Origin of the sequence: Desulfosporosinus hippei DSM 8344 (assembly GCF_900100785.1) — a bacterium.
In the GTDB taxonomy this organism is placed as follows: domain Bacteria; phylum Bacillota; class Desulfitobacteriia; order Desulfitobacteriales; family Desulfitobacteriaceae; genus Desulfosporosinus; species Desulfosporosinus hippei.
Genome location: NZ_FNCP01000015.1, coordinates 57,672 through 113,870, shown reverse-complemented (window position 1 = coordinate 113,870; position 56,199 = coordinate 57,672). Strand labels below are relative to the sequence as shown.

Annotated in this window: 68 protein-coding genes and 1 tRNA gene (1 of these 69 cut by a window edge); 8 read left to right on the top strand and 61 right to left on the bottom strand. The window is 42.6% G+C overall.

The annotated features are described in order from the left end of the window. Positions 1–227: 227 nt before the first annotated feature. Together BLS16_RS24310 and BLS16_RS24305 are read right to left on the bottom strand one after the other, a co-directional pair. Complete coding sequence (locus BLS16_RS24310) at positions 228–770, bottom strand: glucosaminidase domain-containing protein (protein ID WP_242876291.1); 543 nt, start codon at positions 768–770, stop codon at positions 228–230. After that, positions 752–1,477, bottom strand: coding sequence for an N-acetylmuramoyl-L-alanine amidase family protein (locus BLS16_RS24305; RefSeq protein ID WP_242876290.1), 726 nt, complete (start codon positions 1,475–1,477; stop codon positions 752–754). The genes BLS16_RS24310 and BLS16_RS24305 overlap by 19 nt, the downstream gene beginning before the upstream one ends. 306 nt (positions 1,478–1,783) lie before the next feature. On the opposite strand from BLS16_RS24305, the gene uvsE reads away from it, so the two are divergent. Then, positions 1,784–3,037: a UV DNA damage repair endonuclease UvsE gene (uvsE, locus tag BLS16_RS13890; protein WP_092334126.1), complete on the top strand. Its 1,254-nt coding sequence runs from the start codon at positions 1,784–1,786 to the stop codon at positions 3,035–3,037. A gap of 86 nt (positions 3,038–3,123) precedes the next feature. On the opposite strand, the gene BLS16_RS13885 is transcribed toward uvsE, so the two are convergent. The 4 genes from BLS16_RS13885 to BLS16_RS13870 form a co-directional block, all read right to left on the bottom strand. Beyond that, complete coding sequence (locus BLS16_RS13885) at positions 3,124–3,924, bottom strand: ATP-binding protein (protein WP_242876289.1); 801 nt, start codon at positions 3,922–3,924, stop codon at positions 3,124–3,126. Between the two features lie 596 nt (positions 3,925–4,520). Further along, positions 4,521–4,691, bottom strand: a complete 171-nt coding sequence (locus BLS16_RS13880; RefSeq protein ID WP_092334122.1) for an aspartyl-phosphate phosphatase Spo0E family protein — start codon at positions 4,689–4,691, stop codon at positions 4,521–4,523. Between the two features lie 76 nt (positions 4,692–4,767). Then, the gene (locus BLS16_RS13875; RefSeq protein WP_034598154.1) at positions 4,768–4,950 is read right to left on the bottom strand and encodes an aspartyl-phosphate phosphatase Spo0E family protein; all 183 of its coding nucleotides are present in this window, start codon (positions 4,948–4,950) and stop codon (positions 4,768–4,770) included. Between the two features lie 511 nt (positions 4,951–5,461). Beyond that, positions 5,462–5,536, bottom strand: a tRNA-Thr gene (locus BLS16_RS13870). A 128-nt stretch (positions 5,537–5,664) separates the two neighbouring features. Between BLS16_RS13870 and BLS16_RS13865 the strand changes: the two genes are divergently transcribed. The 4 genes from BLS16_RS13865 (at position 5,665) to murC (ending at position 10,425) form a co-directional block, all read left to right on the top strand. Further along, the gene (locus BLS16_RS13865) at positions 5,665–6,792 is read left to right on the top strand and encodes a hydrogenase small subunit (protein ID WP_092334120.1); all 1,128 of its coding nucleotides are present in this window, start codon (positions 5,665–5,667) and stop codon (positions 6,790–6,792) included. Between the two features lie 5 nt (positions 6,793–6,797). Further along, the gene (locus BLS16_RS13860; RefSeq protein WP_176786171.1) at positions 6,798–8,201 is read left to right on the top strand and encodes a nickel-dependent hydrogenase large subunit; all 1,404 of its coding nucleotides are present in this window, start codon (positions 6,798–6,800) and stop codon (positions 8,199–8,201) included. A 124-nt stretch (positions 8,202–8,325) separates the two neighbouring features. Continuing rightward, positions 8,326–9,006 (top strand): cytochrome b/b6 domain-containing protein, encoded by a 681-nt coding sequence (locus BLS16_RS13855; protein ID WP_092334136.1) that lies wholly within the window; start codon positions 8,326–8,328, stop codon positions 9,004–9,006. Between the two features lie 66 nt (positions 9,007–9,072). Next, positions 9,073–10,425, top strand: a complete 1,353-nt coding sequence (murC, locus tag BLS16_RS13850) for a UDP-N-acetylmuramate--L-alanine ligase (protein WP_092334116.1) — start codon at positions 9,073–9,075, stop codon at positions 10,423–10,425. 144 nt (positions 10,426–10,569) lie between these two features. Here the strand turns inward: murC and BLS16_RS13845 are convergent, their stop codons facing one another. The 6 genes from BLS16_RS13845 to argF form a co-directional block, all read right to left on the bottom strand. Further along, complete coding sequence (locus BLS16_RS13845; RefSeq protein ID WP_092334114.1) at positions 10,570–11,124, bottom strand: 5' nucleotidase, NT5C type; 555 nt, start codon at positions 11,122–11,124, stop codon at positions 10,570–10,572. Position 11,125: 1 nt separating this feature from the next. Then, the gene (nadE, locus tag BLS16_RS13840) at positions 11,126–11,899 is read right to left on the bottom strand and encodes an NAD(+) synthase (protein WP_092334112.1); all 774 of its coding nucleotides are present in this window, start codon (positions 11,897–11,899) and stop codon (positions 11,126–11,128) included. 3 nt (positions 11,900–11,902) lie between these two features. After that, positions 11,903–13,357, bottom strand: coding sequence for a nicotinate phosphoribosyltransferase (locus BLS16_RS13835; protein ID WP_092334110.1), 1,455 nt, complete (start codon positions 13,355–13,357; stop codon positions 11,903–11,905). A gap of 671 nt (positions 13,358–14,028) precedes the next feature. Continuing rightward, the gene (gene argH, locus BLS16_RS13830) at positions 14,029–15,411 is read right to left on the bottom strand and encodes an argininosuccinate lyase (RefSeq protein WP_092334108.1); all 1,383 of its coding nucleotides are present in this window, start codon (positions 15,409–15,411) and stop codon (positions 14,029–14,031) included. A gap of 84 nt (positions 15,412–15,495) precedes the next feature. Beyond that, positions 15,496–16,704 carry an argininosuccinate synthase gene (locus BLS16_RS13825; protein WP_014901280.1) on the bottom strand — a complete coding sequence of 403 codons (1,209 nt, stop codon included), beginning with the start codon at positions 16,702–16,704 and terminating at the stop codon, positions 15,496–15,498. Positions 16,705–16,917: 213 nt separating this feature from the next. Beyond that, positions 16,918–17,865, bottom strand: coding sequence for an ornithine carbamoyltransferase (gene argF / locus BLS16_RS13820; RefSeq protein ID WP_092334106.1), 948 nt, complete (start codon positions 17,863–17,865; stop codon positions 16,918–16,920). Positions 17,866–18,041: 176 nt separating this feature from the next. Between argF and BLS16_RS13815 the strand changes: the two genes are divergently transcribed. The 3 genes from BLS16_RS13815 to BLS16_RS13805 all read left to right on the top strand — a co-directional run bounded on the left by BLS16_RS13815 (position 18,042) and on the right by BLS16_RS13805 (position 21,314). Next, on the top strand, positions 18,042–19,223 hold the full coding sequence (locus BLS16_RS13815) for a zinc ribbon domain-containing protein (RefSeq protein ID WP_092334104.1): 1,182 nt from the start codon (positions 18,042–18,044) through the stop codon (positions 19,221–19,223). 361 nt (positions 19,224–19,584) lie between these two features. Then, positions 19,585–20,085, top strand: a complete 501-nt coding sequence (locus BLS16_RS13810; RefSeq protein ID WP_092334102.1) for a cation:proton antiporter regulatory subunit — start codon at positions 19,585–19,587, stop codon at positions 20,083–20,085. Next, positions 20,085–21,314: a cation:proton antiporter gene (locus BLS16_RS13805; RefSeq protein ID WP_092334100.1), complete on the top strand. Its 1,230-nt coding sequence runs from the start codon at positions 20,085–20,087 to the stop codon at positions 21,312–21,314. The genes BLS16_RS13810 and BLS16_RS13805 overlap by 1 nt, the downstream gene beginning before the upstream one ends. A 30-nt stretch (positions 21,315–21,344) precedes the next feature. On the opposite strand, the gene carB is transcribed toward BLS16_RS13805, so the two are convergent. From carB to fusA, 49 genes are all read right to left on the bottom strand, one after another. Continuing rightward, entirely contained in the window at positions 21,345–24,539 is a 3,195-nt protein-coding gene (gene carB / locus BLS16_RS13800; RefSeq protein ID WP_092334098.1) for a carbamoyl-phosphate synthase large subunit, read from the bottom strand. Next, on the bottom strand, positions 24,529–25,629 hold the full coding sequence (carA, locus tag BLS16_RS13795) for a glutamine-hydrolyzing carbamoyl-phosphate synthase small subunit (protein ID WP_092334096.1): 1,101 nt from the start codon (positions 25,627–25,629) through the stop codon (positions 24,529–24,531). Before carA ends, carB begins: the two co-directional genes overlap by 11 nt. 78 nt (positions 25,630–25,707) lie before the next feature. After that, positions 25,708–26,913 (bottom strand): acetylornithine transaminase, encoded by a 1,206-nt coding sequence (locus BLS16_RS13790; RefSeq protein ID WP_092334094.1) that lies wholly within the window; start codon positions 26,911–26,913, stop codon positions 25,708–25,710. A gap of 63 nt (positions 26,914–26,976) precedes the next feature. Continuing rightward, a complete protein-coding gene (gene argB / locus BLS16_RS13785) occupies positions 26,977–27,879 on the bottom strand; it encodes an acetylglutamate kinase (protein WP_052090424.1) in 903 nt (300 codons plus the stop codon). 116 nt (positions 27,880–27,995) lie between these two features. After that, entirely contained in the window at positions 27,996–29,255 is a 1,260-nt protein-coding gene (gene argJ / locus BLS16_RS13780) for a bifunctional glutamate N-acetyltransferase/amino-acid acetyltransferase ArgJ (protein WP_092334092.1), read from the bottom strand. Between the two features lie 44 nt (positions 29,256–29,299). After that, positions 29,300–30,325, bottom strand: a complete 1,026-nt coding sequence (gene argC / locus BLS16_RS13775; protein WP_092334090.1) for an N-acetyl-gamma-glutamyl-phosphate reductase — start codon at positions 30,323–30,325, stop codon at positions 29,300–29,302. 176 nt (positions 30,326–30,501) lie between these two features. Further along, a complete protein-coding gene (locus BLS16_RS13770) occupies positions 30,502–31,674 on the bottom strand; it encodes a M20 family metallopeptidase (protein ID WP_092334088.1) in 1,173 nt (390 codons plus the stop codon). A gap of 133 nt (positions 31,675–31,807) precedes the next feature. Then, entirely contained in the window at positions 31,808–32,272 is a 465-nt protein-coding gene (locus BLS16_RS13765) for a hypothetical protein (protein ID WP_092334086.1), read from the bottom strand. Continuing rightward, a complete protein-coding gene (locus BLS16_RS13760) occupies positions 32,244–32,807 on the bottom strand; it encodes an RNA polymerase sigma factor (RefSeq protein ID WP_092334084.1) in 564 nt (187 codons plus the stop codon). The genes BLS16_RS13765 and BLS16_RS13760 overlap by 29 nt, the downstream gene beginning before the upstream one ends. A gap of 159 nt (positions 32,808–32,966) precedes the next feature. Further along, entirely contained in the window at positions 32,967–33,869 is a 903-nt protein-coding gene (gene rocF / locus BLS16_RS13755; protein WP_092334082.1) for an arginase, read from the bottom strand. A gap of 181 nt (positions 33,870–34,050) precedes the next feature. Next, complete coding sequence (locus BLS16_RS13750; RefSeq protein ID WP_092334080.1) at positions 34,051–34,545, bottom strand: MltG/YceG/YrrL family protein; 495 nt, start codon at positions 34,543–34,545, stop codon at positions 34,051–34,053. After that, positions 34,542–35,054, bottom strand: coding sequence for a helix-turn-helix domain-containing protein (locus BLS16_RS13745; RefSeq protein WP_092334078.1), 513 nt, complete (start codon positions 35,052–35,054; stop codon positions 34,542–34,544). Before BLS16_RS13745 ends, BLS16_RS13750 begins: the two co-directional genes overlap by 4 nt. Positions 35,055–35,170: 116 nt before the next feature. Next, on the bottom strand, positions 35,171–35,902 hold the full coding sequence (locus tag BLS16_RS13740; RefSeq protein WP_092334076.1) for an N-acetylmuramoyl-L-alanine amidase: 732 nt from the start codon (positions 35,900–35,902) through the stop codon (positions 35,171–35,173). A 217-nt stretch (positions 35,903–36,119) separates the two neighbouring features. Next, the gene (rpsI, locus tag BLS16_RS13735; RefSeq protein WP_014901262.1) at positions 36,120–36,515 is read right to left on the bottom strand and encodes a 30S ribosomal protein S9; all 396 of its coding nucleotides are present in this window, start codon (positions 36,513–36,515) and stop codon (positions 36,120–36,122) included. A gap of 17 nt (positions 36,516–36,532) precedes the next feature. Beyond that, positions 36,533–36,964 carry a 50S ribosomal protein L13 gene (gene rplM, locus BLS16_RS13730; RefSeq protein ID WP_014901261.1) on the bottom strand — a complete coding sequence of 144 codons (432 nt, stop codon included), beginning with the start codon at positions 36,962–36,964 and terminating at the stop codon, positions 36,533–36,535. A 167-nt stretch (positions 36,965–37,131) separates the two neighbouring features. Beyond that, on the bottom strand, positions 37,132–37,914 hold the full coding sequence (truA, locus tag BLS16_RS13725) for a tRNA pseudouridine(38-40) synthase TruA (RefSeq protein WP_176786170.1): 783 nt from the start codon (positions 37,912–37,914) through the stop codon (positions 37,132–37,134). Positions 37,915–38,084: 170 nt separating this feature from the next. Then, positions 38,085–38,423 carry a 50S ribosomal protein L17 gene (rplQ, locus tag BLS16_RS13720; protein ID WP_034598204.1) on the bottom strand — a complete coding sequence of 113 codons (339 nt, stop codon included), beginning with the start codon at positions 38,421–38,423 and terminating at the stop codon, positions 38,085–38,087. A 26-nt stretch (positions 38,424–38,449) separates the two neighbouring features. Then, entirely contained in the window at positions 38,450–39,397 is a 948-nt protein-coding gene (locus BLS16_RS13715) for a DNA-directed RNA polymerase subunit alpha (protein ID WP_014901258.1), read from the bottom strand. Between the two features lie 71 nt (positions 39,398–39,468). Next, positions 39,469–40,098, bottom strand: coding sequence for a 30S ribosomal protein S4 (rpsD, locus tag BLS16_RS13710; RefSeq protein ID WP_034598206.1), 630 nt, complete (start codon positions 40,096–40,098; stop codon positions 39,469–39,471). Between the two features lie 11 nt (positions 40,099–40,109). After that, positions 40,110–40,499, bottom strand: coding sequence for a 30S ribosomal protein S11 (gene rpsK / locus BLS16_RS13705; RefSeq protein WP_007778485.1), 390 nt, complete (start codon positions 40,497–40,499; stop codon positions 40,110–40,112). A gap of 18 nt (positions 40,500–40,517) precedes the next feature. Further along, complete coding sequence (rpsM, locus tag BLS16_RS13700; protein WP_034598209.1) at positions 40,518–40,889, bottom strand: 30S ribosomal protein S13; 372 nt, start codon at positions 40,887–40,889, stop codon at positions 40,518–40,520. A gap of 92 nt (positions 40,890–40,981) precedes the next feature. Continuing rightward, a complete protein-coding gene (rpmJ, locus tag BLS16_RS13695) occupies positions 40,982–41,095 on the bottom strand; it encodes a 50S ribosomal protein L36 (RefSeq protein WP_007778480.1) in 114 nt (37 codons plus the stop codon). Between the two features lie 21 nt (positions 41,096–41,116). Beyond that, on the bottom strand, positions 41,117–41,335 hold the full coding sequence (infA, locus tag BLS16_RS13690) for a translation initiation factor IF-1 (protein WP_007778476.1): 219 nt from the start codon (positions 41,333–41,335) through the stop codon (positions 41,117–41,119). A gap of 38 nt (positions 41,336–41,373) precedes the next feature. Continuing rightward, a complete protein-coding gene (gene map / locus BLS16_RS13685; protein ID WP_034598211.1) occupies positions 41,374–42,120 on the bottom strand; it encodes a type I methionyl aminopeptidase in 747 nt (248 codons plus the stop codon). 5 nt (positions 42,121–42,125) lie between these two features. Then, the gene (locus BLS16_RS13680) at positions 42,126–42,767 is read right to left on the bottom strand and encodes an adenylate kinase (RefSeq protein ID WP_092334072.1); all 642 of its coding nucleotides are present in this window, start codon (positions 42,765–42,767) and stop codon (positions 42,126–42,128) included. Positions 42,768–42,782: 15 nt separating this feature from the next. Beyond that, positions 42,783–44,069, bottom strand: a complete 1,287-nt coding sequence (secY, locus tag BLS16_RS13675; protein ID WP_034598215.1) for a preprotein translocase subunit SecY — start codon at positions 44,067–44,069, stop codon at positions 42,783–42,785. 1 nt (position 44,070) lies between these two features. Next, the gene (rplO, locus tag BLS16_RS13670; protein WP_034598217.1) at positions 44,071–44,511 is read right to left on the bottom strand and encodes a 50S ribosomal protein L15; all 441 of its coding nucleotides are present in this window, start codon (positions 44,509–44,511) and stop codon (positions 44,071–44,073) included. 18 nt (positions 44,512–44,529) lie between these two features. Next, complete coding sequence (gene rpmD / locus BLS16_RS13665; RefSeq protein ID WP_014901251.1) at positions 44,530–44,712, bottom strand: 50S ribosomal protein L30; 183 nt, start codon at positions 44,710–44,712, stop codon at positions 44,530–44,532. Between the two features lie 12 nt (positions 44,713–44,724). Further along, entirely contained in the window at positions 44,725–45,195 is a 471-nt protein-coding gene (rpsE, locus tag BLS16_RS13660; protein WP_427846376.1) for a 30S ribosomal protein S5, read from the bottom strand. Positions 45,196–45,251: 56 nt separating this feature from the next. After that, entirely contained in the window at positions 45,252–45,620 is a 369-nt protein-coding gene (gene rplR, locus BLS16_RS13655) for a 50S ribosomal protein L18 (protein ID WP_092334070.1), read from the bottom strand. A 54-nt stretch (positions 45,621–45,674) separates the two neighbouring features. Continuing rightward, positions 45,675–46,229 (bottom strand): 50S ribosomal protein L6, encoded by a 555-nt coding sequence (gene rplF / locus BLS16_RS13650; protein ID WP_034598219.1) that lies wholly within the window; start codon positions 46,227–46,229, stop codon positions 45,675–45,677. A 21-nt stretch (positions 46,230–46,250) separates the two neighbouring features. Next, positions 46,251–46,649 (bottom strand): 30S ribosomal protein S8, encoded by a 399-nt coding sequence (gene rpsH, locus BLS16_RS13645; RefSeq protein ID WP_014901247.1) that lies wholly within the window; start codon positions 46,647–46,649, stop codon positions 46,251–46,253. Between the two features lie 28 nt (positions 46,650–46,677). Beyond that, positions 46,678–46,863, bottom strand: coding sequence for a type Z 30S ribosomal protein S14 (locus BLS16_RS13640; protein WP_014182804.1), 186 nt, complete (start codon positions 46,861–46,863; stop codon positions 46,678–46,680). A gap of 20 nt (positions 46,864–46,883) precedes the next feature. Continuing rightward, positions 46,884–47,423 carry a 50S ribosomal protein L5 gene (rplE, locus tag BLS16_RS13635; RefSeq protein WP_034598221.1) on the bottom strand — a complete coding sequence of 180 codons (540 nt, stop codon included), beginning with the start codon at positions 47,421–47,423 and terminating at the stop codon, positions 46,884–46,886. A 20-nt stretch (positions 47,424–47,443) separates the two neighbouring features. Continuing rightward, positions 47,444–47,797: a 50S ribosomal protein L24 gene (gene rplX, locus BLS16_RS13630; RefSeq protein WP_092334068.1), complete on the bottom strand. Its 354-nt coding sequence runs from the start codon at positions 47,795–47,797 to the stop codon at positions 47,444–47,446. Between the two features lie 27 nt (positions 47,798–47,824). Then, positions 47,825–48,190, bottom strand: coding sequence for a 50S ribosomal protein L14 (gene rplN / locus BLS16_RS13625; protein WP_014901244.1), 366 nt, complete (start codon positions 48,188–48,190; stop codon positions 47,825–47,827). A gap of 32 nt (positions 48,191–48,222) precedes the next feature. Beyond that, the gene (gene rpsQ, locus BLS16_RS13620; protein ID WP_014901243.1) at positions 48,223–48,483 is read right to left on the bottom strand and encodes a 30S ribosomal protein S17; all 261 of its coding nucleotides are present in this window, start codon (positions 48,481–48,483) and stop codon (positions 48,223–48,225) included. Positions 48,484–48,506: 23 nt separating this feature from the next. Then, complete coding sequence (rpmC, locus tag BLS16_RS13615; RefSeq protein WP_014901242.1) at positions 48,507–48,710, bottom strand: 50S ribosomal protein L29; 204 nt, start codon at positions 48,708–48,710, stop codon at positions 48,507–48,509. Further along, positions 48,700–49,137 carry a 50S ribosomal protein L16 gene (gene rplP / locus BLS16_RS13610; protein ID WP_014901241.1) on the bottom strand — a complete coding sequence of 146 codons (438 nt, stop codon included), beginning with the start codon at positions 49,135–49,137 and terminating at the stop codon, positions 48,700–48,702. The genes rpmC and rplP overlap by 11 nt, the downstream gene beginning before the upstream one ends. Then, a complete protein-coding gene (gene rpsC / locus BLS16_RS13605; RefSeq protein ID WP_014901240.1) occupies positions 49,138–49,800 on the bottom strand; it encodes a 30S ribosomal protein S3 in 663 nt (220 codons plus the stop codon). A gap of 3 nt (positions 49,801–49,803) precedes the next feature. Next, complete coding sequence (gene rplV, locus BLS16_RS13600) at positions 49,804–50,145, bottom strand: 50S ribosomal protein L22 (protein ID WP_014901239.1); 342 nt, start codon at positions 50,143–50,145, stop codon at positions 49,804–49,806. Positions 50,146–50,166: 21 nt separating this feature from the next. Continuing rightward, positions 50,167–50,448 carry a 30S ribosomal protein S19 gene (gene rpsS, locus BLS16_RS13595; protein WP_034598224.1) on the bottom strand — a complete coding sequence of 94 codons (282 nt, stop codon included), beginning with the start codon at positions 50,446–50,448 and terminating at the stop codon, positions 50,167–50,169. 18 nt (positions 50,449–50,466) lie between these two features. Further along, entirely contained in the window at positions 50,467–51,294 is an 828-nt protein-coding gene (gene rplB / locus BLS16_RS13590) for a 50S ribosomal protein L2 (RefSeq protein WP_014901237.1), read from the bottom strand. 33 nt (positions 51,295–51,327) lie between these two features. Then, entirely contained in the window at positions 51,328–51,615 is a 288-nt protein-coding gene (gene rplW / locus BLS16_RS13585; RefSeq protein ID WP_014901236.1) for a 50S ribosomal protein L23, read from the bottom strand. Next, positions 51,615–52,238 (bottom strand): 50S ribosomal protein L4, encoded by a 624-nt coding sequence (rplD, locus tag BLS16_RS13580; protein ID WP_034598228.1) that lies wholly within the window; start codon positions 52,236–52,238, stop codon positions 51,615–51,617. Before rplD ends, rplW begins: the two co-directional genes overlap by 1 nt. A gap of 23 nt (positions 52,239–52,261) precedes the next feature. After that, on the bottom strand, positions 52,262–52,891 hold the full coding sequence (rplC, locus tag BLS16_RS13575; protein WP_092334066.1) for a 50S ribosomal protein L3: 630 nt from the start codon (positions 52,889–52,891) through the stop codon (positions 52,262–52,264). Between the two features lie 178 nt (positions 52,892–53,069). Next, on the bottom strand, positions 53,070–53,375 hold the full coding sequence (gene rpsJ / locus BLS16_RS13570) for a 30S ribosomal protein S10 (protein WP_007778414.1): 306 nt from the start codon (positions 53,373–53,375) through the stop codon (positions 53,070–53,072). A 235-nt stretch (positions 53,376–53,610) separates the two neighbouring features. Beyond that, positions 53,611–54,816, bottom strand: coding sequence for an elongation factor Tu (gene tuf / locus BLS16_RS13565; protein WP_092334064.1), 1,206 nt, complete (start codon positions 54,814–54,816; stop codon positions 53,611–53,613). 95 nt (positions 54,817–54,911) lie between these two features. Continuing rightward, positions 54,912–56,199 carry the 3' portion of an elongation factor G gene (gene fusA, locus BLS16_RS13560; RefSeq protein ID WP_092334062.1) on the bottom strand. 791 nt of this gene lie beyond the right edge of the window, so 1,288 of the gene's 2,079 nt are visible here — the last part of the coding sequence; its start codon lies beyond the right edge, outside the window; it ends in the stop codon at positions 54,912–54,914.

The following is a 56,199-nucleotide window of genomic DNA, read 5'->3' as shown; positions in this document are numbered from 1 at the left end:
CATGTATGGAAGGGCGAGTTTGAATCTGCTTAGGGCTAAAATAATTTACTAGCTTTTTATTTCACCCCTTCATACTCAAATATGCGGAAGAACCTCAATTTAGTCCGGATTATTCAAAATTCTGTAGTGTCGCCTCTCAGCCTGGATTAGTAAAAAGGCCTCGGCAGTATACTACCTGGCCTTTTCGTGCACTGTATTAAACAAAAACTTTTTGCTTATCTAGCTATCTATTTGTCTTTAAAATAATTAGATATAATCTGGGATACCTTCTTTAATGTTGAAACTTCCTTACTATCTGAGACAATCTTTTCTTTCATTTGTTGGTATAACCTTACAATACTCTCACCGTACCCATCCCCGGGTACGGCCCAGCGACCATTGAGATCCTCCCAGTTTTGACAACTTCCTCTCGTTACTAAGCCAAAGCGAGGATCTACTATTTGAACATCACTCGGTAAGTGCCCTGTTGAAGCATATGCATAAAGATGCTCTAAGTGGGCCAACACCCCTTCTTCTTGTGAAGAAAATATTGCGCCTGAAACTCCATTTCCAACTGCTCCAATACCACCAAAGTTATTTTGCTCAGGCTTTACAATCCCACCGAATTTAAGGTAACCGGTTTCTTTTATCATTTGGGCTACTGCATAACCCCATCTTATACCGAGTATCTCACCATTCTTCTTGTAGAAGGGAATTATATCAGGGGCTTCTGTATTATATACTAACAAAAATTGTTTACACTGCTCAACAGTTATGGATTCTTCACCCATAATTGGACAATTCCCTCAATAGTCTGACCACTATCTACAGCTCTTTTTACTTCACTGATAGCACGGTCTTGAGTACTTAACGCCATTGTCTGCTTACCATCTAAAATTACACGGTACAAAAGATCAGGCATTGGTTGTGAGGTAATTCGGTCTTTATAGATAATACCAAAATAATCACAAATTCCTTTGGCATGAGCTACAGCCAGTGCCTGACGAAAACTGGTTTCTTTCAACTTCTCTACATCGTCAACCTTATCAATAAACCCATTTTCCGTCAAAATAGCCGGCATACTCGTTTCTCTAAGCACCATTACATTTTGCGTTTTAACCCCGCGATTTCTCCATTCTCCTACCTGGACAAGATACGGCAACACCTTATAGGCTGCAATTTCAGCTCTTCCGCCAGTGCCAATAACGAGAACCTCTACACCTGTACCCCCGCCAGCATTTATATGGATCGAAATAAATAAATCTACTTTCTCTGATTCTGCACTCGCAACTCTAGCAGCCAAATCCCGTCTTTGATCATTTTCGTAATATCCGGCAGCATAATCTCCGTCACGTGTTAGTATGACACTTATACCATTGTACTCGAGTAAAGGCTTTAGTTTAAGACAAATGTCCAACGTTAAATCTTTTTCCTTTATCCCATTTCCTACAGCACCTGGATCGTATCCGCCATGCCCTGGATCGATACATACTTTCACTTCAAAACCCTCCCTTTTTAGTCTATTTAGGAGCGGTGTATGAAGTTACTCTTTGGTTAACCCTGTATACATTTGTAAACTTATTTGATTTAAACATGCTATCTGTCTGTAAAAAGAGAGATCTCACTGGCTTTGAGACTTTACTAATGGTTTATATTTGTATTGTAAACTTAAAAATGGATATGATAATGATTCAATTTCTCTTCTGTAACTCAAACATTCATTCAAAGACAATCGTCATTTTTACTTTTAGCAGTAAAAAAGAAGACTAGCTATTTATTCTAACGAAAGGAAGTTGTAAATACCATGAGCATTGGATATGCCTCTTTAACAACCGGAGTACCCGATACCAAAATCAAAAGTTGTATACTTAAAAATGCAAGTTACAATAAATTATTAGGGTTAATTGACCACAATTTAAAGTCTCTAGAAACAATGATTGATTATAATATTGAAAATAGTATTGCATTATTTAGAATTAGTTCAGATCTAATACCCTTTGGTTCTAGTCCTGTAAATAATTTACTTTGGTGGGAGATTTTCTGCGATCGAATTCACCAAATTGGAGAGAAAATAAAAAATAGCGGAATGAGAGTTTCTATGCATCCAGGCTATACTATTTTGAACTCGCCTAATGAGGTAGTTGTAACCAGAACCATCGAAGATTTAAATTATCACAACAGAGTACTAGATAGCTTAGGTGTAAATTCAATGCATAAAATCGTCTTGCATATCGGAGGTGTTTATAACGATAAAAAACTGGCCACAAAAAGGTTCATTGATAATTATTGGCGATTGAGTGATTCAGTCAGACAACGTATCGTATTGGAGAATGACGATAAGTCTTATAATATCCATGATGTATTGGAAATAGGAGCTAGACTTAATACCCCAGTGATTTTCGATAATCTCCATCATCAGATTAATTGTTTCAACGATCAATTTGATGATTACTATTGGATTAACACTTGTCGAAAAACATGGCAGGAAAAAGATGGATATCAAAAAATCCATTATTCCCAGCAGCACCCGCTTAAGAAGCCCGGATCCCATTCTATCACCATCGGCATCGGAGAATTTATGCGTTTTTATCAAAATTTAGAAAGAAAAGATCTTGATATAATGCTCGAAGTCAAAGATAAAAATCTTTCTGCTCTAAAATGCATCCATTGTTTGTTTCCTACAAATAAAGCCTCTATCTTAGAACGCGAATGGATAAAATACAAGTATATGGTACTGGAAAAATCGCCCGACATTTTTGATAAAATCCAACACTCATTGAGGAGCCCCAGGGAATATCCAATTATTTCTTTTTATACAGATATTGAAGCTGCCTTGCAAAACGAGTACGTAATTGAAAACTCCTTAAATGCAGCAACTCATATTTGGGAGTTCTTAAACTCTATTTCAACTGAAAAAGATAATAGTTCTTTTTCTAAAGTCCTTAAGTCTTTCAAACTAGGTAAAACCTCATTAACAACAATCAAAAATTTTTTATGGAGATTTGCTGTTAAATACGAAGACGAGTCGATATTAGGCTCATATTACTTTATCCAATAACCTAAACAATTAGCTCTAAAAGAAAAATCCCGCACTATTTGCGAGATTGTTTTTTCTACAAGATTATTGGCGAATCTCCATTACCATCAATCCGGATGTGGAAATCGAACTGAAAAGGTAGTCCCATCAGGGCCAGTCTTTACATCTATAAGCGCATTATGTTTATCTGCAATGCTATAACACATTGGTACACCTAAGCCTGTTCCGTTTTCCTTTGTCGTGAAAAACGGGGTGCCTAGTTTAAGTAAATTCTCAGTATCAATGCCTTTTCCTTCATCCCTAACACTAAGAACTATATATCGCCCATCTATAAATGTATTAATTGTTAGACATCCATCTTCACGCATCGCATCAAGACCGTTACGGGCTAAGTTTAAAACAAGCTGAGTGATTTCATTGGGATCAATATCAAGTTCAGCAATATCTCCGGGTTCAAAAACACACTTCTTTCCTTGGCTGTAAGCGTCCGCTTGCAACAATGGATAGAGATTTTCTAAAAGTTTATTTAAACATTGTCGTGTAAATTCTGATGGCTTATTCTTGGCAAGAGACAAAAAATCGCTGATTATTAAGTTAGCCCTATCAAGCTCTTCTATCATTAGGTCAAAATAGCTCTTATATGTATGCAAATCCTCTTTATTCTGAAGCATTTGAAGGAAACCCCTTATTGTCGTCAATGGGTTACGTACCTCGTGTCCAAGTCCTGCAGCTAGTTGTCCAATTACGTTAAACCTTTCCAGCTTAGCAGCTTCCTGTTCAAGTACTACTAATTTCTGCTCGATTTCTGCACGTTTTTTAAACTCTATTTTTAGTTCTTCAGTTCTCCTCTCTAATACCTCTTTTAAGTTAATACGATCTTCCTTTAACTTAATTAACTCTCTCCTCATATTGACAAAGTATTCCCAATCTTCCACACTATAAAATTTGGCTGATATCAATCGTAAAACCCCATTCTTTTTCAGTCCAACCTTAAACAATTGTCTTTGCCAACAACCAAGAGATTCTTAGTTCGCTCTATTATTAGCTCCTGTCCTTCTCTCAATCTTTTTCTACCATATTTTTATTTCCATAACCGAATATTTATGTATAACTACTTCTACAAAAATAAGGTAAATCCTTCAATTCACATCTCTATTGCATCTTCTGGGCACATACCTTTTGTCAAGTAAAAAAGGTCTGTGTTTTAATCAAAATATTTTTTGCCCTTCCTCAATCTCTAAAAAACTTAAATTTAAAAGATGCTCAGTAAAGAACATACTCGTACATGCTGAATAAACTAAATCAAGAACTTTAGTAATCTTTAATTGGTGGTGAAGTTAATGATTATTGTTATTATAATTTTACTGTTATTAGGTTATTTGTTCTTTAATAAATCTCCAGAAGCCACTTAAATTTTTTGCCTAGGTGATTTACCTAGGCTTTTTATTACAATATATTGAGAGTCTCCTGCCAATGTTTGCTTATCCATCCATTAACTCATTAATTACTTATCTTCTATTCTCATGATTATTCCTTGGTACCTATCTAAGATAGAATGCAACTCATGGCACGCAGCAACGACTTCTGGATCCGTATAGGACTTATCCTCTTGAATCCTGATCGTTCTTGAACGCAGTTCTTCGATTCGGTTTACTATTTCATCCAAATTAGACACAAGCATCCCTCCAATCGTCTTGGTTATTTAGTATGCCCATGTATAAGTATAAATGGCGAAACCAAAAAGGAGAGCCTTACGCTCTCCTTTTGTAACATCTTTGCCATTTCTTTCTTTGGAATAAGTAAAACTTGTTAATCAATAGGTCAAGCCTTTGACTTACCATTACCACACGGGGATCTGTGAGGTCTTTATCTAAAGCAATCTGTTGCATTTCTAATCTCAATGCTTCTATTTGTTCTAAGACTTTAAGTTTCATCCTAGGCACCTCCTTAGCAATTGCGCACTTGGAATATTTTAGTACGTTGTATCAGTAAAATCAATAGGCCTAAAGGGCAAGGTTGTGTCGAAAAAGAGGTTATAATACTCATCTCCCCAAGAACATCCAATAGACATGCTACATAGTATAAACTAGGAACCTTCTCAATCTTTCTTCTTATGCGATTCTAAATGAGGAGGTGAAGTATATGATTTTTATTGCACTGATAATAATTATTATTTTACTGCTATTAATTATTGGTCAATTACAGAGGCTTCGGAGACCGATTTTCCACCCGCAACCACCGGCTTGTCGCAGATTACTTTTTTAACAGTTTAGCCTAGGTGTTTCACCTAGGCTTTCTATTTATCCATACGTTGCATAAGTTCCCACAGAAATGCCTCTAGGAAATAATTTACATCAAACTGACATACAGCCAATTAAAATCTATACTAAGAAATCCCTCACAACACAAAAACACCGCAATCACTTGCGGTGTCTAAGTTTCCTATGGAGCCAATGGTCGGAATCGAACCGACGACCTGCTCATTACGAGTGAGCTGCTCTACCCCTGAGCCACATTGGCATTTTACGGACGATAGTAATCTTACTTTATTTTAATCGTTTCGTCAATATTATTTTAACTAATATTCAGCGAAATTTGAGTTTATTTCTCACTTTTTGGAAATAATACCCTTCCAAGGAGGATACACCATGTTAAGTCGCCGCGACTTTTTAAAACTAGTTGTTAAAGGAGCTGTACTGGGCAACTTTTCCCAACTCATTACCCCTCCTCTTGCCAAAGCAGTAGCAGCAGGTGAGGTACATAAGCTTCCCGTAGTCATGATTGAGACCGGCACCTGTACAGGAGACAGTATTTCCCTAGATAATATTTGGACACCAACCTTTTCAGATATTCTCACAAACATACTTGATTGGCGTTATGATTGGATTATGAACCAAGTACAAGGTCAGGAGGCCTACGGCATTCTTCAAGAAACCTATGAAAAAATGCCGCATGAATATATTCTTATCGTTCAAGGATCAATGATTCAACGTGATAACGGGCATTATAATCATGTTGGTTATGAAAACGGAAAGTTAATTACTGGTATTGAGCTTGTTCGCAGGATTGGGCTTAAAGCAAAATACGTTGTGGCCATCGGTAGCTGCGCTACCTATGGAGGCCCAGTTTCCGGTTATCCCAATCCTACCCAGTCAACTGGAGTTCAGAACATCCTACCCGAACGAAGGGTTATTAATGTTTCCGGGTGTCCGGCACATCCAGACTGGATCGTGGGAACCTTACTCCATTTGGCCTTATACGGTGAACCAGAACTTGAAAAGTTCGGCCGTCCGAAGCTGTTTTACGGTGAAACCGTCCATAACCGCTGCCCTCGCAGGCGTTTTTATGACCAGGGCATTTTTGCGACGGCTATTGGACAAAAGGAATGTCTCTTTCGTATTGGCTGTAAGGGACCGGTTACCTATTCTGATTGTCCAATTCGACGTTGGAACGACCGCTACAATTGGCCAATTGGATGTAATACACCATGTATTGGCTGTACCGAACCCGGTTATCCTGATCTAATGTCCCCATTTACATCTCATTTTCCTGACATTCCTTTTCCTGGAGGAACAAAGGTTAATACAGACTCTTTCGGGCTTGGGGTTCTAGGATTAACTTCCGTGGCTATTACAGGGCATGTCGTAACCTCTCTTTACAAAGGGCGCATTCAGAAGAATTTACTTAAAACCTCTGCCAAAACTAATCATCGCCCCGCTCTGAAAAAGGCCCAAGCCTTTCACAAGTATTGGCTTAAAAAAACTAACAAAATATAATAGGAGTGACTACTCTGGAGAAAAGAGTTATTTTTCCGATGAGCCGCATTCACAATCCAATGCTCGTTGAAGCTTGGCTCGAAGGCGACGAAATCAAAGATGCCTACATTTCCGATACCCTATATCGAGGATTTGAACAAATCCTTGTTGGTCGTTCGGCTTTTGACATGCCCTATTATACCCAACGCATCTGTGGAATTTGCTCTTCGGCTCATGCTCTGACAGCGGCACTAGCTGTTGAACAAGCCTTAGGAATGCACATTCCACCTAATGGACTCTTACTTCGAAATCTCATACTGGCTAGTGATTTTATCCAGAACCATCTCCGTCACATCTATCTATACTCATTTCCGGATTATTTCCGGGGACCCGATATTGCTCCATTTATTCCCCATTCAGAGTTTGACCTGCGACTATCCGCTAAGGAAGAAAGTACTATGATAGAGCACTATTTTAAATGCTTTGAAATATCTCGAATTGCTCATTCGGCGTTTGCAGTTTTCGGAGGAAAGGCCCCCCACGGTCATGGTATTGTTCTAGGTGGAGTTAGTATGGAAGTTGATGCTGATAAAGTAAACCGCTATAGAGGGTACATGATGGAAATCCTCGGCTTTATTGACGACTTTCTATTGCCCGATATTAATCTCATCAAAGAGCGTTATCCCGACTATATTCAACTCGGCAACGGTATAGGAAACTATATGTCCGTCGGTGGTTTCTCAAATCCTGAAGGAAGCACCCTTTTTTCGCAAGGAGTCCTTCTCCAAGGTAAACGTGAGAGTTATGATGAACGTCATGTTACTGAAGATGTGACAAACGCTTGGTACAAACCCCATGGCCCCCTGCATCCAATGGAAGAGGATACAATACCGGATCGAAGTCAGGCAAAAGGATATACCTGGGTCAAATCCCCTCGTTACCGTGGCAAACCCGTAGAAGTCGGCCCCTTAGCTCGGGCTATCATCAATAAGGAAGAAACCCTAGGCACCGGAACAATAGGGCGGATATGGGCAAGGGCACTTGAATTAAAAAAATTAGCCAAATCTACGTTGGACTGGCTTAATCGCCTTGAACCCGGAGCAGATACTCTTGACCTAAAAATGGAGCAAGACTCCGGGGTAGGGATCGGGCTGCATGAAGCAATGAGGGGTTCGTTAGGACATTGGGTTTCTATTGAAAACTCTCGAGTTAAACATTATCAAATTGTTACACCTTCTGCCTTTAACTTTGGAGCACGTGATAACACAGGGACCCGTAGTGTAGGAGAGTCCTCAATCCTGGGTTTAAAAATCAAATCCAAGGATCTAAAAGAAGTCGGCCGAGTAATTCGTTCCTTTGACCCCTGCTTTTCCTGTAGTGTCCACATAATCGACGGTGACAAAATTCGGGCCCTAAAAATCGAAGTTTAAACTTGGTTCCGAGTCTTAGTACTAAAGTATTGTGCAAAATATCCCGCTAAGATTTTCGTGTTTGATTATCTCACGCGAATATACACAAAGAAAGAGATGTATGTATAAGGGTAAAGGTAATAACATGAAGCACTCTGTCAAATTAAGAAAGCCCCTCCTAAAACAGCTCAAAGCTGATAATCTGAAGGGAAGGATTATCCAGTCGCAGCCAATTTGGGTAAGAATTTTTCATTGGGGATTTGCAATCAGTCTAGTTGTGATAATTTCAACTGGCCTGCAGCTCCACAAACCTGCTCACTTTTTAGCCTTAAACTTCAGTAAAGTCTTAGTAGCACATATAGTCTTTAGCTGGTTTGCTTTAGGTTTTTTAGTCCTTCGTTTTACAGACGCCCTGATACGTAAAGATGATTCTCTAATTCCCAAAATTCGAGACCTAAAACATTTCCCCAAACTTATGGCCTATTACTTCTTCCTTCGTTCTTCTCCTCCACCTGCTAGAAAATATAATAGCGGGCAATTATTAATCTACTTCAGCTGGTTTCTTGTTTTCTTATTAGCAAGTTTTCTCGGTTTAGCTTCCTATTGGCAAGGAGAACATCTTATCTGGGTTTGGCATTTAGTTGGTGGTTTTCAGATGATCCGCTGGATTAAGTTTATAATAAGTATCTACTTCTTAGCGACAATTCCTGTTCACATATACCTAAGTCTTACTGAAGATATCAGTCGTCTTCAGGCTATGGTCACCGGTTATGAAAGAAAGCCTCCTATGAAAAACGAAAGTAAAAATTTTCCTCGAATAAAATGATACTTTTTGCTTTAACTTTGGGTATAATGGGGGGTAGAGTTTTATACATGAAAGGGACGATTCGCTTTGGCATTACATATTCATTTTGTCGGAATTAAAGGAACGGGAATGAGCGCTTTAGCTCAAATCAGCAATCAAATTGAAGGTGCAACTATAACAGGATCAGACGTTGAGGAAAGCTTTTATACAGATAGTGTCCTTAAACGTGCCAATATTCCGGTTTTAGGATTTTCTTCCGCCAATGTTGAGAACGTAGATTTAGTTGTCGCTTCCGCAGCTTATACTAATCAGCATCCGGAGATTGCTCGAGCCCTTGATCTGAATATCCCAGTCTTAAGTTATCCCCAATATCTTGGGCGTTTACTCGCCCAAAAAAGAAGTATTTGCGTAACTGGTACCCACGGCAAAACCACGACAACGGCTATGATGGGACTTGTTTTACTCCAAGCCGGATTAGACCCCACGATTGTTGTCGGTAGTGATGTCCCCAGTATCGGTGGAAATGCCCATAGCGGAAAAGGAGAATTCTTCTTAGCGGAATCTTGTGAATATCGACGTCATTTCCTCAATTATTCCCCGGAACATTTAATCATTACTAACATAGAATTTGATCACCCTGACTATTTCAAAGATCTTGACGATGTTATCTCCGCCTTTAGTGAATTAGCTCTAAAAGTACCCGCCCACGGACGCATTTACGTTTGGGATGAGGATCCAAACCGAAAGTCTATCCAGTCCGACGCACCAATAACAACCTTTGGGCTTTCAGAATCTGCCGATATTAGGGCCACAGAGATTATCTTTAAAGATGAGAAGAGCTCAATGAAAATCTTGTTTAAAGGACAATATGTTGGGGATCTTGATCTTCACGTCGCAGGAAAGCACAATATTGTTAATGCTTTAGCTACAATTGCCTTATGTCACCAGCTTGGCATTCCTATGAATGACATCCTATCAAGCCTGGGCCAATTCAATGGAACCAAACGTCGCTTTGAACACATTGGCTGCAACACAAATGGAGCATTAATTGTTGATGACTACGCTCATCATCCAACTGAAATCCGTACCACCCTAGAAGGCGCTCGACTTTCATTCCCTGATCGCCGTATTCGTGCTATTTTTCAGCCCCATACTTTTAGCCGAACAGAAAAACTCTTACTTGAATTCTCACAAGCTTTTCAGAGTGCAGACGAAGTTGTGATTGCAGACATTTTCGCATCCGCTCGAGAACTTGAACATCACACTGTATCTGCTCCAAATCTTGCCGAGATGATTTTGCAGCAAGGTATTCAAGCACGTTACATAGGAACTCTTGATGATATTAAACTCTATCTCAATCAGACTCTTGCACCCGAGGATCTTGTCCTCACTTTAGGAGCGGGAGATATTTACAAAGTGGGGTTGGAAATAGTTAGTTAAGTATCTTAACTCGAAATAAGATTAAAGCCTTTCACAACACTAGTTTCGATATGCTCTCTATAGGCAGCAGGTTTTCTAATACCTGGTTACCTTAAGAAGCATATTAAATAAGGTTGTGAAAGGCCTTTATTTTTGTTTTAATGACTAACGATTTAAATTATGTATTCCTTTAACTATCTCTTCCCAGCTATGGCAACGGATAATCCCACGAGGAGTATCCTCTTGATTATAGCTGGCATCTAAAAGGAATACTGGCACTCCGCATTCTGCGATTAGTTTAGCATTTACCTGATAATCCTCGATGAAAGCCTCAATTCCCCATTCCTTAACAAAACCCACTTTGCTGCCAAACCCCGAAAATAGCATTTTTTTGTAGTAGATTTTATTATGAGCAAACCAACGTTCTGTTAGCCCCTGTTGTTCCTGTGTACGAGCAGTGACATAAATAATCTCATGTCCTTCTTGCAACAGAGTTTCTATCCCCTCTTTTGCACCGGGTATGGGCTTAGGCATCATGAGCAAGCGTTCGATGTTGGTCTCAAAAAAATTGTTCATATCCTCGGTAGTTACTTCAAAAGAAATATGCATATTATAGTCGTCAAGGCACGCTATATTTTTGCCATAGTGACAGTTCAGTTCCTGTAACCAGAAAGGGTAACTGTCGGATACTACCCCATCAATATCTATTCCAATTCTCACCTTAATCTAACCTCTCAAGTTTAGGGAGTTCGAAGCTTGGTGGCATTTGACGTTTGTGTTCGCTCTGACGATGGAGTGACTCTACACGCTCTCGTACTTCAGGGGGAACCTCTTCCCCTAGCAGGTACCGGTCTATCTGATCATAGGTAATTCCTAGTTCAGATTCATCTGTCTGACCCGGCCAAAGCCCTGCAGTTGGTACACGGGAAGCGATTCTCATGGGCAGTCCTAGCATCCTCGCCCATGCTCGAACTTCTGTTTTGGTAAGAGAACTAATCGGTAAAAGATCTACACCACCGTCACCGTATTTGGTAAAATACCCGGTATAGCTCTCAGGGGCATTATCTGTTCCTACAACTAAATAATTCATGGCGTTGGCCACGGCATACAAGGTGGACATACGCAACCGAGCCTTTAGATTTCCTTGGCTCATTTTTTCTGCGACTAAACTGCACCCTATACTTTCCAGGCCCTTCTTTACTTGTCCCATAACCTGTGTGTGGGCACCACTTAGATTCACTTCTAAGGTTCTTATTTCAAAACCCTCGGCAATCCATAAAGCATCCTCAACATCTTCGGGATCTGAATGGCTAGGCATAATGACTCCGATGCATTTTCCGGGAAAAGCCTGACTACATAGCCCAGTGACTACTGCTGAATCGACTCCTCCTGAGATGCCCACCACTACTCCCTCTGCCTTTGCTTCGGCAACTTTTTTGCGCAGCCATTCCACCGTTTGATCAATTCGTTGTGATAATTCTTCATCTGTCCACATTTTTTACTCCACTCCTTGCTTGCTTTTGATATCATTGTTAATCGTTAAGAGTAACTGTTGTTTTAATTCAAAGAGATTCGCTGATAAATCCACGATATAATTGTGTGGGTTCGTCAATCTCTTGACCTCATCCCAGAAGGTTTCTAATTCTTTATGGGCATAAAGTTGGATGTCCTTAAGCTTAGGTAAATCATAGACTCGTTTTCCATCTCTGAATATAGGAACTAATAGTTCCCTAGTTCTGAAATTCGTTAAAGTTTTTCTCTTCCACGTCTGTATTGGATCAAATATCGTCAGCGCTTTTCCTTCTTCGAAAACTTCGTCTTCGAGGGCAATAAGATCAGCCATAGTTTTTCCAGCCCTATCGTAGAAACGCACCACTTTTTTAATTCCAGGGTTTGTTATCTTGGCGATATTTTCCGAGACCTTTAAACGAGGATGAAAGACACCCTGTTCCCCCTCCGCAGCTAACTTGTAAACCCCACCTAATGAAGGATTATTCTTAGATGTAATAAGATTTGTTCCGACACCCCAAGAATTAATTGCAGCCCCCTGTGCCCTTATTGCAAAGATAGTTTCTTCGTCTAAATCATTTGAAGCAACAATAATAGCCTTCTTCAGCCCGGCTTCATCAAGCATGCGCCGGGCTTCTTTGGACAAATAGGTTAAATCTCCACTGTCAAGACGAATGCCAAGAAACTGATGTCCCTCGGCTTCTAGTTCAAGCCCTACTTTGATAGCATTAGGGACACCTGATTTAAGAACATTATATGTATCCACAAGCAATAAACACATGTCAGGAAAACTATGCGCATATGCTCGGAAGGCATCCAACTCTGACGGAAAGCATTGAATCCAACTATGGGCTTGTGTCCCTGCAACAGGGATACCATAACGCTTGCCGGCTAAGACATTAGACGTGGACTGACATCCACCAATATAAGCTGCCCTGGCTCCTAGGATACCTGCATCTGGTCCCTGAGCTCTGCGCAAGCCAAATTCCATGACAGAGCCCCCACCGGCTGCGCTAACTACACGAGATGCTTTGGTAGCAATAAGTGTCTCAAAGTTAACAAGATTAAGTATGGTTGTCTCTAGAAGCTGAGTCTCAAAAATCCGTCCTTTAACACGTATTAGCGGTTCATAAGGAAAAACTGCAGTTCCCTCCGGAATGGCATCAATATCTCCCGTAAAACGGAAATTTCTCAGTTCCTTAATGAACTCTTCACTAAATATGTTCAGACTCCTCAAATATTCTAAATCATCCTCCTCAAAGCCTAGGTTTTCAATATAATCAACTACTTGTTCAAGCCCTGCCGCCAGAGCATACCCTCCCTTAAAAGGCAGGGAACGAAAGTAGACATCAAATACTGCCTCCTTATTCTGATAACCATTTACTAAATAACCCTGCATCATTGTAAGTTGATAAAGATCTGTTAGCATTGTTCGATTTTCCATTAATTATGCCTCGCTTTGTACTCTCACATAGTTCGATTATTTAAGCAATATATTTATTAGGATGCAATAGTCTTAATAAAATCATGCGTGAGAATTTCGACCTCTATGCAAGATTTTCCTGCTTTAGACTAAAAATTAAGAAAACATGGTGAAAATCTTATATGTTGTGCCTATTTAAAGTTAGCACTGAGCTCTCTATATTAGACCTAATGTCGGATTTTATCGAAACTCAAAAAAGTTATCCACAGACTAAGTTGATTTGTCCACCGGATATCCCTAACTTATCCACCTATAATTACGGCGTATTTAGACTTTATCCACAGCTTTATCCACACTATACACAGTTATTTCTCTCATCCTGTTGAAAACCCGAGGTTTTTATCCTTGGATAATGCTTAGTACAAACTTCTCTAAAACCCTATACCCGTATCTTTATTCCAGATAAGGACAGAATTCCAAATTTAACCTGATTATCACCGAACAGGTTCAACTAAATCATATTGCTCTTTTATTTTCGACATAATCTCTGATGTCCATGCAAAGTAACATAGGTTTAGTCATCTTATAGACTAAACCTATCCGAAATGTTTTCTTAAATTCTGTTTTAGACAATTCAGCTTTGATCATTCCATTGGCCTTCAGTGCTCGTAAGTGAACCCTTGGAAACTACTCTACCAAAGCAACTCATCTAAAGCTTGTCTACTAAGCCTAATTCCCTCAAAAACCGTTTCTGGTGAGGGTCCTCCCGTAATTTTTCGTGCTCTGACACAATGCTCGATTCCAATCGAGCTAAATAAATCCTCTTCAAAGATTGGCGAGATTGCCTGATAATCGCTTAAACTCAAGTCTTCAAGCCCAAGGCCTTCTTTGCTACAATGCAAAACTATTCGTCCAACAAATTCATGGGCTTCTCGGAAGGGCACTCCCTTTTTAGCCATATAATCCGCGAGATCGGTAGCATTTGTAAAGCCGCCTTTAGCCCCAAAAGCCATAATATCTCTATGTACTTGCATAGTTCTAAGCATAGGTTCTACTACCAATAAGCACTTTTGAATTGTATCCACAGCATCGAAGACAGCTTCCTTATCCTCTTGCATATCTTTGTTATAGGCGAGGGGAAGCCCTTTCATAACTGTCAAAAGTGCCATCAAATCACCATACACACGCCCGGTTTTTCCCCGCACTAATTCAGCAACATCTGGGTTTTTCTTTTGGGGCATAATGCTGGACCCTGTTGAGTATCCATCATCCATCGAGATAAACTGGAATTCTCCGCTGGACCAAATGACAAGCTCCTCACACAATCTGCTCAAATGCATCATAAGAATGGACGCATTAGCCAGAAATTCTAAAGCAAAATCTCGGTCGCTAACTCCATCAAGACTGTTTAATGTAACTCCATCCAATCCAAGTTCTACAGCTACTTGCTCTCGATCAAGAGGAAAGGTCGTTCCTGCCATCGCTCCCGAACCAAGTGGCGATATGTTTAGCCTCTTTCGAGTATCTTTAAGTCGTCCAAGATCTCGCAAAAACATTTGAACATACGCCATTAAATGGTGGGCCAGAGTAATTGGCTGTGCCTTTTGTAAATGAGTATATCCCGGCATCCATGTTTCCAGATGCTCCTCGGATAGCTTGAGCAGAGTTTGAGTTAACTGAGCTAGTAAAGACTTTGTTTGGTCAATCTCACTTTTCAAAAAAAGTCTTAAATCCAAAGCAACCTGATCATTCCGACTCCGTCCCGTGTGCAGCTTTTTTCCTACAGGTCCGATTCGCTCGGTTAATAGCTTTTCCACATTCATATGTATATCTTCTGCGCCAATTTCGAATTCCACTGTTCCGGCTTGAACATCTTTTAGAATCCCGTTTAATCCCTCGATTAATTGTGTTGCTTCCGCCTCAGAAATGACTGCTACTTTTCCAAGCATCCGAGCATGAGCTATGCTCCCTTGAATATCTTGTTTGTACAGTCGTTGATCGAAACGAATGGACGAGTGGAAATCCTCCACTAATCCCTCAGTGCCTTTTTCAAAACGTCCGCCCCAAAGCTTCACGTTACATCTCCCCTTCATCATCGATAGTCTATGGTTAATCTAACTACGAAAAGAAAGCGCCGGGTGCCGGCGCTTTTCTTCTCCTTATTTACGCAACCCTGATTCTTTTTCCATCAAAGCTCTTACCTTGAGAGGCAGTCCGAAGAGATTAATGAAGCCTCCGGCATCTTTTTGATCATAGACGCCGTCTTCTCCAAAGGTAGCAAAAGCTTCATTATAGAGGGAATAAGGTGACTTTACGCCTGCTAAGCTGCAATTTCCTTTGTATAATTTGACTCGCACAGTACCTGTCGCATTCTTCTGGGTTACATTAACGAATGCATCTAGGGCTTCTCGTAAGGGAGAATACCATACTCCATCATAAACAATTTCCGCATATTTTAAGGCAATTTGTTCTTTATAGTGAAGGGTTAAACGATCAAGGGTAAGCCGTTCTAAGGCCTGGTGAGCCATGTAGAGAATGGTTCCGCCGGGTGTTTCGTAAACACCACGGGATTTCATGCCTACGAGTCGGTTTTCAACCATATCTACAATTCCGACTCCGTTTTTCCCGCCTAGTTCATTCAACGTTTCCAATAAAGCAACCGGAGCAATTTTTTCACCATTCAAGGATGTCGGTACTCCTTGCTCAAACCCTAATTCTAAGTAGGTTGGCTCATCTGGGGCATCTTCTGGAGATACTCCTAGTAGATATAAGTCACGTTGGGGTTCATTCCAGGGATTTTCCAAATCCCCTCCCTCATGACTTAAATGCCAAATATTTCGATCCATGCTATAAGGACGATCTTTAGTGACTGGAACAGGGATTCCACGTGCTTGAGCATAGTCAATGCAATCTTCACGGGACTTTAGATTCCATAACCGCCAAGGCGCAATAATCTCTAAGTCCGGATTAAGTGCTTTGACACTCAGTTCAAATCGAACCTGATCATTGCCTTTTCCCGTTGCACCATGAGCAATTGCTACCGCACCTTCCTTTTCCGCAATTTCCACTAACCGACGAGCAATTAACGGACGCGCAAAGGATGTTCCTAAGAGATAACTTCCTTCATAGACGGCTCCAGCCTTAAGTGTCGGGAAAACAAACTCTGTAAGAAATTCCTGTCTCAGATCTTCTATATATAGTTTGCTCGCACCACTTTTTATCGCCTTTTCCTGTAAGGGTGCCAGCTCTTCCCCTTGTCCAAGGTCTGCAACCATAGCGATTACTTCATAACCATAGGTCTCCTTAAGCCAAGGAATAATAATGGAGGTGTCTAACCCACCAGAATACGCTAATACAACTTTTTTCATTTCCAATCTCCCTCTTTATCCAGTTTTCCAGACTTGACCAACCTCGGCGCCTGGTATCAGACGGCAGAACTTTCAAAAACAATATTGTACTAAGACAACATCGCCAATGGAGGCCTTTAGGACAACAGGACTGCGTATTTATTGTGTATAGTATACTACTATACTTTTAAGATTACACGCAAGTCCAAAAAATACTCTACCTAAGATAATTCATCAAGCCATAACTAATGCCATAACGGCTTTCTGAGCGTGAAGACGATTTTCGGCTTCATCAAACACAACCGACTGCGGTCCTTCAATGACATCCTCTGTAATCTCTTCTCCACGATGAGCAGGAAGACAATGTAAAACAATGGCTGATTGGTTAGCCAATTTCAGGGAGTCAGAATTGATCTGATAACCTTGGAAAGCTGCCATACGCACCTTGGACTCAGCCTCTTGACCCATACTTGCCCAAACGTCTGTGTATAGAACATCAGCACCTTTTACTGCCTCTGCTGGATCATCTACCACTTCTACTAAACCACCGTTGGCTTTGGCATCAGCCTGGGCCAGGGCAATAATCCCGGAATCCGGCTTGTAACCCTGAGGAGCAGCAATAACAACATGTAAACCCATTTTTGCGCCGCCAAACATCAGGGAATGAGCCATATTGTTTCCATCGCCTACATAAGCAAGTTTTAATCCGGCTAAGCGACCTTTATGCTCCTGTATCGTCATGAGATCCGCTAAGACCTGGCAAGGGTGAAGCAAATCTGTGAGTCCATTAATAATTGGAATCGAAGAGAATTCAGCCAATTCCAAGACCTCTTGGTGACTAAAGGTTCGAATCATAATACCATCAACCATCCGGGAAAGTACACGAGCTGTATCTGAGATAGGCTCCCCTCTGCCCAGTTGGATATCTCGTCCACTTAGAAAGAGGGCATGCCCTCCAAGCTGATACATACCGACCTCAAAAGAAACGCGAGTACGCGTAGATGACTTTGTAAAAACCATGCCCAGGGTCTTGCCCTGAAGAATCGGATGAGGACGTCCGGCTTTTTGATCCGCTTTAATGTCTTTAGCTACGTCTAAGATAAAACTTAATTCATCTTGACTAAAATCATGTAGGGAAATAAAGTCTCGTCCTTTAAACATTGATTTATCAATTGTATTCATTATACCCACTCCTTTGATGTGAATTATTATACACTTTAATGCATAATAATTCAATAGCCAAAATTAGATTTTCGTTCTTTCATAGATACCGTATAGTTTTAGGCAGGATATACAAGCTATTAGCGCGAAGATATTAAATCTTACGCATTGATTTGCTTATTTTGGAGGAATGATATATGACTTGGCCAGACCGCATGAAATCAGCATGGGTAACGTTTAAGCGAGAAGCACTTCCCTTGTATGGCTGGACACTCATTTTCGTGGGAGCCTTCCTAGTCCTTATGATTGCAGTATCCTTTGGGATACTAAACCATTTGAACTGGGTTTTTCCTAACATTAACAATTTTCAAGGAGCGTATTCCTATTCTGCAGGAATGCCTGTTCCCGGGATGCCCCCTGTTGCAGACCCTTTTACTGAATCTTTTATCGATCCTTTCACAAATCCTTTTACTGATCCTTTTAGCCCACCATTCGAACTGCCCTTTTCCTACTTTGGAGGCATTGAAAATTTCTCTCGTTTTATTCCTTTTATTGAGAGTATTGTGGGCTCCCTTTTATTAATCTTGATTGTTATTTGGTTGGTTGGTGCAGCTTTTTATACTGGGATATCTAACTTAACTATGAAAGCTTATCGTGAGAAAGTAAGCTTTAAAGATTTCCGTTTTAGAGGTTTCTTCCGTATCCTCGGTTGGCAAGCTTTTGTCTTTTTGATCCAGTTGCTAATTGTAGTCTCTGGGTTGGTCGCCGTCTTTGTCTTAAGGCAGTCGGAATGGGCCCTCGTGAGTTTCCTTATTGCTTATGCTCTATTCCTACTAGTTATAGGTCTTTTTACATTGCCTTGGATTATTTCCTCAGGTATTTACCTTCTGGCACACCCAGAGTTAAGTTTTCCAAAAGCACTTTCCCGAAGTTGGAGATTCTTTCGCAGACACATGGGTACTCTCTGGGGATATTTAGGGACAGTTTTTTTAATTGAAATCGCCATTGAAATCCTTAATAGAATTTCCCATGAAACCGCTGGATTAGTCTACTTTGTGATTAGTCCATTCACAGTAGTATTAGCAATTGTTTGGGTTCTTTCAATCGAAGACGATGAGCGGGAAAGAGCTTGGCAAGTAAATCAACCTTATAACTCGGTGAGCGATCCCCTATCTCAGACTCTTAATGTTAATCCATCGATCACTGATGCTAAGGAGATGGATGCTTCTAGGCCAAATCCCCCCAAATCTAAGCTCAACTTGCAAAAGTCAGAGCACTTACCCTCTCTTACAGAGGATAATTCTCCGTACTGTCCTTCCTGTGGAAAGCCTGATACTGGTACAGCATATTGCCCACAGTGCGGGACAAAGCTCCATTAAACTTCCTTAATTTAACTAACCTTATTTTGTTTTATACAAGTAAAAAGCTCCTACTGAGATGAACTCCAGCAGGAGCTTTTAATATACTTTTAGTATACTATAATATTTCTGGATTTTGAACTCTTATTAATACCCTTCCTAAAAATAATGGATAGACTTCTTTATAAATCACTTTTAAAGTTAACTCCTGATACTCGCTGATTCTCCGATTTCAAAGTTGACATGTAAACCAGATTTGTATAGGCTAATAATAGCAGAAATGAATGTGATCATAATCAATACAAAATCACAGATCTTGAAACTACTACATTTATAAATTAGGTGCTTCGCCATTTTTAAGTAACCATATGGAGGTATATTTATGAAACAAATTAAAGAAACAGATCTACCCGGTATTGGTAAGAAATTTCAACTTATTGCACGCAGCGGAGAGAAAATCGTCATAGTCGTACATGATGACGGGCGAAGAGAGATTTATCACTTTTACCGCGAAGATCCTGATGATTCTATCTCCATGGTAACACTTGATGACGAAGAATCACGGTGCATAGCGGCTATACTCGGGGGGATGACATATCGCCCCAAAGCATTAGAGACTGTGGATATTGCCTTAGGGGATATGGTTATAGAGTGGCACAAAATTGAACCGGATGCCTATGCAATTGGCAAAACCATTAAAGATTTGTGTGTTCGGCAAGTTACGGGAGGAACGATTATTGCAATAGTTGACCATGATCAGAACAAAACCGTCAATCCTGGTCCCGAGGCCTCATTCCGAGATGGCTCTACAGTAGTGATTATTGGTGATAAAAACCAAGTTAAAGCCTGTAAACATCTATTATTACATGGGAGTATAAAATAATGGAGCACCTAATACTGGAGATTGGCCTAGCTCTTGCTTTAATTGCAGGCGCAGGACTTCTTGCCGGTAAACTCCGGATTTCTATCGTACCAATTCTAATTCTGACAGGCATGATCGTTGGCCCACAGGCGCCTCACATCGGCCCTTTAGACTTTAGATTTATCCATAGTGCTTCATTAATTGAGTTTATGGGACGTTTAGGGGTTCTGTTCCTTCTGTTTTCCCTTGGGTTGGAGTTTTCCATAAAACGTCTTTTAACAGCTGGGCCTTCTATCATTAGAAGCGGAACAATTTATATGGTTATAAATTTGTCCATAGCTATAATATTTCCTTTACTCCTGGGTTGGCCACTTAAGGAAATACTTGTTGTAGCAGGTATTATGACTATTTCCTCCAGTGCAATTGTGGCAAAAGTCATTGTTGATTTAAAGAGAGCAGCCAATGATGAAACCGAGATAATTTTAGGGTTGATGATGTTTCAAGATGTCTTTGTGGCTATTTATTTCTCGGTTGTTTCCGGACTAGTTCTTGCTGGTTCCACTTCCATTTCGGATATAATACTTAGTGCATTGATGGCTCTTTTATTTATAGGTGGTTTTTTGTTTTTGGGGCACAAGTTAGTTCCCAAGCTAGACCGTTGGTTGGACATTCCTTCAGATGAAACCTTTATGCTTGTAGTTTTCGCTATCTTAGTTTTGGTAGCTGGTTTTTCTGAAACTTTGCACATTGCTGAGGCCATAGGAGCCTTGCTCATAGGTCTTGTGCTGGCAGAAACGGAACACTCCGAACGCATAGAGCATTTAATTGTTTCATTCAGAGATTTCTTTGGGGCCCTTTTCTTCTTTAGTTTTGGCCTAAGCATTGACCCCTTTGCTTTGGGCGGGGCCGTTTGGCCGGCGGTCATTGCTGTTATTTTAACCCTCTTAGGAAATGTTGTCTCTGGTGTTTGGGCAGGAAGAAAAGCTCGTCTATCACACAAAGCCTCACTAAACATTGGTTTATCAATTATTTCGAGAGGTGAATTCTCTATCATTTTAGCTACCCTTGCGAAATCTGGCGGATTATTAGCTGCCTTGCAACCATTCGCTGCCTTGTATGTTCTCATCCTTGCCATTCTGGGACCTCTGTTAACGAAGGAATCACGCTGGGTCTATAACAGGTTAAGGCCATTACTGAAATGGCCCCAAATTCCAGAAAGAAGAAAATCAAGAAAAAGTACAGGTCAATGAGCTAACGCTCATTGACCTGTACTTTTCATTTTATATCTCCAAATACTCCTGTAACGAAAGTACTTGAGGCACCGTATTACTGCGAATCTCTTGGAGTGCACGAACCACTGCTTTGGCTGTGTCCATTGATGAGAAACAGGGTACTCCGTGTTCAGCCGCTAATCTCCTTAAGAGATAACCGGTTCTTTCCGGTGCTCCTTGGGTAGAAGTGCTTAAGATGAAGGAGAATTCTCTCTGGCGGACTGCTTCTTGAAGAGCCTCGCTGGATTCATTCACAACTTCCACTTCTACTCCACACAGGGCTAAAGCTTTAGCAGTATCCCCAGTCCCTTTAACTCCAAACCCTAGCTGAGCCAATTGGCGAGCGAGAGTAATCGCTTCAGGGCGATCCTTTTCTGCTACAGAGACTAAAATATTTCCGTCCTCGGGCAGAGGAATCCGAGAGGCAGCAAAAGCCTTCGCCAGGGCATGACCAAATTGTGTATCCATTCCCATAACCTCTCCGGTAGATTTCATTTCGGGGCCCAGCGATGTTTCGACTTTCGTCAACTTTTCAAAAGAAAAGACTGGGGCTTTAACGACTACAAAGGGCACTTCTGGAGCAAGACCATGGGTATAGCCCATTTCCTTTAAGGTCTTGCCGAGAGAAACTTGAACCGCTAAATTGACTAAAGGAATTCCGGTTACTTTAGAAAGAATCGGCACTGTCCGGCTTGCTCTAGGGTTTACTTCTAAGACATATACTTTACCGCGCACAACCACAAATTGAATATTAATTAGTCCTTTGATCCCGACTCCCTCCGCCAAACGACAGGTGAAATCCTGAATTTGATCTATTTCAGAAGGCGTCAAGCTCTGGGGTGGATAAACAGCTAAACTATCCCCTGAATGGACACCAGCCCGTTCGATATGCTCCATAATGCCCGCTATCACAGTCGTCTCACCGTCTGACACTGCATCGACTTCTACTTCTTTGCCATCTAAATACCGATCCACGAGGATTGGATGTTCCGGAGAGAGGTGAATTGCTCGTCTTAAGTAATCTTCTAATTGATCCAGATTTTCGACTACTTGCATAGCCCGTCCTCCGATAACATAGGACGGCCTGACGATCATCGGAAATTCCAGTTCCTCAGCAACTTTTTTGGCCTGACTAACCGAAGTAACACTTCGTCCTTCAGATTGTGGAATATCTAAACGACACAAAAGCTCGGCAAAACGTTCTCGATCCTCGGCCATATCAATGGCATCGACAGGGGTTCCTAGCACTTGAACTCCGGCAAGCTTTAATCGTCCAGCCAAATTGATGGCCGTCTGTCCACCAAATTGAACTAAAACTCCATCCGCTTTTTCTTTATTTAGGACATGCAGTACATCCTCTATGGTCAACGGCTCAAAGTAAAGCTTATCGGCAATGTCAAAATCAGTAGACACTGTTTCCGGATTATTATTGATCATAATAGCTTCTACACCCGCTTCTTGCAAAGCAGACAGTGCATGAACAGAGCAATAGTCAAACTCAATCCCTTGCCCAATTCGGATCGGTCCTGAACCTAAGACGACAACTTTAGAACCATTACTTATCTTGCCCTCATCTTCTTCCTCATAGCTTGAATAGTAATAAGGGGTTGAGGAGGCAAATTCTGCTGCACAGGTATCAACGGTCTTATAGACAGGAATAATCCCTGAGTCCATACGCATAGCTCGTACCGTTTCCTCTGAACGCCCAGTAAGCTTGGCAATTGCTAAATCGGAGAACCCTAGGACTTTTGCTAAGCTCAGCAGTTCGGTGGTCAAAGGTTCATTTTGCAGTCGCTGTTCAAGTAAGACAAGCTCTTTAATTTTATACAAGTAGAAAGGATCAATCTGCGTAAGCATTTGAACCTCTAATATGGTCCAATCTCTGCGAAAGGCTTCAGGAATTGCAAAAAACCGCTCATGGTCAGCCGAAGTCAACTTGTCTTCAATCTCCATTTCTGTCCAGCCCCCGGAAGCCTTAATCCTAAGACCAACAGTGCCAACTTCCAAAGAGCGGGTAGCCTTTAGGAGAGCCGCTTCCAAGGTTCTTTCCATGGCCATGACTTCTCCGGTGGCTTTCATTTGTGTCCCTAGACGATGATCTGCTGCCGGAAATTTATCAAAAGGCCACCGCGGAAACTTAACCACGACATAATCTAGGGCAGGTTCAAAGCAGGCACTCGTATGCCCGGTCACCGGATTCGTCAATTCGGGAAGGGTATAGCCCACGGACAAAAGAGCTGCCATTTTGGCAATAGGATAGCCCGTGGCTTTAGAAGCAAGGGCACTCGATCGACTAACCCTAGGATTAACTTCAATGACTACGTATTCCCGACTAACCGGATTTAAGGCAAATTGAACGTTACATCCACCGTTCACTCCTAAGGCTCGAATAATCTTTAAGGATGAAGCCCGCAGCATCTGGTACTCAACATCTGTCAAGGTCTGTGATGGAGCAACTACGATACTGTCCCCAGTATGTATTCCTACCGGATCGATATTCTCCATGTTGCAGATTGTAATGCAATTATCAGCAGCATCTCGCATGACTTCATATTCAATTTCCTTCCAACCGGCAACACTTCTCTCCAAGAGGCACTGGCCGATGGGGCTGGCCTGCAGTCCTTTTTGCAAAATTTCCTCTAATTGTTTGGAGGTTTTAACAATCCCCCCGCCTGTCCCACCCAGGGTATAAGCCGGCCTAACAATCAGCGGAAAACCTTGCTTACGAGCAAAGGCCTCCCCTTCTTCTAAACTATTTACGATGACACTTTCGGCTACGGGCTCCCTAAGAGAAACCATGGTTTCCTTAAAGGCATCACGATCTTCTGCTTTGTAAATCGTCTCAGAGTTACAACCAATAAGATCTACTCCGTAACGTTCTAAAATCCCCTTACGCTCCAGTTCCATGGCCAGGTTTAGACCTGTTTGCCCTCCCAGGGTCGGCAACAAAGCATCCGGATGCTCTTTGCTGATGATCCTTTCCAATACTTCGGGCAGCAATGGTTCAATATAGGTAATATCAGCAGTTTGAACATCCGTCATGATGGTTGCAGGATTACTATTAACCAGCACCACCTCTAGACCTACTTCACGCAGGGCTCTGCAGGCTTGAGTCCCGGCATAATCAAATTCAGCTGCTTGCCCAATAACTATTGGACCGGATCCAATGACAAGAACCTTCTTCCACGCCGGATTAAGAGGCATAACCAGCCCTCCATTCCTGCATCAATTGTGCGAATTCATCAAAAAGATAGAGGGATTCACTGGGTCCGGGCCCGGCTTCCGGATGGTATTGAACTGAAAAGACAGGTAAATCACGGTGTTTTACCCCTTCAATACTTTGATCATTAAGGTTGCGATGGGTTACATAGAGTGGAGTTTGCTCCAAACTTTTTTCTGAAATAGCATAACCATGATTCTGCGAAGTAATAGTCACTCGCTTAGTCGTTAAGTCTTGTACCGGTTGATTACCGCCCCGATGTCCAAACTTCATCTTATATGTATCTCCCCCTAAGGCCAGGGATAAGAGCTGATGCCCTAAACAAATGCCAAAGATAGGACGTTCACCCACTAATCCTTGAATTGTTTTTATCCCTGTTGCAACCTCCTTTGGATCCCCTGGCCCATTGGAGAGAAAGACACCATCTGGTTGCAGATTTAGGATTTTCTCGGTGGGGGTATTATGGGGAACAACCGTCAGACGAAAGCCACTTTCTTGCATTGCCTGCAAAATGTTTCTCTTAATTCCAAAATCCATAACCACGACATGCAATATCTCTTTCTCCATTGACATAGGAGGGAGTGTATAGGTCTTTGAGGTACTGACTCTCGCTACAACATCCGTCGGAACAGACAAGTTGTTTAAGCGCGAGACGATTTCCTGCAAACCTTCTAATTCCGTAGTAATTATCCCGCGTAATACTCCGTGTTCTCGTATAATGCGAGTTAACGCACGAGTATCAATTCCCTTAATCCCCACAACTCCAGATTGTGCCAATGTCCTGGAAAGATTTTTTTCCATTTGCCAATGACTTGGATTACGAGCAGCTTCTTTTACTATAAAGCCTTGCACCTGGGGTTTTTCCGATTGATCATCAACTCTGTTGATACCATAGTTGCCAATCAGTGGATAGGTCATACACACTATTTGCCCCGCATATGACGGATCGGTTAACACTTCTTGATAACCAGTCATTCCCGTGTTAAAGACAACTTCTCCAAAAGACTCTCCTGTTGCTCCAAAAGACTCTCCCAATAAAATTTTCCCGGTCTCAAGTACCAATGCTGCTTTCATTCCCATCCCTCCTCTGACCCTCTATCTAAAAGATTCTTAACTTTTCAGCCCTTGCTCAGATCCCTGATAGTCGATTTTCTACCAGATTTTAGCTAGGACATCATCTAAAATTCCTAAGGCTTTATCAATGACTGGTTTTTCTACAATAAGAGGGGGCAGGAAACGTAAGATCTTTCCTCCAACACAATTGATTAGCAGTCCGTTTTGCAAACAAGTCTCCACAATTTCCGGGCCCAGCTTAGAAACCGGCCATCCTAAGATAAATCCCTGGCCTCGAACCGATCCACCTGTTTGATATTTTTGGGCTAAGTCCTCGAGTCCTTGACGAAAATACTCGGAACGTTCTTTAACTCCTTCAAAGAAACCCTCTTCGAGCATTATATCTAAGACAGCACAACCTACTGCCGTGGCTAGCGGATTTCCTCCGAAGGTTGAAGCATGGTCTCCGGGCTGAAAAGCTTGAGCTACTTTATCGGTAGCTAACATTGCTCCTATCGGCACTCCGCCCCCTAAAGCTTTAGCTAAAGTCATAATATCCGGAACCACTCCGCTCCACTCATAGGCAAAGAGCTTTCCGGTTCGTCCGACACCACACTGAACCTCATCAAATATCAGCAACGCTCCAAACTGATCACATAAAGTCCGTGCCTCTTGAAGGAACTCAACCGAAGCGGGGATCACTCCTCCTTCGCCTTGAATAGGCTCAATAAAAACTGCTGCGGTATTATTATTAATCTTTGACCGTAAATCTTCAATATCGTTTAAGGCTGCATAGCTGAAGCCATTAGGGAGGGGATTAAATCCTTGCTGGTATTTTGTTTGACCAGTAAGGGTAAGGGTAGCTAATGTTCGCCCGTGAAAGGAGTTTTCCAGTGAAACTACCTCATATTTGTGCTCCCCAAAATTCTTCTTAGCATATTTGCGAGCAAGTTTAAAAGCTGCTTCATTAGCCTCAGCACCGCTATTGCAAAAGAATACCTTATCGGCAAAGGAATGCTTCACCAACCGTTCTGCCAAAGCAACTTGATTTGGAATCCAGTAAATATTTGAAGTGTGCAATATTTCTTTAGCCTGCTCTTCAATAGCGCGGACTATCGCAGGGTGGCTATGCCCCAGGGAATTAACGGCCAAACCCGTCACAAAGTCTAAATATTGCTTGCCATCCGAATCCCAAACCCAAGCCCCTTCCCCTTTGACCATGGTCATGGGTAAACGGCCATAGGTATTCATTACGACATTTTTTCCTCGCTCTACAATCGCTTCAGTTGTAATACCCTCTAACATATCATAACCCCCAATCGCGAAATTCCTATCCTTTAAATCCATCTCGAAATTGACATAAGTCTCTCAAGCATCCCCTTTGAACATCGTGCCAATTCCACCGTCTGTAAACAATTCCAGTAAAATTGCATGACTTAGCCGCCCATCCAGTATATGTACACTGCCAACTCCGCCGTCTAAGGCCGAGATTGCACATTCAACCTTAGGCAACATTCCTCCGCTCAGGATCCCTTGAGCTTTCAGGGTTTCTACTTCCCCCCTGGAAATCGTTGAAATTAGAGAATCTGTATTAGAAACCTCTCTTAGGATTCCACGCACATCCGTTAAGAGCAGCAGTTTATCAGCTTTAAGGGCTTCAGCAATTTTCCCCGCTGCAGTATCGGCATTAACATTGAAGGTTTCCCCTGCTTCCCCACTGGCAACCGGAGAGATGACTGGAATGTAACCCTGTCCCAGCAAAGTATTTAAAATATCCGGGGTAACACTTTGAATTTGGCCCACAAGTCCTAAATCAATATCTTCCATTTTCCCTGAACTGTTAGGCATCTGCATCGGTTTCTTAACAGCCATAAGCAGATTGGCATCCTTCCCGGACAACCCCACACTCTTCCCTCCAAAACGATTGAGAAGAGAGACCATCTCTGTATTTAGTTTGCCGAGTAAGACCATTTGGGCAATCTCCATAGTCTGCGCATCTGTTACTCTTAATCCTTGGACAAATTGGCTTTCAATTCCGACCTTCTTCAACATAGAATTTATCTCCGGTCCTCCACCATGTACAAGAACCGGGCGAATTCCTACAGAATGTAAAAGAAGAATATCTAACATTACCGACTCTTTCAAAACAGGATCAACCATAGCATGGCCCCCATACTTAATCACCACGGTCTTTCCCGCAAATTTCTGGATATAGGGAAGGGCTTCTACTAAAACACGGGCTTTTCCTAATCCTTGTTCCATCGGGGTCATTTCTTCCACCTCCAACTTCGAATCATGACTTTTTAACTTCTTTTTTCTAGTGATAATTCTTATCTCCACAAGGTCAGTTTTAAAATTAGCATTAGCCTTGTTTCAATATCTCTGAATTAAGTTCTATAACTCCCATTTATAGTCACATACTCGTGGGTAAGATCACAACCCCATGCTGTTGCCTCTTCTCTCCCATCGTGAAGATTTATACTTATTTTGACCTCTTTTAATTCTAAAATTGTTTTAGCCTTGTCTTCAGAAAAGTCAATTCCTTTTCCACCCTGAGCAACCATAAGATCTCCTAAATAGACATCAACCTTATTGGGATCAAATTCTGCTCCCGAATATCCGGCAGCTGTCAAGATTCGACCCCAGTTCGCATCTTCTCCAAAAAGCGCTGCCTTAACTAAACTAGAGCCACAAATACTCCGAGCAATTTTACGCGCATCCTCTTTCGTTTTAGCTTCCGAAACTGATACTTCCATTAACTTGCTGGCCCCTTCTCCGTCTCGGGCTATATCTTTGGCAAGCTCAATGCACATTGCATTAACCATTTGCACAAAATTGGCTCTATCTTCCCCGTTCAGAGTGATCCCTGAGGCTCCATTAGCCATTAAAAGAACCATATCATTTGTGCTTGTATCCCCATCAACAGTCACCATATTGAAGCTTTCATCAACCGCTTCCCGCAGAATCTGTTGCAATTCCTCCGAAGGAAGCAAGGCATCAGTTGTTATGAACCCCAACATTGTCCCCATGTTAGGGTGAATCATTCCTGATCCTTTGGCAATTGCCCCTAAATGAATGACTCCGCCCTGAGAACAAGTGAGCTCATAGGCATATTCCTTTACCATGGTATCCGTTGTCATAATAGCAAGAGCGGCTTGGTGTGCTGCTTGATCTGCTTCCTCCTTCTGACCACGGATTCCCTTGACAACATGATTGAGCAACAAGGAACTAGCCACCCGTATACCATTCAAGACTCGATCAATCGGCATCTTAACCCCAATTACGCCAGTTGAAGCAACAAGCACATCCTCGGTTGGTATTGCTAAAAAAGTCCCTGCTACTTCAGCCATTGCCTGGGCAGTTTGGTCACCAAATTCTCCAACACAGGCATTGGCATTTCCGCTATTGACAACAATAGCTCGAGCTAATCCATTTTCTAGATGACGCTGGGTTAAATAAAGGGGATGGGCTTTAACAATATTACGGGTATATACTCCCGCTGCCTGAGCTTGCACATCGGAAAAAATAAGGGCTACATCAAACTTGTCTTTATATTTTATTTCAGCTTGGACACCGACTGCATAAAACCCTTTTGGGGCAGCTATACCACCGTTAATCAACTTCCAAGCTTTCTTTGTATCATCCACTTAACCACATCTCCTTTAGCAATTCTTAAATTAACTAGAACCGATTAGGGCCATAAGGCTGTACCTTTCAGCCCTTGTGCCTCTGGCCAACCCATGGCAAGGTTCATATTCTGTACAGCCTGACCTGCTGCTCCCTTTAACAGATTATCAATGGTAGAGACAATAACCACATTTCCTGTTCTTTTATCTAAGGTCAGCTGTAAAAAGGCATGGTTGCTTCCGCTAGAAAACTTTGTCTGTGGCCAGGTTCCAGGCGGCAAAAGATGCACAAATTCCTCGTTCTCGTACTGGTTTTGCCAGCAACTTCGTAATTCTTCTTCGCCTACCCCTTCGGAAACCTTAGCATAAATGGTCACCAGCATGCCGCGGGTCATGGGTACTAAATGTGGTGTAAAGCTGACTGTTAGCGGCGAACCTACTGCACGAGAGAGTTCTTGTTCTATTTCTGGCGTATGGCGATGGCTTGCAACCCCATAGGCCTTAAAGTTTTCATTAACTTCACTATAGTGCATTCCTAAAGAGATTCCTCGACCTGCTCCCGATACACCCGATTTGGCATCAATAATTAAATACTCTGTTTGAAGCAATCGCTTACGAAGTAAGGGAACAAGTGCCAGCAAAGTTGCAGTCGGGTAGCATCCCGGGTTAGCAATCAAAGATTTTCCTTTAATCTCTTGACGATAAAGTTCCGGCAAACCATAAACTGCCTCTTTGAGTAACTCAGCAGCAGGATGTTTTATTTTATACCATTCCTCGTAACTCTCAGCTGATTGCAATCGGAAATCCGCACCCAAATCAATTACTTTAATTCCGCGCTCTAAGAAGGCGCTGGTTCTTTCTGCTGTCAATCCATGCGGAAGAGCACAAAAAAGCACATCCATGTCAGGTATATTTTCATCTTCTAAAATTCCAATATTTTGATCTAACCAATGTGGATATATTGAATCATAGTTTTCTCCAGCTACACTAGAGGATCCAAGATATAACTCCTTCACCTCTTCATGACGATGTAATAAGCGTACCAATTCCTGTCCTGCATATCCTGTTGCGCCTAGAATACCGACTTTCATAGTATGAACCTTCCCTCTATAGTCATCTTTTTAATAATTATACATTTAGTTGCATAAACATTCAACCACTATCGAAAAAAAGAAAGGGGACTCCCCTTCTTAAATTACATTAATCTATCCTTCTCTTATGACCAAATAGATAAAATTATAATTCCATTTTCCACACAAGATTATGCTTATCGATGAGTCAGCGAACTAAATTCTCGTTTAATCTGCTGCAGCAACTTCTTATTGCTTGAAACATCCCAACCGGTAAAAGCCAGCGCCTGCATAGCTAACAAGACTAAACTTTCACCATTTGACGAAAGTGACACATCGGCAAATTCTCGGGTATGCGGGATCTCATTACCTGTTCCCAAGGTCAAATATGGGTGTATTGACGGAACAACTCGGCTAACGTTGCCCATATCTACAGAACCCATAGCAATCTGAGGTGAGGCTATCTTATCAATACCCATTTCCTCAAGGTTACGAGTAAAACATTCGGCCAATGAAAGATTCGTAAGCATTTCATCATATGAGAATTCAAATTTTTGCCAAGTCATTTTTGCAGATACCATAGACGCTGCACCTTCGGCACAACGAATTACTTTCTCACGCAAGTCATCTAAATCCTTACGCTTTCGAGCACGCAAATAAAATTGAGAAACAGCACGTTCCGGAATAATATTGGGGGCAGTTCCCCCTTCTGTTATAATCCCATTAATTTTCACATCATGGGGGACTTGCTTCTTTAGAGCATTGATACCGACAAAGAAATTTATCATGGCGTCTAAAGCGTTAATGCCAAAATTAGATGCTGCAACCGCATGAGCAGAGCGCCCGTGAAATGTAAACTCCAAGGCATCTAAGGCTAGGCTGGAAATGACAGGAACATTCTGACTGCCTGGATGAAACATCATCGCAACGTCAACATTTTCAAAAATCCCTTTTTCCACCAAAGTTACTTTTGCCCCACTCGTCTCTTCAGCAGGAGCACCAATAACTAGAATCTCCCCGCCTAATTCTAAACTCTTGCTTAAAGTTATGGCAGCTCCAGCGCTGGCCGCTCCTATCAGATTATGTCCACAACCATGCCCTATCACAGGCAAAGCATCATATTCAGCCAGATAAGCAATAGTAGGCCCGGAACATTTACCCTTGAATTTTGCCAAGAAGGCTGTCTCCATTCCAGCAATTCCACAATCTACATGAAACCCATGTTTGGTAAGAAGAGAGCATAAGCTTGCAGATGCAAAGTATTCCTTATAACCAAGCTCAGGTCGCTCACCAATTTGACGGGCAACTTCCCATACTTCTCTGCTTAAACGCTGGGCCTGATCTCTGAAAAATGCTTTAATTGCATCCATAAGCAACCCATCTCTCTTCCAAATTCATTATCTGTAAGGTAATCCATCACCAAGGTGAGTAGCAAGAGTGTGCTTTGTTTCAAAATTATTATTTATTTTAATTTCTACCTGCTTATTTAAATATTTCCTGGCCTTATGCCTCTTTGATGGTCGATTTCTTATATACATTATTTGGAACTCTAAATACGGCAATGATAGACAGTACCCCAAGTAAAGGCCAGGAAACAACTCCCCAGAAGAGATTTAGCATGTTTCTTAGGTCTTCAAAATATATTAGGTTCCCTAAGACCCCCAATCCTAATTGTTGAAGTTCTGAACCGTAAGGTATTCCAGCAAACATTTTGATCAAAAAAACTAAACCTTGCAAAACTACTTCGCTTCCAAACCAGAGAACTGTCCACAACACTCCTGTAATCATTAAGCTAAAAGCTAACCCCAACCCCCATTTCCTGCGCGCAGCAAGCTGACTCTCACCTCTAAAATCAACAGGATTTGCCACGATTTGAGCCATAAGCTGAGCCTGAAAAAAGTCTAAGGTTGCTTTGGGTATTGGTTTATCTGTAAATAATTTACTCCATTGCAGGTTTTCCTTCTCCACTATGGATTTCCCTCCTTTCTAAGCACTGCCGCAACTTTTCTTTACCCCGATGTAGATAAGTCTTAACTCGACTTACCGGAATCTCTAGCACAAGAGCTATTTCCTTGTAGGAAAGTTCCTGATGATAACGCAAATAGAGCGCCTGTGTATATTGTTCCGGAAGTTCAAGCAAGACATCAGCTAACATGCTGGCCTGTTCCTTTTCCACTAAAATATCCTCAGGCCACGGTTGATGATCAACCAGGTTCTCGTCAATACTTATAAGTATCTCTTTACGCCTTTTTCGATGCAGATCAAGGGCCTTATTCCGCGCAATGGCATATAACCATGCTCTAAACGGATATTCTTTCGAGTACCGATTAAGATTTCGATAGGCTGCTAAAAATGCCTCTTGAGCACAGTCTAATACATCCTCCTCTGAACCCAGAATTCGGCGCAAGAAATGAATCAACGATTCCTGATACCGTTCGACGAGGACAGCATATTGTTCGTGGCAACCAGCTAGTATTTGCCGAATGATTTCGGCATCTTCCATTTTCTTAGGCTCCTATCCAGAGGGCGCGGCACGCCTTAAGATACTCTCCTAATCGGCCAAACCTTTTACTTCTAATACGCTTTTCAATCCCTAAAAGTTTCAGACAATATGGATTATAAATTTATTTTAACCCAGACCTAGATGACTGGCAAGAATTGTCTAGAAAATTCGCTCTCCAAATGCAGAACAAATAAGCCCTACAGCTAATTTAGCGGTTTTATTGTGATTATCTAAAATTGGATTCACTTCTACAACATCCATACTTGATATATACCCCGAGTCTGCTAAAAGTTCCATGGCTAAATGTGCTTCTCGATACGTAATGCCCCCCGGTACCGGAGTTCCAACTCCAGGGGCTTCCTCTGGATCAATGACATCTAAGTCGAAGCTTATATGTACTCCATCCGTTCCTTGGGAAGCAATTCTAATTCCTTGGGATACAACTTCCTTCATTCCTATCTGATCTATATCTCTCATTGTAAAAACCTTAATTTTGGATCTGCGAAGTAATTCTTTTTCCTGGGGATCCATTTCCCTAGCCCCAATAATGACTGTATTTTCCTCTCTCAACTTTTTCTTATTCCCACCAATTCTTGTTAATTCAGGAGCCCCCAGTCCATTAGATATTGCTAAGGGCATACCATGAATATTGCCACTTTCTGTTGTATCGAGGGTATTATAATCTCCATGGGTGTCAAACCAGATTAGTCCAAAGGACTGTTCACTTAAAGCCAGCCCTGCTATTGTTCCAATACCTAAACTATGATCTCCACCAAGAATCAGTGGGATAACACCATCCTTTTTTGCTTTAGCGACAATAAGATGAAGTTGCTCATTAATTTGTACAATCTCCTCCAAGTATTTTAGCTTTTTATCCTTTATTTCTCTCGTCTCCGGAACCGGAACGTCGATATTACCATAGTCCTCGACAATCCAACCTAAACGTTTTAATCTGGCGTTTAATCCGGCATATCTAATAGCACTTGGCCCCATATCTACTCCACGACGATCAGCACCTAAATCAATGGGAACCCCAATAATTCTAACTACTTTTTTTTGCATTGCTTTAATACTTCCTAACTTAAATTATTTATTCCATGATTTGTGGCGACTCTGAACCAATGATTGATTACTATTGCCCTTTCTTATATATCTAATGTTCCCCAAAAACAAAAAAGCTTGCAAATACTTTGCAAGCATAGACTTATTAAAGCTGGGTTTTGACAGCTAGAGTAAATTTCTACTATTTCAATAATCGATTAATTATTTCTTCTACAGTTAGACCAACGGACAATTTGAATGTTCCTGCTTGAAACTTTCGCTCTACTCGCTTTAGACGCGCTTCCTTTAAGAAATCAGTTTTATCAAGAATAAAACCCTCTGAAAATAATAACTCAGCAATTCTTTCAGCATTTGCTCCCTTTGGGATAACAAAATCTCGCTCTATTTGGGCAGAACTCTGAGGTTTCGTGGAGCTGTCATTTGGTGTTGACTCCGAGGTCTTAATTGGTTGTGGAGGATCAATATCTGATGGCTGTTCTGTATTTGAACTTGAAACCATTGAGTTTTGATCGGATTGATTGTCAGATTGGATATCCGATTGCGTATGGGATTGAATACCTGTTTGTACATTTGATGGCTCATTAAGTCTAAGGTGAGGAGAAACGAACACTACGATTATGGCACTTAAGATAAGTCCGGAACCTAAGCCTAGCCAAAAGGATCGTGTTACTTTCAATTATTCTTACCTCCATTTGGCTGCATTGACAGAACCATCTTTACGGCATCTTGACTTAACAACAAGCGGGAAGCAATATCCGGTATCCTTTGCCCACTGGCTGCAAGTTCTAATACTTCTTGATATTTTGGGGAGAGATTAGGATTAGGACTCGGAACAGGATCAGCTTCGGCACTTTTTACTTTCTCTCTAACATAAATGTCATTGGGGACGCTAATTTCTCTTGAAGGAGTTTTAAGTTTCTCTTGGCTTGGTACCCCCAAAACATCTTCCTTTTCTTTAAGCATAGCTTCTATTTGTTCAACATCTTTAGTTTGTTTTACTTTTGACTCTAGAAGTTTCCCTTCAAGATCATAGACATGATCTTGAACTCTAATGATTTCTCTCTTCAAATAAGCTAACCCTTTCAAAGCTGTGATTGCTTCTTCGTTGGGCGGATTCTGCCAACGCCAACCTAAAACAATAAAACCAACTCCAAGTAATAATAACAATATGGGTAAAATATCCACGAATCCCCCTACTTTCAAAGAATAGCTATTCAATATCTCTATTAGACATTCGCGAAAGAAAATAGTTTCCCTGCAAAAACTAACAATATTCAACAAAATTTCTTATTCACCATTTCTTATTTACGTTGATTAGTCTCTGTTTGTTTACTAAAATAGATACTTAGACCTTGGAATATAGCAATTGCCAATTTTTGCTGGTATTCTGGATTTGTCAGTAACTGCTCTTCTTGAAGGTTTGAAAGAAAACCCAGTTCAACAGTAACAGCTGCTTGCTTTGCCTTTTTTAAGACATATATATCTTGATTACCTTTAGCAACTCTTTTGGTATTTGTCATACTATTTAGTTCTTGCTGAATGAATTGTGCTAGAAGCTTCCCTTCCGGAGAATCGGAATGATAAAAGGTTTGTGCTCCTGTTAACTTTGGATCTGGAAAGCTGTTTGCATGAATGCTTAGATAGACTTCTGCTTGAGTATCCATAGCCAACTGAATGCGTTGGGCTAAATCTTCTCTCTTACGTTTTAAAAGTCCTTGTGAGGTACCTAAATCTCGGTCGTCCTCACGAACCATAACTGCCTTAGCACCACTTTGCTGAACTAAAACCTGTAATCGTTTGGATACACCTAAGGTTATATCCTTTTCTAAAACCTTGCTTATGCCGACTGCCCCTGGGTCAACTCCTCCGTGACCGGCATCGATCACTACAACACGATCCCCCAACGTCCAACTCCAAATTTCTTGGTCTTGTCCTCGAAATCCAACTGCCAGTGTTACCGCTACAAAAAACGTTAGCACCAGGCCAATTAAGATTTTACGTCGTTTCATACTAACAACCCAAATCGGTTTCATCTCTATTCCCCCCCTAGTTTATTCCGTGTTTACCTTATGGGGAAGAACTCTAGATTATTCGTCTAGCTTGTCATAAAACTCACAAAACTTTTAATTTCTCAATGTTAAATTTCACCCTCCTCTATAGCCCCATTTTATCAATTCACCCTAATGGGTCGGAATAAAACAAAAAATCCCCCAACCATGCTCGGTTGAGGGATCTATGTTTCTCAGACGATTAACGTTTCGAGAATTGTGGCGCCTTACGAGCTTTCTTCAAGCCATATTTGCGACGCTCTTTCATACGTGGGTCACGGGTAAGGAAACCCGCTCTCTTGAGACTTGGACGAAGACTAGCATCAGCCTTCAGCAAAGCACGAGCAATACCTAAACGAATTGCGCCAGCTTGACCTGTAGTGCCGCCTCCATGAGCTAGAGCAATAACATCATACTTAGCAAGTGTGTCAGTAATATTAAATGGTTGCTGAACAATCATTTCCAAAGTCTTTTTGCCAAAGTACTCAGATACTTCGCGTTTGTTAATGATGAATTTCCCTTCACCTGGAATAAGACGAACACGCGCAATTGCATTTTTACGTCGTCCTGTCCCTGCATATTGTAATTTAGTTGCCATGTTTTTCGTCCTCCTTCCTACTGAATTGTCCAAATTTCAGGTTGTTGAGCTTGGTGAGGGTGAGTATCCCCCTTGTACACTTTTAGCTTAGTGTACATTTGGGCGCCCAACTTGTTATGAGGAAGCATTCCCTTCACGGCATGTTCCATAGCTCGTTCAGGCATAATTTGCATTAATTTTTTGTAAGGTATTTCTTTTAATCCGCCTGGAAAACCTGAGTGACGGCGATACAATTTGTCGTTTAATTTATTTCCAGTTAAAACTAACTTTGCAGCATTAATAATAATAACATGATCCCCTGTGTCAACATTAGGGGTAAATGTCGGTTTATGTTTACCTCTCAGGATACGTGCTGCTTCGGTAGCAATACGACCCAAAGGGATTCCTTCAGCGTCAATAACATACCATTTACGCTCCTGGTCTTGTGCTTTCGCAAAAAACGTGGACATGACTTTCCCTCCAAATTTAGAAGTTTACTGTTTTTCCTCACAGGCATGGGGCTCAATCATGCTTGCGTATGCCAGGGGCATGGGGCTCAATTCACAACCGAGGCATAAAAACTCATATTGATATTTTATTTAAAAATCAACACAATGTCAAGTTATTTTTGAAAGTTCTAGAATAACTCTTCAAAAACTGCACTTGGGCTCTCATTTGTATAATTTACATGCACAAGGGTTAGCCCGTGGGCTGGGGCAACCATGCGAGCACGTCTACGCTCTTGACTGGCTATTATGTCGGGAATCTCTCCTGGAAGAATACGACCTCTTCCTACATCAACAAGTGTTCCAACAATAATACGTACCATATGGTATAAAAATCCATCACCAATGCAGTTTACTCTAATCATTCCCTTGTCCTCACGACTTACTTTGCATCTATAAATTGTTCGTTCAAATCTTTTGCTATCTCCACCGGCAGCCGCGAAGGTTTTGAAATTATGACATCCTTCTAAATAGTTAGCCGCCTGCTGCATACGGTCTGCATTTAAAGACTGAGGAACATGATATGCATAAAGTCGCTGGAACGTATCCGGAATCGACTTATTATCTATTAAGTAGTCATATCGTTTCCATCTGGCAGACCACCGTGAATTAAAATCATCGGGTACACATTCTGCCTCAAGTATACGAATGTCTCTTGGAAGCAAACTATTGAATGCCTTAGGAATTTTCTCTTCAGGAATTCTTGCACTTGTCATATAATTAACGACTTGTCCAGAGGCATGCACTCCCGCATCTGTTCGTCCAGCCATAGCAAGTGTTACCTCTTCTTCAACGAGCTTAGCCCATACAGACTCTAGAGTTCCCTGTATTGTAGGTCCATATGCCTTAGCTTGGCGCTGAAAGCCATGGTAGTGTGTCCCGTCATAGGCTAATCTTAACCGAATGTTGCGCATACTCTGCATAGCCTCCGCAATTTACTTTGGTGTTTAGTGGAAGAACCAACAAGCCCAATGAGCAAATTCGTAAGTGTGATGAATTACATTTGTTGGTCGACCCTTAAAAACAGCTCAAAGGCCGGGAGTGCTCAACCATTGCAAGCAACCCGGCCTTAAAGTACCGCATTTTATACGAGTTCGATGATTACCATTGTGGCAGCATCTCCCCGACGTAAGCCGAGTCTCATGATCCGAGTATAGCCGCCTTGACGGTCAGCATATTTCGGCGCGATAGTATCAAACAAATTCTTTACAACATCTTCATCCATGAGATAAGCCATCGTTGAACGGCGAGCAGCCAGATCTCCTTGCTTGCCGAGTGAAATCATTTTTTCAGCAATCGCATTTAGTTCCTTGGCGCGTGCTTCAGTCGTTTCAATACGTCCATGTTTTAACAGGGAAGTGACAATGTTACGCAACATTGCCCCGCGATGACCAGTATTTTTTCCTAACTTGCGGTAAGCCAATTACATTCCCCTCCTTTTGCACCGAATTAGTCTTCAGCCGGCCGGAAAGACAAACCTAAGTCTTTCAGTTTGAATTCCACTTCTTCTAAAGACTTGCGACCAAGGTTACGTACTTTAATCATGTCTTCTTCCGTTTTTTGAGTCAACTCTTCAACTGAGTTAATTCCCGCCCGCTTTAGGCAGTTGTAAGAACGAACAGACAGATCTAATTCCTCAATCGTCATTTCGAGGATTTTATCTTTGGCTTCCTCTTCTTTCTCTACCAAAACCTCAACGCTGTTGAGCTTGTCAGTGAGACCCATGAAGAGGCGCAGATGATCACTTAAGATTTTTGCTGCCGAGCTGGTAGCTTCTTCTGGTGAAATACTGCCATTGGACCATGCTTCAAGGGTTAGCTTGTCATAGTCCGTAATCTGACCAACCCGGGTATCCTCTACCGTATAGTTGACCTTGTAAATCGGGGCAAAGATGGAGTCAATAGGGATAACTCCAATGACATGATCCGGCTTCTTATTTTTGTCGGCTGAAACATAGCCACGGCCACGCTCTACCGTCATTTCCATAAATAAACGGCCATCTTTGTCTAATGTAGCAATCTTCAAGTCATTGTTTAATATCTCAATATCTGGGTCTGTTAAAATATCCCCAGCAGTGACAACCCCTTCGCCCTGTGCCTCGATACGAATGACCCTAGGTTCATCAGTATAGCCTTTGAGGGCAAGAGACTTTAAATTGAGAATAATGTCTGTAACGTCTTCCAAAACACCCGGAATCGTTGAGAACTCGTGGAGTACTCCTTCGATTTTGACTGATGTTACCGCTGATCCCTCGAGAGAGGACAGGAGAATCCTTCTTAAAGAATTACCTAAGGTGATTCCATATCCTCGCTCAAGAGGTTCAACAATGAATTTTGCATAGGAGTTATCTTCAGAACGCTCGATACACTCGATTCTGGGCTTCTCGATTTCTAACATCGGAATGCACCTTCTTTCTCGAGAACTTGATATACACAGACCATCCTACCCAGCTGGGTTGAACGTCAACATTAACGGGAGTATTTCTCCACGATGAGGTGTTCTTGGATGGGCAGTTGAATATCTTCACGAGTTGGTAGTGCGACTACAGTTCCAGAAGCAGCATTGGCATCCAAGCTCAACCAACCTGGAACAGTTCGAGAACCCAGGTTTTCGAGGAGTTGTTTCATACGCGGCGAACTCTTACTGCCTTCTTTAACAGCAATAACTTCACCAGCACGTACTGAATATGAAGGAATATCTACTTTTTTACCGTTAATGGTAAAATGACCGTGGCTAACAAGTTGACGAGCTTCCGGACGGGATGAAGCAAATCCCAATTCGAAAACCACATTATCTAGTCTTCGAGACAAGAGACTAAGCAAGTTCTCACCAGTTACCCCTTTGCGGCGGGCAGCCTCGTCAAAATAGCTACGGAATTGTTTTTCCATAACGCCATAAATACGACGTGCTTTTTGTTTTTCTCGCAACTGAAGACCAAAATCTGTTGGCTTCTTACCTCGGGCTTGGCCATGTTGTCCAGGAGCGTAAGCACGACGGTCAATCGCACACTTACCAGTATAACAACGTTCTCCTTTAAGGAACAACTTCATTCCTTCGCGCCGACATAAGCGACAGACTGGTCCAGTATATCTAGCCATGATTACACCTCCTATACCCTTCTACGTTTCGGTGGCCGACAGCCATTGTGTGGAATCGGTGTCACGTCTTTGATTAAATTCACTTCTAATCCTGCAGCTTGCAGAGCGCGAATAGCAGCTTCTCGACCAGCTCCAGGTCCTTTTACATAGCATTCAACATCTTTTAAGCCATGTTCCATTGCCACTTTGGCACAGGTTTCTGCAGCCATTTGAGCTGCAAAAGGTGTACTCTTACGAGATCCCTTAAAGCCAAGTGAACCTGCACTGGACCAGGAGAGTGCGTTCCCGCTGGTATCCGTAATGGTCACCATGGTATTGTTGAAAGTAGATTTAATATGGGCAATTCCACTTTCAATATTTTTACGTTCCCGGCGCTTTGTCCGGACAACTTTACGTGCCATCTCGGTTATCCCCCCTTATTACTTTTTACGTTTTGCTCCAACAGTCTTAGCCGGGCCCTTACGGGTGCGGGCATTGGTCTTAGTGCGTTGACCCCTTACAGGAAGTCCACGACGATGGCGCAAGCCACGATAAGAACCAATTTCCATAAGACGTTTAATATTGAGGGAAACTTCGCGACGCAGGTCGCCTTCAATCTTATACTCTTTATCGATAACTTCCCGAAGTTTGGCTAACTCGTCATCTGACAAGTCGCGAACTCGGACATCTGGGCTTACACCGGTTTTTGCGAGAATCTTATGTGAAGTAGGTAGCCCAACTCCATAAATATAGGTTAGAGCTATCTCTAAGCGTTTCTCGCGCGGTAAATCAACTCCAGCGATACGTGCCATCTAAAATTTACACCTCCACTATTTCAGTTCTGGAATAATATAAAATCGGTGCATTGGAGCTTTCTCCAATCAGCCGCGCAACCGAAACCTAATTAACCTTGTCTTTGTTTGTGTTTCGGATTTTCACAGATAATCATAACCTTACCATGGCGACGAATAATTTTACATTTTTCACAGATCTTTTTAACAGAAGGCTTTACTTTCATTGTAATCCCTCCCTTTGGTCATTACTTAAACCTGTATGTGATTCTTCCTCGAGACAAATCATAGGGGGAAAGCTCCACTGTAACCCGATCTCCCGGAAGAATTCTAATAAAGTTCATCCGAATCTTTCCTGAAACATGTGCCAACACCTTGTGTCCATTAGCCAATTCTACTTGAAACATGGCATTTGGCAACGGCTCCAAGACTTTGCCTTCAACTTCAATCACGTCTTCTTTTGACATAATTAATTACCCCTCCTCTGGCATTCCCTGCCTCCAACCTAACATCGAGTTAGAATTTCTAGGCCATTTTCCGTAATTGCTACTGTGTGCTCGAAATGGGCCGATGGCCGGTTATCTTTCGTAACCACAGTCCAGCGATCCTTTAGCGTCTGCACTTCATACGTACCCATGTTTACCATGGGCTCAATAGCCAAGGCCATACCAACCTCGAGTCGTGGCCCCCGGCCTGGTTTGCCAAAATTCGGGATCTGAGGATCCTCATGCATGGCCTTTCCAATCCCGTGCCCAACATAATCGCGCACTACCGAAAACCCATTTGCTTCAACATGCGTTTGAACCGCATTTGAGACGTCATAAAGGCGATTGCCAACTTTCACTTGTGCTATACCCATCATTAAAGACTCTTCAGTGACTTGTAATAGTTTTTGGAGGTCTGCACCAACTTCTCCAATTGGCAGAGTCACAGCCGCATCTCCAAAAAATCCATCTTTAAGCGCACCGCAATCTATACTGATAATATCTCCAGATTCTAGAGTCCTTAAACCCGGAATTCCATGAACTACCTGTTCATTTACTGAAGTGCAAAGCGTCGCTGGAAAACCGTTGTATCCTTTAAACGCTGGAATTGCCCCCTGAGCACGTATATATTTTTCAGCCATGCGATCAAGTTCAAGTGTCGTAACTCCAGGCTTAGCGTGCTCACGGATTAACTCGAGAGTTTCAGCCACGATTCGTCCTGCATCACGCATTAGAACTAGCTGGCTCGCATTCTTCAGCTCAATCATGCTGATTAGGCCAAGGCTTTCAGAATATCCTGAAGTACCTTATCAATTGGTTGGTCACCATTAATTCGCTTAATTAATCCTTTTTCCTCATAGAAAGCGATTAAGGGCTCTGTTTGTGAGTTATAGACATTTAGGCGATTCTTCGCTGTTTCAACAGTGTCATCAGAACGCTGATAAAGCTCTCCTCCACACTGTCCGCAAACCCCTTCTTCTTTAGGCGGATTGAAGACCATGTGATAGGAAGCTCCACACTGCCTGCATACACGTCGTCCAGTTAATCTAGGAATTAACACCTCTTCAGCTACTTCAATGTTGATAACACCATCGAGTTTCATGCCCAGACGCTCTAAGATATCGGCTAAAGCACTGCCTTGTGCTAGTGTACGTGGAAACCCATCTAGTAGAAATCCATCTGCACAATCAGGCAGTGCTAAACGCTCTTCGACAATCCCGATCGTTACTTCATCAGGAACCAAGCCACCAGCATCCATATAAGACTTAGCCTTAAGACCTAAAGCAGTTCCATCTTTGATAGCTGCTCTAAACATATCTCCTGTAGAAATATGCGGAAAGTGAAACTGCTCTACTAGTGGACTTGCCTGAGTCCCTTTTCCTGCTCCTGGGCCACCCATTAATATTATCTTCATTTCTTCTTCCTCCTCTTATTTCATAAATCCTTGATAATGCCTCGACATAAGTTGGGATTCAATTTGTTTCATCGTATCGAGGGCAACCCCAACCACAATCAGAAGGGATGTTCCACCAAAATAGATGTTTTTGAGTCCTGTAAGTCCAATAACTAGTGTCGGTAGGACTGCAATCAAAGCTAGAAATAAACCACCTGCGAGAGTTATACGGTTTAATACTTTTGTTAAATATTCTGCCGTTGGTCGCCCAGGTCGGAGGCCGGGGATGAATCCCCCATACTTCTTCAAGTTGTCCGCTACATCTACCGGATTAAAGGTGATAGATGTATAGAAGTACGTAAAGAATAAGATGAGCGCACCATAAAGCAGAAGATAAGGGATTGAAGTGATACTGCCATTCATGCTGAACCATGTGTTGACAAACCTGGCAAAACCGGAAGTTGGCGTCCAAGATGCAATTGTCTGGGGAAACGCAAGCAAGGACATTGCAAAGATTACCGGAATAACCCCTGCTTGATTAACCTTTAGAGGAATATGACTGCTTTGCCCTCCATAGACTCTGCGGCCAACAACTCTCTTTGCATATTGTACAGTTACACGACGCTGCCCTTCTTGAACATAGATAACTCCTGCTGTAATAAACACTACAATAATGAGCAATCCAATAATCGACAGTGCATTGATCTCTCCAACTCTTAACATTTCCCACAAGGATGCTAGTGCAGAAGGAACACGAGAAACAATTCCAGCAAAGATGATTAGAGAGATACCGTTTCCAATCCCCTTTTCGGTAATTGCCTCTCCAAGCCACATTAAAAAGGCTGTTCCGGCAGTTAGTACAAGTGCTATCAGTAGATAAGTCGGCCATTTCATTGCTGGGCTGGCAACATTTACAGCAGCACGTATACCGTAGGTTAAACCAAAGGCTTGGATGAATCCAAGAGCAACGGTACTATACCTAGTATACTGCGTTATCTTCTTGCGTCCAAAGTCACCCTCTTTAGAGAGACGCTCAAGGGTGGGAATGACGATCGTCAAAAGCTGAAGAATGATGGAAGCAGTAATATAGGGGGTAATGCTAAGTGCGAACACAGAGAGACTTTTGAATGAGCCTCCTGAGATCGTGTCCATAAAGTTCATCATGGCTCCTGATCCGAACATCTGATTTAGAAGTTCACGATCAATAAAGGGAGTTGGAATATGTGCCCCGATTCTAAAAATCAAGAACATCAACAAAGTATATCCGATTTTTTTCCTGAGATCCGCTACATTCCATGCATTCTTCAGGGAATCGACACTCATACTATTCCACCTCTACTTTTCCACCCGCCGCAACTATCTTCTTTGCCGCTGCTGGGCTGACTTTGTCAATTTTGACGGTCAGAGCTTTGGTCAAATCCCCAGTTGCAAGAATCTTCACGCCATCCTTAACAGCTTTGATTAAACCGATTTCAAAGAGGCTTTCAATCGTAACTTCAGATCCGTCCTCAAAACGTTCTAAGTCACGAACATTCAATGCAATTATTTCTTTTCTTGAGATATTTTTAAAGCCGCGTTTGGGCATCCTGCGAAACAATGGATTTTGTCCACCTTCAAAACCAGGACGTACTCCGCCACCAGCTCGCGAATTCTGACCTTTGTGTCCTTTACCGGACGTTTTGCCATGTCCGGAGCCAATTCCACGGCCTAAACGCTTAGGGGCATGTGTTGATCCCTCAGCAGGCTTTAGTTCATGCAGTTTCATGCTGACCCACACCTCCTTTTATTGAGCTAGTGTTTCTACCGTAACCAAATGCATGCATTTGCGAACCATTCCTAGAATTCCAGGACTGTCCTCATGAATTGCACTTGATCCTACTTTTCCTAAGCCGAGTGCTTGTAACACTTTGTGCTGTGCTTGTGAATAACCGATTGGGCTCTTTGTCAGTGTCACTTTGATTTTCATGACCGAACCTCCTTAACCTAGAACTTCTGCTACGGTCTTGCCTCGGAGTTTGGCAATCTCTTCTGGACGCTTAAGAGATTTTAAGGCTGTCATCGTCGCATTAACCATATTATGCGCATTAGCTGAACCTAATGACTTCGCTAAGATGTCATGAACTCCAGCAACCTCTAGAACTGCACGAACAGCTCCGCCTGCAATAACTCCAGTACCTTTGGAAGCCGGCTTTAACATTACTTGTCCCGCACCAAAAACTCCGATGATAGGATGAGTAATTGTAGTTCCGTGCATAGGAACACTGATGAGGTTCTTTTTAGCATCTTCAATTCCTTTGCGAATTGCCTCAGGAACTTCTCCAGCTTTCCCCAGTCCAGCACCAACACGTCCGTTGCCGTCTCCGACTACAACAAGAGCGCTAAAGCTAAAGCGGCGTCCACCTTTTACAACCTTGGCCACACGGGCAATATGAACAACCTTTTCAATCATGTCTGATTTATTAGCTTCGAACTTCGCCAATTTGAAAATTCCTCCTTTACCCAAGCTTAGAAGCTAAGTCCAGCTTCTCGCGCTGATTCCGCTAATGCTGAGATTCGGCCGTGATATACATTTCCTCCACGATCGAATACTACTTTCGTAATTCCTTTTTCAAGAGCCTTCTTCGCAACCAGTTCGCCAACCTTTTGAGCTCCAGCGGTGTTTCCGCCTGACAATTCTGCTGCTTTGAACTCTGGGTCGAGTGAAGAAGCCGCAACAAGTGTTACTCCGAGATCGTCATTAATTACTTGAGCATAGATATGATTCAAGCTCCGAAACACTGCTAAGCGAGGACGCTCGGCAACTCCGATTACATTCTTACGAATACTCTTATGCTTTTTCATGCGAATTGCCTTACGATCAATGCGCTTTATCAAAGGGAACACACTCCTTTCACGTTGGCAAGAGATTTTGCCCTTGCCTAATTTTTATTACTTCTTACCGCCTTTTTTACCACCAGTCTTACCAACCTTACGACGGATTATTTCACCTTCGTATTTAATCCCCTTGCCTTTGTAAGGCTCAGGCAGTCGCTCTGAACGTACAATAGCGGCAAAAGCACCTACGAGCTCTTTATCCATCCCTTTGATCAAAATCTTGTTGGGTGCCGGGACATCAAAGTCAATTCCTTCAAAAGGAGTAAGCTCTACCGGGTGAGATTTTCCTACGGTTAAAACTAGCTTGTTTCCTTGCTTTGCAGCACGATATCCAACCCCGACCATGTCGAGACCCTTCGTAAAACCGTTTGTAACACCTTCCACCATGTTGGCGATCAGGGTACGAGTCAGTCCATGCAGAGAGCGGCTTAGGGGTTGATCATCTGGCCGTGCAACAATGATTTGCGAGTTTTCCACGGAAATGTTCATTAATGAATGGAGTTCCCTGGTTAATGAACCTTTTGGTCCGCTAACTGTAACAACGTTATTCTCTATTTTGAAGTCCACACCACTGGGGATGCCAATGGGGCGCTTGCCAATTCTGGACATTCACTGCACCTCCGTTGAAAATTACCAAATGTAGGAGATTACTTCTCCGCCTAGGCCCTCTTTGCGAGCATTTCTATCAGTCATTATCCCCTTAGATGTGGAGATAATTGCGATTCCGAGTCCTCCAAGAACTTTAGGGATTTCATCCTTCTTCGCATATACACGAAGTCCTGGACGGCTTATCCGTTTTAGCCCTGTAATAACACGCTCGCGATTTGGTCCATATTTCAAATACATACGAATCACGCCTTGTTTATCGTCGGCAATATATTCTACGTCCTTGATATACCCTTCTGCTTTGAGCAGTTCCGCAAGCTCTCTCTTAATACGAGATGCTGGCACCTCAACTTTATCGTGGTAAACCATTCCAGCGTTGCGGATACGAGTTAAAAAATCTGCTATCGGATCTGACATTGACACTTAAGTCGTCCCCCTTCCTTACAATGTTTTACCAACTGGCCTTCGTGACTCCAGGAAGTTCCCCTTTGTGAGCTAACTCCCGGAAGCAAATCCGGCATATTCCGAATTTCCGCATGTAAGCATGGGGACGTCCACAAAGCTTGCATCGGTTATGCGAACGCACTGCGAATTTTTGTCCACGATTTTGGCGGACAACCATTGATGTCTTAGCCACGTTCTCGAACCTCCTTTTCTCTAATCACGGTACGGCATTCCGAATCCACGAAGCAATTCACGTGCCTCTTCATCGGTTTTTGCCGTTGTTACAAAGACTACATCCATTCCACGGAGCTTGTCGATCTTATCGTACTCTATTTCAGGAAAGATCAGTTGCTCCTTAATTCCTAACGTGTAGTTGCCACGTCCGTCAAACGCCTTTGCTGAAATACCGCGGAAGTCACGAACACGAGGCAATGCTACGTTTAAAAGACGATCCATGAATTCATACATACGTTGACCACGCAAGGTCACTTTACATCCAATGGGCATTCCTTCGCGAAGCTTAAACGCCGCAATGGACTTCTTAGCCCGGGTAACGATCGGCTTTTGCCCAGCAATTTTCATAAGATCTCCAACAGCAGAATCAATAGCCTTGGAGTTTTGAACAGCTTCACCGACGCCCATGTTGATAACGATTTTATCAACTCTAGGAATTTGCATTACATTTTTATAAGCAAACTTCTGCTGTAGAGCAGGAGCAATTTCGTTTAGGTATCTATCATGCAGACGAGCCACTAAGGTCCCTCCTTTCGCGATTAGTGTTTATCCGGAAGAGTCTCACCGCAATGTTTACATACGCGGTATTTTCCTTCTTCCGTTACCTTAAAGCTCACACGAGTCACGGATTTGCACTCTTGGCAATATAACATTACATTCGAGCTGGCCATCGGAGCTTCTTTCGAAACGATGCCGCCTTGAGGCATGCTTTGAGATGGTTTAGTATGACGTTTTACCATATTAGCCTTCTCAACAACGACTCGGCCCTTTTTACGAATTACATCAATGACTTTGCCCTTTTTACCAGCATCCTTGCCGCTGATCACCATGACGTAGTCACCTTTTTTTACGTGTATCTTATTAGGTTGTACCTTATGCTTAGTAGCAGCCACTTTCTTCACCTCCACCCATCATGGGTCTTAGATAACTTCCGGTGCTAAGGAAATAATTTTCATGTAGTTATCCCGCAGCTCACGTGCTACTGGTCCAAAGATACGAGTACCGCGAGGGCTCTTGTCATCTTTAATCAGCACAGCTGCATTTTCGCTAAACCGTATATAGGATCCGTCGCTGCGGCGAATTTCTTTCGTTGTCCGCACTACAACAGCTTTAACGACGTCTCCCTTTTTAACAACGCCCCCAGGCGTTGCTTGTTTAACAGAAGCTACAATAATATCTCCAATCGTTGCATATCGACGCATTGAACCGCCGAGCACACGAATACACATCAACTCTTTAGCCCCTGAGTTGTCACCAACTCTAAGCCTAGTTTGTACCTGGATCATTCCATTGACCCCCTTCCGAACAAATATCAGATTTAGAGAGCAACTGATCTCTCAGTTATCTCAACTACGCGCCAGCACTTATCTTTACTTAAGTGGCGAGTTTCCATGATCGTGACAGTGTCCCCGATACGGGCTTCATTGTTCTCGTCATGAGCCTTATATTTTTTCGTTCGTGTAATTGATTTTTTGTAGATCGGATGACTCTCCGTTATTTCAACTAACACAACGACAGTTTTGTTCATTTTGTCGCTGACAACTTTGCCAGATCGAACTTTACGTTGGGCTCTTTCCACGTTAGAATGCCTCCTTTCTCGCCTTAGGCACGTTCAATCTTCAACTCACGCTCTCGAAGAATCGTTTTACCGCGGGCTATTCCTTTGCGGACTTCACGAATTCGCATCGGGTTATCTAATTGTCCCGTTGCTAACTGGAAACGCAAATTAAACAGTTCTGTTTTGAACTCGTCGATTTCCTTTAGTACTTCTTCATTTGTTAGATCACGGAAATCTTTAGTTTTCATTTGCGTCACCTCCTTCTTGATCTGCACGAGCAACGAACTTGCACTTGATAGGGAGTTTATGCATAGCAAGACGTAATGCCTCACGGGCTTGTTCCTCGGTTACGCCGTTTAATTCAAACATTACACGGCCTGGCTTTACAACAGCTACCCAGTACTCCGGTGAACCTTTACCACTACCCATACGTGTTTCAGCAGGCTTAGCTGTAATAGGTTTATCCGGGAATATTTTAATCCAAACTTGACCACCACGTTTAATATAACGTGTCATGGCAATACGAGCAGCCTCGATTTGACGGTTAGTAATCCAGCCTGCTTCCATTGCCATAAGACCGTATTCACCAAACGTAATTTTATTTCCTCGTGTAGCCTTTCCAGTTAAGCGTCCACGATGTTGTTTCCGATGTTTCACTCTGGTTGGGACTAGCATCTAGTTTCCTCCTTCCACCTGAGCGACGACCTTCTTGGCGGGAAGAACTTCACCTTTATAAATCCAAACTTTGATACCAATTTTTCCGTACGTGGTATTAGCTTCGGCAAATCCGTAATCAATATCTGCACGTAAGGTGTGAAGGGGTACTTTTCCCTCATGATACCATTCAGTTCGGGCAATTTCGGCTCCTGCCAAACGGCCGCTGCATTGAATTTTAATACCTTGAGCGCCCTGTCTCATTGTCCGACCAACTGTTTGTTTCATTGCACGACGGAAGGATACACGCTTCTCAAGTTGTAATGCAATGTTTTCTGAAACAAGTTGAGCGTCAAGCTCAGGCTTTTTGATTTCAACAATATTTACAGCTACTTGCTTGCCAGTGATGGCTTCAAGTTGTTTGCGTAAGTTTTCGACTTCTGTGCCGCCACGTCCGATAACAATGCCAGGTTTCGCAGCATAAACAGATACCTTAACTCGGCTAGCTGCCCTTTCGATTTCAACTTTAGGGCATCCTGCTTGTTTAAGTTTATTTTTGACGAACTCACGAATCTTCAGATCCTCATGAAGAAGTTCCATGTAGTTCTTATCTGCATACCAACGGCTTTCCCAGTCCCGGATGATTCCGACGCGGAGGCCTTTGGGATTAACCTTTTGACCCACAGCTTAGTCCTCCTTCTTCTCGCCTACGACCACAGTTATGTGACTCGTCCGTTTCCGGATTTGGTCAGCACGTCCCATAGCCCGAGGCTTGATACGTTTTAAAGTCGGTCCTTGATCCACACATATTTCTGTAACATACAGATCATCAGCGTTCATGTCGTAGTTATGCCCCGCATTCGCGACTGCAGATTTCAGTACTTTAGTCACATCGTCAGTTGACCCTTTAGCGGTAAACTGAAGGATTGCGAATGCATCACTGACCTTCTTGCCACGAATCAAATTAACAACTTGGCGTACCTTACGAGGAGAGATACGTACATATTTTGCCACTGCTTTTGCTTGCATGTGCCTTAACCTCCTCTCGAATTATCGTAAGCCGCTGGATTTTTCACTGCCAGCATGGCCCTTATAGGTGCGTGTAGGCGAAAACTCTCCTAGTTTATGACCAACCATGTCTTCTGTAACATAGATCGGAACATGTTTTCGTCCATCGTGAACCGCAATGGTGAGTCCGACCATTTGCGGGAAAATTGTTGAGCGTCTGGACCACGTCTTAATAACGCGCTTGTCACCTGATTCGTTCATTGCTTCTACACGTTCAAGTAAACGAGCTTCGACGAAAGGTCCTTTTTTAAGAGATCTGCTCATTCATGGGCCTCCTTTCGACTACTTACTGCGCCGCTTCACAATAAAGCGATTCGACGGATTCTTTTTCTTTCGGGTCTTAGCACCCAGTGCAGGTTTACCCCAAGGTGTACATGGGTTGCGGCCAATCGAGTTTCGGCCTTCTCCACCACCGTGTGGGTGGTCACAAGGATTCATAACAGATCCACGAACAGTTGGGCGAATACCCATCCAGCGTGATCTTCCCGCTTTACCAATATTAATGTTTTCATGGTCGAGATTTCCGACTTCACCGATTGTTGCTCTGCACTCAATACGGATCATTCTCATTTCGCCTGATGGAAGTCTCAAAGTAGCATACGAACCTTCTTTAGCCATAAGTTGGGCTGATCCACCAGCTGAGCGAACCATTTGCGCGCCCTTGCCAGGCTTCATCTCAATGTTGTGCAACACTGTACCAACCGGGATATTCTGAAGTGGAAGTGCATTCCCTACCTTAATGTCTGCATCTGGACCGGATACAACGATTTGATCAACATGTAGTCCGTTCGGTGCTAAAATATAGGATTTAAAGCCATCTTGATAATACAATAACGCAATATTAGCAGAACGATTTGGATCGTATTCGATGCTCGCTACACGAGCAGGAATTCCGTCTTTATTACGTTTAAAGTCAATAACACGATACTTGCGTTTATGTCCGCCGCCTTTATGGCGTACACTTAAACGGCCATCGTTATTGCGACCCGCTTTTTTAGTCAGTGATTTGACTAATGAGCGTTCTGGTTCAGTTCTAGTCAGCTCTTCAAAGGTCGAAACAGTCATGTTACGACGACTTGGAGAGGTTGGTTTAAACGTCTTTATTGCCATAGGTCTTCCTTATCCTCCTTTGCTTCAAGCTGCTTATAGGCCCGCGAAGTTTTCAATCTTATCTCCAGCTTTTAGCGTAGCAATCGCCTTTTTGCGGTCCGATGTCTTGCCTTGATATTTTCCAACCCGTTTCATTTTTCCTTTAACAGATAATGTGCGGATTTCAACCACGGTTACTTTAAACATCTTTTCGACCGCAGCTTTAATTTCGATTTTATTCGCTGCAGGATCTACCCAGAAGGTGTACTTATTTTCTTCGACAAGCCCTACTGACTTCTCGGAGATTACTGGACTTTTGAGGACATCACGTGCGTCGCGCATTACGCTAACACCTCCTCTGCTTTAGTTACTGCCGCTTTAGTCATCACAAGAATGTCATGATTAAGTAGATCTACTATATTCATTCCAGCTACATCCATAGCTTTGACACCCTCAATATTTCGTGCAGAACGAAGCACTGCCTCATCTGCATTATCCATTACGATGATTGCTTTCTTGTCAACATTAAGAGCTTTAAGCACTTTCACGATTTCACGTGTTTTAACTTCGCTCAGACTCAATGCATCGAGGACAATCAACTGTTGCTCTAACACTTTCGATGAAAGCGCCGAATATAAAGCCAATCGACGGACTTTCTTAGGAAGTTTAAAACCATATTTACGTGGTTTCGGAGCGAAGATTACACCGCCGCCTCTCCACAATGGTGAGCGAGTACTTCCAGAACGCGCACGGCCCGTTCCTTTTTGACGCCACGGTTTACGTCCACCCCCGCGAACTTCGCCGCGTAACAGAGCGGATTGAGTTCCGCGTCTTTCAGAGGCTAATTGCGAGACAACTGCTGAGTGAAGAACATGAACATTCGGAGTGATCCCAAAGACATTGTCACTGAGTTCAATTTCTCCGACAGCTGCACCTTGCATATTTACTACTTGAACTTTCGGCATTGCTTATTCCTCCTTTCCCAGTGTTACTTCGCCTTGACAGAAGGCTTCAGAATGAGCAACGACTTATTCGCTCCAGGGACAGCCCCTTTAATCAAGATCAAGTTTTTATCCACATCAACCCGGATAACCTCCAGATTTTGTACCGTTACACGTTCGCCACCCATACGTCCTGGCAGCACACGACCTTTGAAAACTCGAGCCGGGCCTTTCGCGCCAAGGGAACCTGAACGTCTGTGATACTTAGAACCATGAGCCATCGGTCCACGACTAGCGCCATTACGCTTAATCATGCCCTCAAACCCTTTTCCCTTTGATTTGCCTACAACATCAACTTTGTCGCCAACTGAGAATAGATCAACTTTAACTTCTTGACCAATCTCATAGCTATCAACATCGTTAACACGAAACTCACGAACATAGCGCATCGGCTTTAGTGAAGCCTTTGAGAAATGCCCTTTCTGAGGTTTGTTGCTCAAGCTATCGCGAAGAATTGAAAAGCCAACCTGAATAGCATTGTAGCCATCTGTTGCCATCGTTTTCTTCTGAACTACCGGACAGGGCCCCGCTTCAACAACAGTAACCGGAACTACACGTCCTTCATCCGTAAATACCTGAGTCATACCAATTTTTTTACCCAAAATTCCTTTTGACACGAATGCCACCTCCTAAACACTTTGAAGTGCGCCGGATTTCTCCAGAGCACGAAAATGTTTTTTTATTTTATTGTTGGATCAACCCGGCAGCAACTCCACGCAGCCGGGTGTTTCACGCAACAAACATAACGATAGTATATCATATAATAATACGATATGCTAGTAAAAAATCAGCTAATTACAACTTAATTTCGATATCCACGCCTGCTGGTAGATCTAAACGCATAAGTGCGTCAACCGTTTTAGGCGTCGGCTCAAGAATATCAATAAGCCGTTTATGAGTGCGCATCTCAAATTGTTCACGTGAATCCTTATTGACATGCGGCGAACGCAAAATCGTGTAAATACTTTTTTCCGTAGGCAACGGAATTGGTCCACTAACCTGTGCGCCCGTCCGTTTAGCAGTTTCGACAATACGCTCTGCTGATTGGTCAAGAGTCTTGTGATCAAATGCTTTCAGGCGGATTCTGATTTTTTGGCTCATAAGATATAACTACCCCCTCATAATTCCCGTTATACGGGTTTCGAGCGTAAAAATTCCCTGACCGAGCGGAGTCACTCGACCAGCAACCTTTTACGCCATACCTGAAGTCAGACGGCAAAGGCTAGATAAATTCGTAGTTACTTGATCCAGCGATCAATTCACCGACTAGCTTTGCTCTTCCTTCAATGACGAGAGGAGAGTCTCCTCTCGTCATTTGAGTCTTATCAAGACCTAATTATTTAGCAGCGATTTTTGCTACGATACCTGAACCAACAGTACGGCCACCTTCACGGATAGCGAAGCGGAGTCCTTCTTCCATAGCGATTGGAGTGATAAGTTCAACTTCAATCGTTACACGGTCTCCTGGCATAACCATTTCGGTACCCTCTGGAAGAGTGATAACGCCAGTTACGTCAGTTGTACGGAAGTAGAATTGTGGGCGATAGTTATGGAAGAAAGGAGTATGACGTCCACCCTCTTCTTTATTAAGAACGTAAACCTCACCTGTAAACTTTGTGAATGGTTTAATGGATCCGGCTTTTGCTAAAACTTGTCCGCGCTCAATGTCTTTACGCTCAACACCACGTAGAAGTGCTCCGATATTGTCTCCTGCTTGAGCTTGATCAAGCAATTTGCGGAACATCTCAACGCCGGTTACGACGCTTTTACGAGAAGCTTCAGCTAAACCAACGATTTCAACTTCGTCGCCGACCTTAACCACACCACGCTCAACACGACCTGTGGCAACAGTACCCCGACCAGTAATCGTGAAAACATCCTCGACAGGCATTAAGAAAGGCTTGTCAGTGTCACGGGCTGGAGTTGGTATATAGGAGTCAACTGCGTCCATAAGATTCCAGATCTTTCCACACCACTCGCATTCGCGCTTTCCGCAACCACATTGAAGAGCTTTGAGACCTGATCCAGGAATGATGGGAACATTGTCGCCATCATATTCTTGGGCGGTTAAGAGTTCGCGAAGTTCCATTTCGACGAGCTCGATAAGTTCCGGATCATCAACCATGTCCACTTTGTTCAGCCAAACTACAATGCTAGGAACACCTACTTGGCGAGCTAAGAGGATGTGTTCACGGGTTTGTGGCATTGGGCCATCAGCTGCGGAAACACAGAGGATTGCGCCGTCCATTTGCGCAGCACCGGTGATCATGTTTTTAACATAGTCAGCGTGTCCTGGGCAGTCCACGTGAGCATAGTGACGATTGTCAGTTTCATACTCTACGTGTGCAGTGGAAATGGTAATTCCACGCTCGCGCTCTTCTGGAGCCTTGTCAATTTGATCAAACGCTGTTGCAACTGCTCCACCGTGTTTTGAAAGTACAACGGTAATAGCAGCCGTCGTTGTAGTTTTACCATGGTCAACGTGACCAATGGTTCCTACGTTAACATGAGGTTTTGTACGTTCGTATTTAGCTTTTCCCATTTTTTTCACTCCTTTAAAATACTTGAAATTATATAATTCAGGGAGTTAGGAAGCAAGAATTTCAAATCATTCGTGCTTCGTACCTCCGACCTCGCTTATGACCCTTGGCGTTTAGCAATAATACCATCCGCAATGTTTTTGGGAACTTCCTCGTAGTGGTCGAACTGCATTACATAGACCCCTCGGCCTTGTGTTGCAGAACGCAAGTCGGTGGAATAACCAAACATCTCAGAAAGCGGCACATATCCACGAACAACCTGTGTGTTGCCACGTGCTTCCATGCCCTCAATCCGGCCTCTACGCGAACTAATATCCCCAATGACATCTCCCATATATTCCTCGGGAACGGTCACTTCAATTTTCTCAATTGGTTCGATGATTACAGGATCAGCTTTAAGTGCGCCAGATTTAAACGCCATGGATCCAGCGATCTTAAAGGCCATCTCAGAAGAGTCAACATCATGGTAAGAACCATCATACACAGTTGCCCGCATGTCAAGAAGTGGGTAACCGGCCAAAATACCATTTTGCATCGCTTCTTCAATACCAGCTCCAATCGGGTTGATGTATTCTCTAGGAATAACACCCCCGACCACTTTGTTAACAAATTCGAAACCACTACCGGGTTCGAGCGGTTCCAGTTCGACCCAACAGTGACCGTATTGTCCACGACCACCTGACTGGCGAACGAACTTTCCTTCTGCTTTAACTGTACGGCGAATAGTTTCTTTATAAGCAACCTGTGGTCGACCAACATCACACTGGACTTTAAACTCACGCTGCAAGCGATCGACAATGATCTCCAGATGAAGTTCACCCATACCTTCGATAATTGTCTGTCCTGTCTCTATATCAGTGTGCATTCTAAAGGTCGGATCTTCTTCCGCTAAGCGGCCGAGTGCCCCACCCATTTTTTCTTGGTCAGCTTTCGTCTTAGGCTCAATCGAGACTGAGATAACTGGTTCTGGGAATACCATTTTTTCTAAGATGATTGGATTCTTTTCGTCACATAGGGTATCACCAGTTGAGGTATCTTTTAGACCGACGGCAGCTGCGATATCACCGGAGCGAACTTCTTGAATATCCTCTCTATGGTTAGCGTGCATTTGGAGTATGCGTCCAATGCGCTCGCGTTTTCCCTTTGTTGAGTTAAAGACATAAGAACCAGCACCCAAAACTCCAGAATAGACCCGGAAGAAAGCAAGTTTTCCTACGAATGGATCAGCCATGATCTTAAACGCAAGCGCTGAGAAAGGCTCTGTATCCGATGCTGTTCGCTTATCTTCAGCACCGGTATCAGGGTGTACTCCGTTAATTGGAGGAACGTCTAGAGGTGATGGCATATAATCAACAACTGCGTCAAGCAGCGGTTGTACACCCTTA

Coding starts and splice junctions, on each gene's coding strand:
- BLS16_RS24310 (WP_242876291.1), bottom strand. CDS start 770: ATGGGTGAAGAATCCATAACTGTTGAGCAGTGTAAACAATTTTTGTTA.
- uvsE (WP_092334126.1), top strand. CDS start 1,784: ATGAGCATTGGATATGCCTCTTTAACAACCGGAGTACCCGATACCAAA.
- BLS16_RS13885 (WP_242876289.1), bottom strand. CDS start 3,924: ATGAGGAGAGAGTTAATTAAGTTAAAGGAAGATCGTATTAACTTAAAA.
- BLS16_RS13875 (WP_034598154.1), bottom strand. CDS start 4,950: ATGAAACTTAAAGTCTTAGAACAAATAGAAGCATTGAGATTAGAAATG.
- BLS16_RS13865 (WP_092334120.1), top strand. CDS start 5,665: ATGTTAAGTCGCCGCGACTTTTTAAAACTAGTTGTTAAAGGAGCTGTA.
- BLS16_RS13855 (WP_092334136.1), top strand. CDS start 8,326: ATGAAGCACTCTGTCAAATTAAGAAAGCCCCTCCTAAAACAGCTCAAA.
- nadE (WP_092334112.1), bottom strand. CDS start 11,899: ATGTGGACAGATGAAGAATTATCACAACGAATTGATCAAACGGTGGAA.
- BLS16_RS13835 (WP_092334110.1), bottom strand. CDS start 13,357: ATGGAAAATCGAACAATGCTAACAGATCTTTATCAACTTACAATGATG.
- BLS16_RS13825 (WP_014901280.1), bottom strand. CDS start 16,704: ATGAAAAAAGTTGTATTAGCGTATTCTGGTGGGTTAGACACCTCCATT.
- argF (WP_092334106.1), bottom strand. CDS start 17,865: ATGAATACAATTGATAAATCAATGTTTAAAGGACGAGACTTTATTTCC.
- BLS16_RS13815 (WP_092334104.1), top strand. CDS start 18,042: ATGACTTGGCCAGACCGCATGAAATCAGCATGGGTAACGTTTAAGCGA.
- BLS16_RS13810 (WP_092334102.1), top strand. CDS start 19,585: ATGAAACAAATTAAAGAAACAGATCTACCCGGTATTGGTAAGAAATTT.
- BLS16_RS13805 (WP_092334100.1), top strand. CDS start 20,085: ATGGAGCACCTAATACTGGAGATTGGCCTAGCTCTTGCTTTAATTGCA.
- carB (WP_092334098.1), bottom strand. CDS start 24,539: ATGCCTCTTAATCCGGCGTGGAAGAAGGTTCTTGTCATTGGATCCGGT.
- carA (WP_092334096.1), bottom strand. CDS start 25,629: ATGAAAGCAGCATTGGTACTTGAGACCGGGAAAATTTTATTGGGAGAG.
- BLS16_RS13790 (WP_092334094.1), bottom strand. CDS start 26,913: ATGTTAGAGGGTATTACAACTGAAGCGATTGTAGAGCGAGGAAAAAAT.
- argB (WP_052090424.1), bottom strand. CDS start 27,879: ATGACCCCGATGGAACAAGGATTAGGAAAAGCCCGTGTTTTAGTAGAA.
- argC (WP_092334090.1), bottom strand. CDS start 30,325: ATGAAAGTCGGTATTCTAGGCGCAACAGGATATGCAGGACAGGAATTG.
- BLS16_RS13770 (WP_092334088.1), bottom strand. CDS start 31,674: ATGGATGCAATTAAAGCATTTTTCAGAGATCAGGCCCAGCGTTTAAGC.
- BLS16_RS13760 (WP_092334084.1), bottom strand. CDS start 32,807: ATGGAAGATGCCGAAATCATTCGGCAAATACTAGCTGGTTGCCACGAA.
- rocF (WP_092334082.1), bottom strand. CDS start 33,869: ATGCAAAAAAAAGTAGTTAGAATTATTGGGGTTCCCATTGATTTAGGT.
- BLS16_RS13740 (WP_092334076.1), bottom strand. CDS start 35,902: ATGAAACCGATTTGGGTTGTTAGTATGAAACGACGTAAAATCTTAATT.
- rpsI (WP_014901262.1), bottom strand. CDS start 36,515: ATGGCAACTAAATTACAATATGCAGGGACAGGACGACGTAAAAATGCA.
- rplM (WP_014901261.1), bottom strand. CDS start 36,964: ATGTCCACGTTTTTTGCGAAAGCACAAGACCAGGAGCGTAAATGGTAT.
- truA (WP_176786170.1), bottom strand. CDS start 37,914: ATGCGCAACATTCGGTTAAGATTAGCCTATGACGGGACACACTACCAT.
- BLS16_RS13715 (WP_014901258.1), bottom strand. CDS start 39,397: ATGTTAGAAATCGAGAAGCCCAGAATCGAGTGTATCGAGCGTTCTGAA.
- rpsD (WP_034598206.1), bottom strand. CDS start 40,098: ATGGCTAGATATACTGGACCAGTCTGTCGCTTATGTCGGCGCGAAGGA.
- rpsK (WP_007778485.1), bottom strand. CDS start 40,499: ATGGCACGTAAAGTTGTCCGGACAAAGCGCCGGGAACGTAAAAATATT.
- rpsM (WP_034598209.1), bottom strand. CDS start 40,889: ATGGCACGTATCGCTGGAGTTGATTTACCGCGCGAGAAACGCTTAGAG.
- rpmJ (WP_007778480.1), bottom strand. CDS start 41,095: ATGAAAGTAAAGCCTTCTGTTAAAAAGATCTGTGAAAAATGTAAAATT.
- infA (WP_007778476.1), bottom strand. CDS start 41,335: ATGTCAAAAGAAGACGTGATTGAAGTTGAAGGCAAAGTCTTGGAGCCG.
- map (WP_034598211.1), bottom strand. CDS start 42,120: ATGATTGAGCTGAAGAATGCGAGCCAGCTAGTTCTAATGCGTGATGCA.
- BLS16_RS13680 (WP_092334072.1), bottom strand. CDS start 42,767: ATGAAGATAATATTAATGGGTGGCCCAGGAGCAGGAAAAGGGACTCAG.
- secY (WP_034598215.1), bottom strand. CDS start 44,069: ATGAGTGTCGATTCCCTGAAGAATGCATGGAATGTAGCGGATCTCAGG.
- rplO (WP_034598217.1), bottom strand. CDS start 44,511: ATGAAACTGCATGAACTAAAGCCTGCTGAGGGATCAACACATGCCCCT.
- rpmD (WP_014901251.1), bottom strand. CDS start 44,712: ATGAAAATCAAAGTGACACTGACAAAGAGCCCAATCGGTTATTCACAA.
- rpsE (WP_427846376.1), bottom strand. CDS start 45,195: ATGATTGAAAAGGTTGTTCATATTGCCCGTGTGGCCAAGGTTGTAAAA.
- rplF (WP_034598219.1), bottom strand. CDS start 46,229: ATGTCCAGAATTGGCAAGCGCCCCATTGGCATCCCCAGTGGTGTGGAC.
- rplN (WP_014901244.1), bottom strand. CDS start 48,190: ATGATCCAGGTACAAACTAGGCTTAGAGTTGGTGACAACTCAGGGGCT.
- rpmC (WP_014901242.1), bottom strand. CDS start 48,710: ATGAAAACTAAAGATTTCCGTGATCTAACAAATGAAGAAGTACTAAAG.
- rplP (WP_014901241.1), bottom strand. CDS start 49,137: ATGCTAGTCCCAACCAGAGTGAAACATCGGAAACAACATCGTGGACGC.
- rplV (WP_014901239.1), bottom strand. CDS start 50,145: ATGCAAGCAAAAGCAGTGGCAAAATATGTACGTATCTCTCCTCGTAAG.
- rpsS (WP_034598224.1), bottom strand. CDS start 50,448: ATGAGCAGATCTCTTAAAAAAGGACCTTTCGTCGAAGCTCGTTTACTT.
- rplB (WP_014901237.1), bottom strand. CDS start 51,294: ATGGCAATAAAGACGTTTAAACCAACCTCTCCAAGTCGTCGTAACATG.
- rplW (WP_014901236.1), bottom strand. CDS start 51,615: ATGCGCGACGCACGTGATGTCCTCAAAAGTCCAGTAATCTCCGAGAAG.
- rplD (WP_034598228.1), bottom strand. CDS start 52,238: ATGCCGAAAGTTCAAGTAGTAAATATGCAAGGTGCAGCTGTCGGAGAA.
- rpsJ (WP_007778414.1), bottom strand. CDS start 53,375: ATGAGCCAAAAAATCAGAATCCGCCTGAAAGCATTTGATCACAAGACT.
- tuf (WP_092334064.1), bottom strand. CDS start 54,816: ATGGGAAAAGCTAAATACGAACGTACAAAACCTCATGTTAACGTAGGA.